Source organism: Parasaccharibacter apium (assembly GCF_002917995.1).
Lineage (GTDB): Bacteria > Pseudomonadota > Alphaproteobacteria > Acetobacterales > Acetobacteraceae > Bombella > Bombella apis.
The window spans coordinates 1-57,671 of record NZ_LMYH01000004.1; the positions used below are offsets into that span (position 1 = coordinate 1).

Sequence of the window (57,671 nt, forward strand, 5' to 3'; positions counted from 1 at the left end):
GCCAGAGGGAGGACAGAACACACCCCTCCGCCGACCATTCCCTCACCTATAGCACTGCACGGGAAAAAGCCAAAGCACCTCACGAAGCGGCGCTACCCACCCCTCATTAAAGGTTGAATGGAAAATATTTCCCTATTCTATCAAGAAAAAAAGGCATAAAGATGTTCTGATTCTTTTTTCTTCTCCCCTCTGTAACGAAGTTTCAAGAATCATCATGTAATATCCTTTCATCTCAACCACTTCCATGCATTTATCCTGTCCATTGAATCCCACCGCCACCTCAAGTCCGTACGGTGCCGCTACGTCATGAAAACAGTCCGCCCCCGGAGCTGCCAGAAACACCCCTCACTGCCCCACACGGGGCACCGTCTGTTCCGTTCCATCATGCGGGCGGTTTGTCCTGTCAGGCAGTTCCTGGACAAAATTCATCCATCCATCGGGCGTTTGCCTGCACTCTGTCTGGCCCTCACAGCCATGGCTGGCGCAGCCCCTGTCTCCGCCATGGCGGATGCGGCCAGCACACAGACCGACCCTGCCCCACAGGACAGGACCTATTACTGGGCCATTCCAGAGCATGATCTCATCGGCCCGATACTGCGTGATTCCACCTCCATGAATCTTGCTTTCCTGAGCCGTGAAGGACGTGGACTGGACGAAATAGAACAGCAGGCCCTTGCCTATCCACAGACCGTACAGGCCATCATGCTGAACAGCACGGAATCGGCCATCGCCTGTGCACGAGCCTGGTTGCAGCCCCTCCATGCCCTGGGCCGTTGTGGTCGGCCGGCCGGTTTTTTCCGCAATGTCCTCTTCTGGGATACATCCCGCATCACCACCCCACCACATTGGCCAACATTGTGGGATGTTGCCCGCTATCCCGGACAGCGAGCCTTCTTCCGGGGCCCCCGCATGACGCTGGAGATTGCCCTGCTGGCTGATGGCGTCCCCCCCAACCAGGTCTACGCCCAGCTCTCCACCCCGGCAGGGATCGACCGGGCCTTCCACAAGCTCAACCAGCTGCGGCCCTATATAATCTGGTGGCGCTCTCCCTCCGAGGCCTACCATATCCTCCAGAAACAGGCCGTGCTGATGGGAATCACCCCCGGCGCCATCATTCTCTCTCCCAAGGCAAGAAACACACTGGTGCGACCTTATCAGGCAGAGATGGGCAACGTTCTGTACAGTCCCGCCATGTGGGCAATTCCGGCGACACTGCCCACTGAGCAGGCCAACGAAATCCGCACCCTCCTGCTGAAGAACCCACCACACCTGCCCTATCCTCCTTCCCCCATTCCTGCCGAATCACTTGAAATCAGCGACGGTTTCTGGGCAACACATGAACTGCTGCTGAGTGAGCGCTTTAACGCATGGCTCACCCACACTCCTCTTTCCAGGCCCCTGACGACAGAACAGACCACACGATGACAGATCACCTTCCCTTCTGGCGAACCACTTCCCTTCAGGACATGACAGCCAGCCAATGGGAATCTCTCTGTGACGGCTGTGGCCGCTGTTGCCTGAACAAGCTGCGGGACGAAGACACCGATGAGATCATCTGGACGGACGTTTCCTGCCGTCTCCTTGATACCCAGACATGCCGCTGCACCGACTATGAGCGACGCCAGAAAAAAATTCCGGACTGCATCTCCCTGACCCCGGCCCTGCTGGACGACATCGACTGGCTGCCCCCGAGCTGCGCCTATCGCCTCCTGCGGGACGGGTTCGACCTGCCGGAATGGCATCCCCTTCGCAGTGGAACGGACGACACCGTGCTGAAGGCCGGCGCCTCGGCCAGTGGCCGCTGCATCAGCGAACGCCGGGCCGGCCTGCTGGAAAACCACATCGCCGACTGGCCCGGTACCTGGCCGGAGGGCGCCCCACCCTGCGTTGCGCTCCGTCAGAATGGTAACAGCTGACACTCCCGTGCTTCTTCCACCCGTTCTCTGGCGTATGTCCTCCCGGGCCCGGCGGATCATTCTCCGTCTGGACCTCCGCCGACGGGCCATTGTCATCACCCTCCCTGCTGGAGCCACCCGCCAACAGGGGCTGCGCTTCCTCCAGAGCCAGTCACAATGGCTGGCACAGGCCATGGCAGACCTCCCTCCTCCGGCAGTCGATCAGGGCCAGATATGGCTGGAGGGGCAGGCCATTCCCATCCTCCCCACCATAATACTGGATGGCCGTACACGCCTGACAGACAAAGGGCTGCATGTGGGCCACCCTCCCGAAGAACATGCCCGCCATCTGCTCTCCTTTCTGAAGCGCCGTGCCGAAAGCCTGTTCCCGCCCCTCTTCCGGCAACAGAGCCTCCGTATGGAGGCCTCACCAGCAAAATTCAGCCTGCGGGATGTCAAAAGCCGCTGGGGCAGCTGCACAAGGCAAGGGCGCATCATGCTCAGCTGGCGGCTCATCATGGCTCCGCCGGACATCTACACCTACGTGATGGTGCATGAGCTCGCCCATCTGCGCCATTTCAACCATGGGCCGGCCTTCTGGGCGCTTGTGGACCAATACGCCCCGGGCGGACAGCCGGGGCGCAAAAAAGCTGAAAAATGGCTTTCACAGAATGGTGCTCATCTGCTGGCCATGATATAAAACGCCCGCTTCCTCTGCGCGCTTGGCGGAATGGTAGACGCACGAGACTTAAAATCTCGAGTTCGGTCAGAACGTGCGGGTTCAAGTCCCGCAGCGCGCACCAGAGGTGCCTTTTCTGCGCGGTACCATTGCCTTTCCATGCAGCCCGGCTCTATCTTCATCTTCCTGCAAAAGATTATCAGTTTGATCCCAAGGCCTGGCACCCGTCCAGCAAAGTAAGGAACGCCATGGTGTTCGCCCGATTCCGTCGCTTCTTCAGCCGTTCTTCCGCCCATCCGCAAGAGCCCGACCTGCCGGACAATCTTGCGGAAATCTACCAGAAGGCACGGAACGGCCATGTACTGGAGCAGGTTCTCTGGGGGAAAGCCCTGCTGGACAGCGAGTATGTCCCCCGGGATGTGGACAAAGCACGGGAGTGGTTCACCATTGCGGCTTCTGCCAGTTATGGCCCGGCCCACAACATGCTGGGCCGCTGTTCACAGTTCGGCTGGGGGTGCCCGCTGGATCTGACAGAAGCTGTCCGCCATTACAGCCGGGCTGCGCAGCTGGATGACCTGTGGGGCATCTACAATCTCGGCATCTGCCACATGCGGGGCCTGGGAGTGCAGGCAGACCGGCGAACCGCCTTCCTTCTCTTCCGTCGGGCAGCTCTGCGAGGCCATGCGAAGTCCATGAACCTGCTGGCCCGTTTCATTGAGGAGGGATGGGAGACCCCCGCCAATCCCCTTGCCGCTCTGGAATGGTATCAGCGCTCTGCTGACGGAGGCGATTACCGGGGGCAGCATAATTATGCTACCGCCTTGATGGGTATGGGGCAGCCGGAAGATGCTCTGCGCTACTGGCGCATGGCCGTAAAGGACGCCACGCCAGATATTCTTCAGGCCATGCAGCGGGAGCTGGAAAGGCCCGGAGCCCCACAGGACCCGGACCTCATGGAAACACTCAGGCAGCGGCTGAAAACAGCTCTGCCGGGCGATGACTGACAACACCCGGCCTGCGCTCTTCCCTCACAGGGAAACGGTATGAACCCAGCCGAACGGGTCCGCTTCCTCGCCACGCTGGAGGGCGCACAGGGCGTTGCGCAGCTTCATGGTAACCGGCCCAGCCGTTTTTCCATCACCAAACGCCACGGAGCCAGCATCCCGGCGGAATTCGCCAATCGGTGAAATGACTGCCGCCGTGCCGCAGGCAAAGGCCTCCGTGATCTCACCAGCAGCGGCAGCCCTGAAGACATCATCTATGGCCAGAGGCTCCTCAACCATGGTCAGGCCCATCCTGCGGCCCAGCTTGAGGATGCTGTCCCTCGTGATGCCTCGCAGAATCGTCCCACCAAGCGGTGGTGTGACCACACTGCCATCCTTGCGGACGAACATGACGTTCATGCCGCCCATTTCATCAATGAAACGACGTTCCTTCGCATCAAGGAACAGCACCTGGCTACAGCCATGGTCCGCCGCCTCCTGCTGGGGCAGCAGACTGGCTGCGTAATTGCCCCCACATTTGGCCTCACCCGTGCCACCGGGAGCCGCCCGTGTATACTGCTCCGACACCCAGACCGGGATGCTGCCATTACCACTGAAATACCCCCCTACAGGGCTGGCCAGCACGACGAACAGATATTCATTGGCCCGCTTCACGCCAAGAAACACTTCATTGGAGATCATGAACGGCCGCAGATAGAGGCTCTGCTCCGGATTGGTGGGCACCCAGTCATGATCCACCTTCAGCAGGGCCTTGATGGACCCGAGGAAGAGCTCCTCCGGCAGCTCGGCCATGGAAAGGCGGCGGGCTGACGCCGCAAACCGGGCAGCATTGGCCTCCGGCCGGAACAGCGTAACAGCCCCCCCCTTGCCACGATAGGCTTTCAGCCCCTCGAAAATCTCCTGCCCATAATGCAGGACGGTCGATGCCGGGTCGATCTGCAAAGGCTGACGAGGAATAATTCTGGCGTCATGCCAGCCCTTTTCATCCGTATAACGGATGACAGCCATATGGTCCGTAAAGACACGCCCGAACTTTGGGTCCACCATCAGGGCCTGCCGCTGCTCGGCTGATGTAGGGGTCTCTGTCCGTTCAATGCTGAACTCTGCCATGATGCTTCCTGCCTTCCCGGTCGGTTCAAAGATGTCACATTTCGGAATTTATGTGCTGTTCCGTCAAGAGACTAATATATGGAATACTATGTCTTTCAAGACCATATTTTTGAAACTTTATTTCATGAATGCCAGACATGCACCATAAAAAAACCCCCACCCGGCAGGGTGAGGGTTTTTCCGGCGCAGGCCAGTTTTCCGTATGGCTGAAAGATCAGCGCTTGGAGAACTGGAAGGAACGGCGGGCCTTGGCCTTACCGTACTTCTTACGCTCGACGACACGGCTGTCACGCGTCAGGAAGCCAGCCATCTTCAGCACACCACGCAGCTCCGGCTCGTAGTGGGTCAGGGCACGGGAGATACCGTGACGGACCGCACCAGCCTGACCGGAAAGACCACCGCCAGTGACCGTGCAATACACGTCAAACTGGTTGTAGCGATCTGTCAGCAGGAAGGGCTGGGTGATCAGCATGCGCAGCACGGGGCGTGCGAAATAATTCGTGACCGGGCGGCCGTTGACGGTGATCTCACCCTTGCCAGGCTTGATCCACACACGGGCGACGGCGTCCTTACGGCGGCCCGTTGCGTAGGAACGGCCCTGCGCATCACGCTTGGCTTCATAGACGGGAGCTGCATTGGCAACAGCAGGAGCCGCATTGGCCAGGTCCTGCAAAGTGCCGGTAAGCTCGGCGGCGGGGCGCTCTTGAGTTTCTGACATGATGACAGGCCTTACTGACGTTTCAGGGTATTCTTGCGGTTCAGGGAAGCAACGTCCAGCTTGACGGGCTTCTGACCCTCATGCGGGTGCTCCGTGCCGGCATAGACGTACAGGTGCTTCATCTGGGCGCGCTGGAGCGGACCACGGGTGATCATGCGCTCGACAGCCTTCTCCACGACCTGACCGGGGTTCTTGCCCTCGAGACGCTGAGTGATGGTGCGCTCCTTGATGCCACCCGGATGGCCGGTGTGGTAATGGAAGAGCTTCTGGCCGACCTTGTTGCCTGTCAGGGCGATCTTCTCGGCGTTGATGACGACAACCGCATCACCGCAATCAACATGCGGGGTGTACTGCGGCTTGTGCTTGCCGCGCAGACGGTTGGCAATGATGGTGGCGAGACGGCCCAGAACCAGCCCTTCGGCATCGATCAGGATCCAGTTTCTCGTCACCTCCGCGGGTTTCAGCGAAAGTGTGGTCTTCATGACGTATCATTTCCAGTTTGAGATGCCACGGACAATGCGGCATCAGGAAAAGGACTGCCCCGACGATGCCGGCTCCGTAAGAGGCCAGACACCCTGAAAGCCGGAAACAGATTCAGGATGTGGGCGTTATTGCGGGAGACGGGAAAAAGGTCAAGCCCTTTAATTCTGGACCATTGCGCCACAAGCGGCAGAGAACAGGCATTTTTTATGATGTGGTATTAAAATACCGCAAAATAATCCCTTCTTTCTGCCTCCTTCCGGCAGCAGACAGCTCCATCCCCATTTGCTCATGCCTCTGCCAAAGGGTATTGTGCCGGTTCGCATATCAAGAGTGCCCAAGTGAGGTAAGTGCAGCATGCAACGGTTACGGCTTCCCCTCTGTCTGGCCCTCCTCATCCTGATTCTGGGGGGACTGGGCATCTACCGCGAGGCCGGAATCCGTCTTTCCCACGCACTGGACCGGTTCCGGGCTGCCCTGCCTGCCGGGGCGGACTTTCATTACAGCGAGGTCCGGCCCGCATTCCTGCTTGGCGGGGTGACCCTGTATGATGTGTCGTTCCATTATCAGGCGACAGATTTCCACGCCCGGCGTGTCCGTTTCGGCTACCCCAAGCTGCTTTCCAGCGGAACCCTGAGACTGGCCAGCCTCCTGCTGGATTCACCCAGCTATACCGACCAGACACACCACATCACGGCAGACGAAGCGTCGTTCCATCACCTCCATATCCCCTCCTCGGCAGAAACGCTGCATGAAGGTCATGGCGAAGCGGACAGCATGCGCTCCCTGGCAGCCATCATGTCGTTTGAACCGGAAGACGTGACAGCCCTGCGCTTTGAACAGATGCAGCTGACAAAACTGCGTGTCTCACCATCAGAAAACGCCCCGCCCATTGCGGCTGGCTCCGCAGTTGCACGCCCGTTCACCATAAAAACACTGTCGGCTGACAACCTGATCGTTGAAGGCTACGGGCAGGGACTCCGTGTCCATACACTCATGAACGGCCTGTCCCTTTCCGTTTCCCTCCCCGGCGGCAAAAACAGCCTCTTCCCGCCAGTATTGCAGCAGATCCTCCTGCCCGGGAACACGGACGCCACGCCCGGGGCCGAATCTCCCATGGAACTGAATCTGGCCCTCCAGCATCTGGAAGCAAGAGAAGGTTACATCCAGTGGCTGAAGCGCCCCTTCCAGCATGCAGGCAACCCGGCAGAAACATTCTGGCAGGACCCGGCAGCAACCCTGTGGGAAAAGCCTGGCAAACTGGAAATCAACGGCCTGTCCCTTCTCTTCAGCCGGACAGACCTGCGACGGACCCTCATCCTCACCCATCTGGCAGGCGAGCGGCGGGCCGGAGAGAATGATGATCTCCGCACGGAGGGAGACCTGTCCGGCCTGACGACCCGGCTCTCGCCCCCCCCCTCACTGCTGGCCTCTCCCGTGGCTCTGCCGACGGATTACCACATCATTGCCACCTCCTGGAAAAGGATGGGGGAATGGGACGAGACCCTCCAGCTCCGTACCCTTTTTGGCAAGGACAGCCCCGCCCTGATGTCCGTGGTCTTCAGTCTGCCTGACATCAATCCGTTCCATCTGGGCGATGACAGCGTGTCACGCTTCCTCCAGGCTGGGCAATGCCTGGGGACAGAGCTGACCGTGCAGGGGCTGGACATCTTCTCCTATTACGGCATCCTGACCCACCAGGCTGAAGCCTCCTCCGAAACGGACAAACCAGCCGATGGAACGGGGGCCGCCAAACCCACACTGGAGTCTCCAAAAGGCTCCATGATGGCCGAACAGGGGTATGTCGTTACACCCCGCTTCAATGTTCTGGCCCTCCAGAAACCCATTCTGGCCCCTGTACTGGATTTCCTGCTGGCACCCGAACGGCGGACCCTCACCTTCAAGACCGGGCCGCTCTCTCTGGAGGAACTGGCCCATATCCCGAGCGACAGCAGCGACACGGCCAAATTCGACCGGCTGCATGTACTGAGTGTCACAACGCAGGACCAGTAAAGGCTCAGGAGAGCCTGCCTGCGTCACTCGACATCACGTTTTAGGGGAAATGCTGGGGCGAATGACGGGATTCGAACCCGCGACCACCGGTACCACAAACCGGCGCTCTACCAACTGAGCTACATCCGCCACACAGCGACCTGACATTTATTAAATCCTGCTTCTGCCGTCCAGCCCTCAAAAGCATTTTTGTCATATTTTTTTAGGACGTACCCCCTCCGGGCCGAAAAACCCGCCATCATGGGCCGATATCCGGTACGACATGGCCACAATGCTTCACAGCCTCCCGGCAGCCGCCTATAGTTGCCGCACAATTGGCCGCACCGGGCCGCCAGTACGGTGACCATGGCAGAACCTTGTATCTGCCCCACAGCCTCAACAGAGAGAAGGACCAGCCGCATTCATGGCCAGTGATTCCTACATCCAGCAATGGACCCAAAGACCCGTCAGGGAAATATTGGCAGGCATGGTGGGCACGTTCGCCCTCATTCCTGAAGTCATCGCCTTTTCCTACATTGCTGGCGTGTCACCGGCCGTCTCGCTGTTCGCTTCCTTCGTCATCTCCGTCTCCATCGCCATCTTCGGAGGCAGGCCGGGCATGATCTCCGGGGCCGCCGGGTCTGTTGCCCTGGTGCTGGCACCGCTCGTCCATGCCCATGGCCTCCAGTACATGCTGCTGGCCACCCTGATGGCCGGGGGCCTGCAGGTCATCTTCGGGCTGCTGCGCCTCCACTCCCTGATGCGCTTCGTCTCCAGCGAGGTCCGTACCGGCTTCGTCAACGCCCTGGCCATTCTCATCTTTTCCGCACAGGTCCCGCAGATGCTGGGAGTGAGCTGGCAGACCCATCTGCTCATCATCATCGGGCTGGTCATCATCTATCTTCTGCCCCGGCTCTCCAAGGCCATTCCCTCACCGCTCATCTGCATCATCGTACTGACGGCCATCACCATCATCCATCCGATGCCGGTCCGTACCATTGCGGACCTCGGGGCCCTGCCGACAGGCCTGCCGCAGTTCACCCTGCCACAGCTTCCCCTGAATGCTGAAACGCTCACCATCACCTTTCCGTATGCCCTGGCCGTGGCGGCTGTCGGACTGCTGGAATCCCTGATGACTGCCAGTGTGGTGGATGACCTGACGGACACGCACGGCACACCACAGAGAGAATGTACCGGGCTGGGAATCTCCAACATTTTCGTCGGCCTGTTCGGCGGGATTGCCGGATGCGGCATGATCGGCCAGACCGTCGGCAACCTGCGCTATGGCGGGCGTGGGCGGCTCTCCACCTTCACGGCAGGGGCCTTCCTCCTGCTGCTGATGGTCGTGCTGCACCCGTGGGTGGCCCGGGTGCCGGTCGCCGCCCTCGTGGCCATCATGATCATGGTGTCCGTCAGCACCTTCGCCTGGGGCAGCCTGAAAGACCTCTTCCACCACCCCAAGCTGACCAGCCTCGTGATGCTCGTCACCGTCGGCGTGGTCGTGCTGACCCACAATCTGGCGGCTGGCGTGCTCGTGGGCGTCCTGCTCTCCGGCCTGTTCTTTGCATGGCATACGGCCCGGCTGGTGCAGGTCCGCTCCACGGAAGAACATGACATACTGACCTACCACATACAGGGTCAGATCTTCTTTGCTTCAGCAGACCTGATGGCCGAGGCCATGACCTACACCACCCATGCCCACCGGGTGACGCTGGACCTTTCCCACGCGCGCTTCTGGGACATCACGGCCGTGCAGGCCCTTGAGAAGATTGTCGAGAAATTCCGCAAGCACGGCAAGGAGGTGACCGTCTGCGGGCTGGATCATGCCCAGCATGGCATCCTCACCGAGCAGTCCGACGAAAAGGCTTTCACCATCTGAAGGAGGCCCGACCTCGGCCTCCGGATACGGAAAACCCCGGCAGGATGACCTCGCCGGGGTTTTTCATGATCAGCCCTCCTGTTCCAGCATGAGGGGCAAGGCTGGAAACTGCCGGACAAAACGCTGCTGATCCGCCGGGAACAGACGGACCCGGAGATGCAGTCTCTCCTCATCATCCAGCCGTTCCATCACCTCCCCATGCTCATGCAGCCATGCCAATGCGGCACCATCCGTAACAGGAACCTGCACCGAAAACTGCTTCATGGACCGTGTCATGAAGGCATCCAGAGCCTCCATGAGGTCCGGCAGCCCTTCCCCCGTCAGGGCGGACACGGCCACGCTGCCCTCACGGCGGGGCACGGCTTCCGTACCGCCCAGAAGATCGGCCTTGTTCAGCACCTCGATCGTCCGTTCCGGCCACGCCTCATCCAGCATCCCGTCGGCTGTCATGTCACCCAGAACGGACAGCACGTCCTCCCGCTGGGAGGCACTGTCCGGATGGGCGACATCACGCACATGCAGGATGATGTCCGCCTCCGCCACCTCTTCCAGCGTCGCCCGGAAGGCGGCGATCAGCTCGGTCGGCAGGTCGCTGATGAATCCCACCGTGTCGGACAGGATGACCCGACGGCCTGAAGGCAGGGTCAGGTTCCGCATGGTCGGGTCCAACGTGGCGAAGAGCTGGTCCTGTGCGTGGACACCCGCCCCGGTGATCCGATTGAACAGGGTGGACTTTCCCGCATTGGTATACCCCACCAGAGCCACGACCGGGAACGGAACCTTGCGACGGGCATGACGGTGCAGACCACGGGTCCGACGGACCTGCTCCAGCTCCTTCCGCAGCTTGACCAGACGTTCATCCAGCATCCGCCTGTCCGCCTCGATCTGCGTTTCACCCGGGCCACCAAGGAAGCCGAACCCACCACGCTGCCGCTCCAGATGCGTCCAGAGCCGGACAAGACGGGACCGCTGATATTCCAGATGCGCCAGCTCCACCTGCAACACACCCTCCCGTGTCGCAGCTCTGGCTCCGAAAATATCCAGAATCAGGCCGGTCCGGTCCACCACCTTGCAGCCCATCTCTTTTTCCAGGTTGCGCTGCTGGGCGGGCGAAAGACGGGCATCGACCACCACCACGCCCACGGACTCCGCCTTGACGATCTCTGTCAGCTCCTCCAGCTGCCCCGCACCGAGGAGGGTCGCCGGGCGCTTCGTCCGCAGCGGATAAATGGCCGTATGGACGATCTCCAACCCAATGGAGGCCGCGAGCCCCACCGCCTCCTCCAGCCGGGCTTCTGCGGCTCGGCCTTCAGCGAAGGCCTGCTTCTCCGCAGGGAGAATGACGGCGGCGAGGGTGGGCTTGCGGGCGGTTTCCTTGGGCTGACGTCTCAAATCCGGAACATCCTGTCTTCAAAATCCTGTATCGGCCTTCTTCAGGCCCGCCTCATATGGGAGGGAGCCCTGCCAGACACAAGCACCCCCCGGAAGAGAGGCACCAGTCAGGGCAGGTCCGAAAGAGCCGCCACGGGCATGATGGTGCTGATCGCATGTTTGTAGACGAGCTGCACATGCCCGTCCCGGCGGAGCAGCACACTGCGACCATCAAACCGTGTGATGACCCCCTGAAGCTTGACACCATTGACCAGAAAAACCGTCACCGGTTCTTCCCGCTGCTGCACATGGGCCAGAAACTGCTCCTGCACGTCGCCTGTTCTCTGTTCTGACATGGATTCCTTCATCATTTCCCACCCTGCCCGTCACGTTCGGACGGGGCAGCAGACCGATCTTCCTGTGTTACACCAAGCTGCTTGAGTTTGCGGTGCAGTGCGCTCCGCTCCATGCAGACAAAATTGGCCGTCCGGCTGATATTGCCACCAAAACGCATCAGCTGGACCTGCAGATACTGTGTCTCGAACTGGTCCCGAGCCTCCCGCAAAGGCAGGCTCATCACATCAGCACCAGCTGTCAGGCAGGTCATGGAAGGAGCCCCCTCCCGGACTGCCTCTGGCAGCATGTCTGCCCGTATGACGTGCGGGGTGTCACCATCCCCACCGGGGGCCAGAATGAGCATCCGTTCCATCAGGTTCCGCAGCTCACGCACATTCCCCGGCCATTCGTAAGTCTGGAGACAGGCCAGAGCATCCACGGCAAGTGTCCGGACCGGCAGGCCGGAAGACCGGGCACAACGTTCCAGAAAATGCTGCGCCATGACCGGAATATCTTCTGGTCGCTCCGAAAGAGCCGGAACCTGAAGGGGCACGACGGCCAGCCGATAATACAGGTCCTCCCGGAAACGGCGCCGGACAATTTCAGCCTGAAGGTCCCGGCTGGTGGTCGCCAGCACCCGGACATCCACCTTCACGCTGTGATTGCCACCCAGACGCTCGAACGTATTGACCTGAAGCGCCCGCACGATCTTGCCCTGTGTCTCCAGCGGCATGTCGGCCACTTCATCCAACAGCAGGGTGCCCCGATGGGCACGCTCCAGCAGGCCCGGACGGCCCGGCCTGTCACCGGCTCCCTCAACCCCGAAAAGTTCTTCCTCCAGATGCTCCGGGGCCAAAGCAGCACAGTTCAGCACCACGAAAGGGCCCTCCGCCCTTTTGGATTCAGCGTGGATGAGCCGGGCCACCACCTCCTTGCCCGCACCGGCAGGGCCGGTGATAAGAACACGGGAGTTGGTAGGGGCCACACGGCTGATCTGCCCCCGCAGCGCATTGACGAGCGCACTGTTGCCCATGAGCGTGCTCTGCTCTCCGGCTCTCAGGCGCAACTCGGCATTTTCCTTGCGCAGCCGGGCTGCCTCCAGCGCCCGACGGACAATGACCAGAAGACGGTCCGACTGGAAGGGCTTCTCCAGAAAATCATAAGCCCCCTGATGCAGGCTGGAGACGGCCGTCTCGATCGTTCCGTGCCCGGAAATCATGATGACAGGCACATCCGGCTGCTCCTCCCGGAACAGACGCAGCAGGGCCATGCCGTCCAGACGGGAGTTCTGGAGCCAGATGTCCAGTATCACCAGCGAGGGCCGATTCTCCCGGAAAACCCGGATGGCCTCATCAGCCTCCGCAGCTCCACAGGTCACGTAGCCATCATCCTCCAGAATCCCGGCAAGCAGGAGGCGGATATCCGGCTCGTCATCAACGATCAGAATTTCATGCTCCATGGGATACCTTCATGCTTTGCTCACGCCCTCTGCTGCAAGCCCCCTGCCCACCAGCGGGAGGATGAGTGCCACCAGGGTGCCAGCCGTTCCCACATCTCCGGTACCGGCAAGCACCCGGCGCTCTTCCTCTGTCAGGGACCGCAGGTGCAGCCGCCCCTTATGGGCCTCCATCGCCCGGTGAACAATGGCCAGCCCCAGCCCGGTCCCCTTCTCCTTGTGGGTCACGTAAGGCTCTGTCAGACGCTGATGCTCCCCAGCGGGCAGCCCCACGCCGTTATCAGCCACACCAATGATTGCCGCTTCATCCTCAAGCGTCAAGCGGAGGACAATCCAGCCCAGCACGGGCTGGTCCACCCCCAGGCGCCGCCCTGTCATCAGGATGGCATCTGCTGCATTCTGTAGCAGGTTGATAAGAGATTGACCAATCAGGCGATGGTCACACCGCACCATGACCGGCCCACCAGCCGGGACATCCAGCCGATACGCTATCTCCGGATGGGCATTCTGCTGGAGGAACAGCGCCTCACGACACAGGCGGACAAGGTCATGCTCGGCCATCTCTGGCTGGGGCATACGGGCAAAGGATGAGAACTCATCCACCATGCGCCCGATATCCCCTACCTGCCGCACGATCGTGCTGATGAGCTGATCGTAGATTTCCGGATCGCTGGTAATCTCCCTGTAAAAACGCCGTCTCAGCCTCTCAGCCGCCAACTGGATGGGGGTCAGTGGATTCTTGATTTCATGGGCGATGCGACGGGCCACATCGGCCCAGGCGGCCTTGCGCTGGGCTACCTGAAGGAGGGTGATGTCATCAAAGGTGACAACATATCCCCCCCGGCCTTCATGCCCGTTCTGCTCCGCCACGGCAGAGACGAGCAGGGTTCGTCCGGCTCCGGCACCACCCCCGCCTCCTGGCCCACCCGGCGCCCGGGCACTTTCAGTATCGATCTGGATTTCAGCCCCATGCTCCTTCTCGGGATGCTCTTTCACAGCCTGAAGCAGAGTGGCGAATTCGGGCACATGATCGACCAGAGGGCACCCCTTGGCCTGTTCCAGGTCCCGCTGAAGAATGGAGGAGGCAGCCCGATTGGGAAGTTCGACAGTCTGGTCATGGTCCAGCCCGATCACACCGGCAGACACACCAGCAAGAACGGTCTCCGTGAAACGCCGCCGTTCGTCAATCTGGTCATAAGCCTGCATCAGCTCAGAACGCTGGCTGGCCAACTGGCTGGCCATCAGGTTGAAGGCACGGGAGAGGGCCACCAGCTCATCCTCACGAAGGCCACGGCTTTCCACAGGGACCCGTGCCGTCAGATCCCCCCGGGAAATGCGACGGGCTGCCCGGATCAGAAGGCTGAGGGGCCGAGTGATCCTGTTGGCCTGGGACAGGCCGCTGAGCATTCCCACCGCCAGCACCAGCAGACCCATCAGCGCCAGAATCACGATGAGTGTCAGCTGGGTCTTGCCACGATTGTTGAGCATCCGCTGATAATCCTGCACCAGCGTGTCTGTCCGTGTCATATGGTGGAGGATGTCCGGGTCCACTGGCCGGGTAATGACCAGCATGAGACCAGAATTGCCCCCCAGCGAGACAACCCCCCGCACCAGCTGCGCCTCTGGCTGGTCCAGAAGCACGACTTCTCCTGTTCTGGCCATGGCCGCCACAGACCGGGGCGGCAGCTCCTTTTCCGGGTCCCCCGCCCGGATGGCCATGAGCCCCCCCGTAGCGATGATCCTGTAGGTGATCGGATTGAAAATGATCGCATCATTCAGTCCCCGTTCCGTCACCTCATCTTCCAGCAGGGCCTGAAGGCGTGGCTGGTCGTGGAACAGGTCCGTCCCGTGGGCGAACATCTCGTCGTTCTGGACTGTCAGAAGCGTGTTGGCCAGGGCAAAGGCCTCTGTCCTCGTATTCTCATTATGCTCCCGCAGATATCCTGCCGCTACGGAACGGGCCTCGCTCAGGGCCGTGTTGACCCGGTTTGAAAACCAGATCTCCACACCATAATGGAAGAACAGGGCCGAAAGGGCACCGACCATCAGTGTAGGCGCCACGGCCACCACGCCAAACAGCATGACAAGCTGGCTGTGCAGCCGGGCCCCGGCCTGCCCCATGCGCCGTGCGGCCAGCATCCGGCCGATCTGCCGTACCCCGGCAGCACCGATGAGCATGAGCGTGATGAAATCCAGCAGGAAAAGCAGGGCCTGCGCCCGTGGTACCCGGGCCAGTGAAACACCACCCGCAAGGACGATGAATGTCACGAACGTGAGGACCAGCGCCACGACCGTCAGCACCACCACGCCATCAGGGCTGGTCAGACGCCCGAGAGAGGCCCGCATCCTGCTGGCAAGACGTCTGATCATCACAGTATCTTTCCTGCTCAACGGTCCCCCGGCTTCGCTCCGGGCCGGGGGACAACGATATGAAGTTCCCTGATGCGCTTGCGCAGGGTGTTGCGGTTCAACCCCAGCAGAGCAGCGGCACGGAGCTGATTCCCACCCGTATGCTGGAGGGCCATGGTGATGAGGGGACGTTCCACTGCTCCCACCACGCTGCCATGCAGGTTGCAGCTGCCCGCCTCCAGCCCTGCCCGTACATAACTGCGCATGACCGGCTCGAACATCGCTGCCAGCCCCCCGCTCCGGTCACCGGAAAGAGCCCGCACGGCCCGCAGACGTTCCGGCCCGAGGCACTGCTCCATCGGCAGGGAAGCCAGCCAGTGCCGCAGGCCATCCTCCAGCCCTCCGTGACGCAACAGGGTCGCCTGGTCATGCCGGCTGGCCACCACGATACGCACGGCCTCCTCCCGCCGTGCCGGCGGCCTGTGGGCCAGAACAGCCGCAAAACGCTTCTGGAGTGTCGGGCACAGGCAATCCAGCTCATCCAGAAGAAGCGTGCCGCCACGGGCCTGCTCCAGCCAGCCATTGCCTGCCGTACCAAACAGCCGCTCCTCCCGCAGGGCACGGGGAACAGCCGTCAGCCCCGCAACGACAAAAGCTCCGCCTGCACAGGAACTGTGGGCGTGAATCCTCTGGGCCACGTCGAGACGCTCCTGCGAGCTGGCACCATGCAGGAACAACGGGCGCAGCGCACGGACTGCCCGGGCCGTCGGCTCACCCATCACGCCACATGCCGGGCAAGAGCCCCTTCCCGATCACGCACGATGCCAGCCGCGATGGCGTCATCATAGAACCGCTCCAGCAGAGCAATGACAGCAGGAGCGGAATCCAGCCGGTTCACCTCCGCCCGGAATGCCGCCGACCCCGGAAGACCGGCGGAATACCAGGAGACATGCTTGCGGGCGAGGCGCAGGCCCGGTCGCTCCCCAAAATGGTCCATCATCATGTGATAATGTTTCAGGACGATCTCTTTCTCCGTTGCGAGATCGGGGTCCGGCACGTCCACGCCGCTCCGCAGGGACTGGGTCAGCTGGGCGAGGAACCAGGGCCGCCCATAGCAGCCCCGCCCCACCATGATGCCGTCCGCCCCCGAATCCGCCAGGGCCTGACGGGCCGAGGCCATGCTCACGATGTCACCATTGACGATCACCGGAAGCCTCACCGCCTCCTTGACCCTGCGGACAAACTTCCAGTCCGCCCGGCCATTGTAGAACATCTGGCGGGTCCGCCCGTGCACCGTGATCATGCGGATGCCGACATCCTCGGCAATACGGGCCAGGGCAGGAGCATTGAGATGCTCATGGTCCCACCCCATCCGCATCTTCAGCGTCACGGGGACATCCACCGCCTTCACTGTCGCCTCCAGCAGGCGGGCGGCGAGAGCTTCATCCCGCATGAGGGACGATCCGGCCATCTGGCCGATGGCCACCTTCTTGACCGGACAGCCGAAATTGATGTCCACGACATCCGCACCACCCGCCACGGCGATCTTTGCTGCCTCTCCCATGGCCTGCGGGTCACACCCCGCCAACTGTACGGCATTGACACCACCAGCCCCGGCGCTGCGGGCCATGCTCAGGGTCCGCTCATTCTCCCGTACCATCGCCCATGAAGCGATCATCTCCGAAATGACAAGCCCCGCTCCCAGCTCTCTGGTCAGCCTGCGAAACGGCAGGTCCGTGACGCCGGACATGGGAGCGAGGATGACAGGGTCATCAATCACGCAGCCCGTCCCCAGAGTGATGGGCGGCAGAGGAATCGGCATTGGCATGGATACGGGATACCTGTCAGGTTTTCGTGGAGCAGACCGGGGCGGGATTTTACAGTTACGGCCTTCAAAGCGCAAATGGCGGCTGCCTCACCCCTGCCTGCGCCGCCGGGCCCGCCTCATGGAAAGAATCTCCCGGTCATGACGCTGTTCCCCAGCCGGCGTGACCTCAAAACGTCCGTCATCCCTCTGCCGGGCCAGCCCCATGCCAGCCAGCCGCAGCAGGCAGGACCGGTCCTTGAGAGGGGCCCGGAAATCGGGCATCCGCCCTTCCGGCGGGGGGCCGACCGGGCGGCCCGTTTCACCGCTCAGCACAAGCCGGTGCAGGGCCGAACGGCAGCAGGTTTCCAGGTACAGGTCATCCCAGCTCATGGCTCCGGCTCCCGTTTCATCGACATGGCGCAACTCCCTCTCTGCAAAGCCACACAACAGTCATCAATACCGCAAATTGTCTTGACAAGAACGACCATGCGTTCTGAAAGGTTCTTAACTGTCAGTAAGGGAAGAGTGAATGCTCGATATCGGAAAAACAGCCACGTGGCTTCTGCGCCGTCTCAACCCTGAAACTGCACATGAGCTTGCCATCCACAGCATTGCCCACGGCCTCGCCGGTCGCGGCAAACCCGATCATTCGGCCCTCCGGACGGAAGCTCTGGGTCTTTCCTTCCCCAACCCGATCGGCCTTGCAGCAGGGTTCGACAAGAATGCCCGGGCCGTGCGGGGGCTGGCCAGACTCGGCTTCGGCTTTGTGGAGACCGGCACGGTCACACCCCGGCCCCAACCGGGCAATCCCCGGCCCCGCCTGTTCCGTCTGGTCGATGACCACGCCATCATCAACCGCATGGGCTTCAACAGCTGTGGGATTGACCGGTTCTGCCAGAACCTGACACCCCTTTTCCGCCCGGACGGGAATGGCACCGTAAAAGCCGCCGGTGTTCCGCTGGGAATCAATCTGGGCATCAACAAGACAGGGGCAGATCCGCTTGTGGACTACCCCGCCCTGGTAGGCCGGACGAAATCCTACGCCGATTATATCACCATCAACCTCTCCTCCCCCAACACCCCCGGCCTGCGGGACCTTCAGGCTACCGACATGCTGGCCCGCCTGCTGGATGCCATACAGACCGCCCATCCCGACCGCCCCCCTTTGCTGGTGAAGCTTGCCCCTGATCTTGAAGATGACGCCTATGGCCCCATCCTCCAGACGGCACTGGACGGTGGTGCTGATGGTCTCATTCTCACCAACACCACGCTGGCCCGTCCCGCCCGCCTGACGGACCCTCACCGTGAGGAGGCCGGAGGCCTCTCCGGTGCGCCACTGGCCGAACGGGCCCGCCATGTGCTCCAGCTCGTGAGCGACCTGAACAATGGCCGCCTCTGCCTCGTTTCTTCCGGCGGCATCGAAACCGGAAAAGACATTCTCGAGCGCCTGAAAATGGGGGCGGACCTCGTACAGGTCTACACGGCCTTCATCTACGAAGGGCCCGCCGTCCTCACCCGGCTGAAGCAGGAGCTGCTGCACGAGATGAGCCGCTCCGGCATCCGCACCCTCGCCTCTCTCCGGCGCTGAATCACCGTAACGCAGGGGCCACGTAGCACCATGAAGACTGCTCTGGTCGGCATCGTCAAAAACGAAGCACACGACATACTGTACTGGCTGGCCTGGCATGCCCTCCTCGGTGTGGACAGTTTCATCCTGTTTGATGATGATTCAGATGATGGCACGAGGGATCTCATCACGGCCGCCAGCCTGCACTGGGATGTGCGCCTTTTCCATATCCGTGAGCACAGCCTTGACCTGTCCAGCCAGGACCATGCAGAGCGCCAGAGACAGGTCTATCTCGATGCCCTGTCGGCCATTGCCATGGATGAACAGTCTTACGACTGGATGGGTTTTCTGGATACGGACGAATATGTCAGGCTGTACGCCCACGAAACCCTGCCGGAATTTCTGGAATCATTGCCTGCCGATGCCGGTGCAGTAGCCCTGCACTGGCAGGTTTATGGCCATGACAACCACATCACGACACCCAGCCTGCCGCCTTTCCACAGTTTCAGCCGCCACAGCACGGCGGGAGAGGCCATCAACCGGCATGTAAAGAGCTTCATCCGCCCTCATTGCTGGAAGAAAGGCAAATGGGTCAATGTCCATTATTTTGCGCTGGCTGAAGGGCGTTATGTCACCTCATCCGGTGCGCCTGTTGCCTGGTCTGCCGTACCCGGCATTACGGTGGGGTATCCTGACTGGGCTGTTGCCAGCCTGATGCATTTCCAGCGGCGCAGTCTGGAACAGTTCGTCAAACGGGTCCTCAACCGCAAAGACCTCCAGCTCACCCTTTCAGACCACCAGCTGGCCCAATGGAACGACATTGAAGACACGGTCCCCCGTGAAAAGACGTCGGACGTTCTGCGCTGGGTCAGGCCGGTCATCACGGCAGGGGCCGTGACCGTGCTGGAAGAGATGCGGCGTCAGCACCCTCCCATCCCCGGCCTGACTCCCCCCTCAACCCGGCAGAATCCGGCTGGCTTCCGGGTCTTTTCCCTGCATCCGAAGGATGCCCGCCATCCCGGTCTCGTCAATGATCTGCTCCAGGACCTTGGCAGTGCCGAGCAGCAGGGGGGTGAGTTCCAGCTTTTCCTGATCCAGAGCCTGATCCATCCCGAAGCCGCCTTTCTGTTCGGCCTGGATGAAAAGGACAGGATACGGGACTTCTTCATCCTGCATGATGGCCGCCTCACCGGCCTGCCCCGCTACGACATCCTGCCTGTCATCGAACAGACAGCCATTGCCCTGAGGCAGCATGGGGGCCAGAAACGTTTTCTCTGCTCTCCTCCCACGGAACCAATGGCGCCTGACAGGCAGGCCGTCAGCCTTTGGGAATGTTTCATCACCATTCCTCAGGAGACCACACCCTCAGGGGCCTCCTGGTTGAGCCTGTCGCCCTTCAACCTGCTGGAGATGGCTCTGGGCGCTCCAACCTTCACGCTGGACACCATTTCCACCCTGACAGCCATCGACCGGGAAACCACCGTATGGCTTCTCCCTCTTCTGGCCCCCCATTTACAGGCGCCACAATACAGGGAACTGCACAGCCATCTGGGCGCCCTGGCCCCCTTCATCCTGTAAGAACAGGGGAGCAGGCCCATTCCCTTCATTGAAAAAGGCTCACCAGAGGACTGGTGAGCCTTTTTTCTCTTCGTGCCAGACAGGCTGACCGCCATGGCTCAGCGCCCAAGTTTGCGCAGCTTCACACCACTCATCAGCCGTTCTTCAATCTTGGCCAGAGACATGCCTTTGGTCTCCGGCACGTACAGATATGTCAGACCAATGAAAATGAAGTTCAGAACGGCCAGAAGCCAGAACGTGCCAGAGGCCCCAAAGGCCTCCATCAGCGGCAGAAAGCTGACACTCACGCCCATATTGGCCAGCCAGTTCATCAGGGTAGAAGCGGACATGCCGAAATTGCGCCCCTGAATGGGCTGGATCTCTGCACACAGCACCCACATGAGCGGCCCCGCCGACATGGCATGACCAGCGCAGAAAACCATCAGCACGAACACGGCGATCATCTGGGAAGCCTGCTCCGCCATACCCTCATGCAACAGGGCTGCAAGAGCCCCCATTGTCAGCGCCATGACGGCAAAACCGACATAAAGAATGGGCTTGCGGCCCCAGCGGTCCACCAGACCAACCGCCACGAACGTGGCCAGCATGTTCACCAGCCCGATGATGGCCGTACACCAGACCTGTGCATGTGTATCAAAATGGGCAGCCTGAAGAATCTTCGGAGCATAGAACATGACGATGTTGATGCCCGCCAGCTGCTGCATGGCCTGAAGGCCAATACCCAGCAGCACGGAACGACGGAAATTGCTGTTGCGCTTCAGCAGTGCCCACCCTTCCTGCTTCGTTTCCAGCTGCTGACGGATGGCCTGAATCTCCTTGGCGGCCTCCAGCGGGTCATCCCGCAGGTCCAGCAGGATTCTCCGCGCCTCCTTGTGGCGGCCTTTCATCACCAGCCAGTGCGGACTGTAAGGCAGGAACAGAACCCCGATAAGAAACAGCGTTGCCGGGAAGGCTGCAAAAGCAAACATGCTCCGCCAGCTGCCACGATAGGAAAAATAGGCATCGGCCAGAAAAGCCACGAATATGCCGATCGTCAGCATAAGCTGGTAGGTGGAGATCATCGCACCACGGGTATCTTCACTGGCAATTTCAGAAAGATAGAGCGGCGCCGTAAAGGCGGACAGCCCGATGGCATAGCCCATCACAACCCGGAAGGAGATCATGGAGGCAACAGACCAGCTCAGGAAGCAGCCCAGTGCCCCAATCACGAACACTGCAGCCCCGCAGATCAACGCCCGCTTGCGCCCGACCTTCTGGGCCAGCTTGCTGGCACTCACCGAGCCAAGGGCCGCACCAGCCATCATGGCACTGACAACCCATGAGAGCGCCAGTGTGGAAGGATGAAACTCCCGGGAAAACAGATCCAGCGCACCGGAAACCACGCCGATATCAATACCAGACATCAGCCCCGCAAGGGCCGCAACACCACCAATGACAAGAATCTTGAATTTCGTGGGATCGAAAAATGACGCATCGTCATCATCGCCTGTCCCTGGGGATACAGAACGGGGATCAACTTCATCTACCATGTAAAGGGCGCAACCTCCCTGATGCAGACCAGCCCCACCAGCCAGACACGAAACCGGGCAGAAGAGACGGACTGTCCCTCCTGCCCGGCAGTGCATGAACAGGGCTGATCTTCAATCAACTACCAAGATCACGCAGTTTTACACCACTCATGAGGCGCTTCTCAATAGTTTCCAGCGAAACATCCTTTGTTTCTGGAACGAAGAGATAAAGTAACACGACACAGATGGCGTTGAATCCGGCAAACAGCCAGAAAGTATTGGGGCCGCCAATCAGCTCCAGCACACTGAGGAATGTCGTGCCGATAAGAAGATTGCTCAGCATGTTTGTCCCGGTAGAGACGGAGATGCCAAGGCTGCGCCCTGCGGCAGGCTGGATCTCCGAGCAGATGACCCACATGAGCGGCCCGGCGGACATGGCGAACCCACCCACGAAGATGATGATCATGCCAAGAGCCAGAAGCTGAAGAGCAAGGGTCGTCGTCCCGTACCACAGCAGGAAGGCAAGAATGGCCATGCTGGCTGCCATGCTGGCATACCCGGCATAGAGGATCGGCTTGCGGCCCCAGCGGTCGGAATAACCAACGGCCACAAATGTCATCAGCACGTTCACAAGGCCGATCAGCGCCGTACACCACATCTGGGCCTCAAGGCTGAAATGGGCTGTCTCCAGAATACGCGGGGCGTAGTACATGATGATGTTGATGCCAGCGAACTGCTGCATGACCATCAGCAACATGCCCAGTCCGAGGGAACGGCGGTAGTTGCTGTTGGTCCGCAGCAGCTTCCAGCCCTCTTCCTTGGTCTGCAACTGCTCGCCAATGGCCTTCAGCTCCTGCCGGGCCTGGGACGGCGCATCACGCAGCTTTGTCATCGTCTCCAGAGCCTCTTCCTCACGGCCCTTGAGCATCAGCCAGCGTGGGCTCTGCGGCAGGCAGAGGAAAATCACCAGAAACACGACAGCCGGCACGGCCTCTACCACCATCATGGAGCGCCATGCACCGGAGGGGGCGAACCAGCTGTTGGAGAAGAAGGCCAGGAAAATACCGATCGTCTTGAGCAGCTGGTACAGCGAGACCATGGCACCACGCTGTTCCGTTCGGGCTACCTCGGAAAGATAAAGTGGCGTGCAGAAGTCGGAAAGGCCCATGCCCATGCCCACCAGCACACGGCAGATGATCATCATGGTGATGGACTGGGAAGCCGCACAGCCAGCCGCCCCTATGGAGAAGAAAGCCGCAGCGGTCGTCAGCGTGTATTTGCGGCCCAGACGCTGGGTCAGCTGTCCCCCTGTCAGGGCGCCAATCGTGGCGCCGACAAGCATACCCCCAACAATCCACTCCAGCGCCACGGTGGAGGCATGGAACTCGATACCAAACGGCCTCAGCACACCGGAAATTACCCCGATGTCCATACCGCACATCAGCCCCGCCAAAGAGGCAAGAATGCAGATGAAAAGCACTCTCCGCCTGGCAGCGGGATCCACAGCAGACCGTGGAGATTCAGCTGTCCCGTTCATAACAATCGGACCTTTATTACTGGAGGGAAAACTCCCTGAAGAGAATCTTCCATATCATAAAAAACAATTTAACCTACGCACCATGACTGACCAGAGGATCACAGTTCTGAGAGGTCGCATAACTCCCTGATCTACCTGATCTTTCAGAAAGACAAACCATATGTCTGCATGGCAGGAAAACAGGGCAGGCCTTAATTTTCCCTTACCTTCCTTTCTCCGGCGCAACAGGCACAGACTCCCTCAATCTCCACCGTGGCGGCCTCAGCCCGAAACCCCTGCCCCCGGGCAGACTGCAACAGCACCGCCGCCACAACATCCTGCTCCAGCTCCTGCACCTGACCACAGCTCCGACAGATCAGGAACTGGGCCCTATGGGCACCCCACGCACCATGGGACGTGCAATGTTCTTCACAGTCCAGCCGGTGATGACAGCCCACAAAGGCGCTCAGGCGCTCTATCCGGTGGATCAGCCCCTGCTCCAGCAGAAAATCCAGAGCCCGATAGACGGTCGGCGGCACGGCCCTTGGCTGATAGGCCCGCAAAAGGGAAAGAATATCGTAAGCGCCCAGCGGTCTGGTTTCCGAAAGAACAAGTCCCAGAACCAGGCGGCGGACCGGGGTCAGTTTCTGCCCGTGATGTCGGCACCAGCAAGTGGCCTCTTCCAGCCGGGCCATGACATCCCGGCTGAACGCCGGCCCGCCCGGTTCCTCCATCCTGTCCGGCTTCCCATGCGCCGCCTTCATGCCGTACCATCCAATGGTGGCACGGCCCAGCGGCATGAGGCCAGTCCGTTGCGGGCCAGCTCCCGATGCAGCACCATCACCGGGGCCCGAAGCTCCCCGATCATCGGGTCGGCTGCCAGGTCCTGTGCCAACGCCTCCACGACCGTGACGGAACGATGCCGCCCCCCGCTACAGCCAACAGCAATGGTGACGTATTTTTTCCCTTCCTGCGCAAAACGGGGCAACACGGTCTGCACCAGCCCCAATACATGGCTGTAAAAAGGCTGGTAGAACGGATCCGCCTTCACATACTCCGCCACGCTGGCCTCCAGCCCCGTATGGGGCCGCAGCTCCTCATCATAATGCGGATTTCTCAGGAAACGGGCATCCAGCACGATATCTGCCTCCCGCGGCAGACCTGCCGGATAGGCAAAAGACATGAGTGCCACGGACAGCATGGTCCCAACCCCGGCACTGAAACGGGCCTCGATCATCTGGCGCAGGTCCGGCAGGGGCAGGTCACTGGTATCTATCACGAAATCAGCCACGGCCCGCAGCGGTTCCAGCAGTCCGGCCTCCTGCTCCAGCGCAGGGCGCAGGCCACCTTCCCCGGCGAGAGGATGGCGCCGCCTTGTGGCGGTGAACCGGCGCAGCAGGACATCATAATCCGCCGTGGCAAAAACCAGCTGAGCCGAACAGTCTGGTTCACGACGGGCCAGTGTCAGAAAATCCACGATCCGATGGGCATCAAACCCCCGGCTGCGCACGTCCACCCCGATGGCCAGACGGGACCCTGTCCGGGTAATCAGCGCCTCAAACAGGTCCAGCGGCGGATTGTCCACCACCTCGTAATCAAGGTCTTCCAGCATATGAAGGATGGAGGCCTTCCCGGCGCCGGAAAGACCCGTCACCAGAACAATACCCCGTGAAGACCGGCCCTGCATCCTCATACCCATGACCTGTTTCCCTGCATCACGCTGGCGGAACTGCCAGCGCAGTGGAGCATATCACAGTCTCCAACCCACAAGAAACAGACCCCCGCCTGCCTACTCCGGAACAGGCGGAAGTGCCGCAGCCGTAAAGCGGGGCAGACGGATGACAAAGCGGGCCCCACAGATGCGGCTCTGCTGGGTTTCCGGATCCAGCTCTTCCCGGTTCTCTGCGTGCAGGGTTCCCTCGAAGGCCAGAATGATCTGCCGGCTGATGGCCAGCCCCAGGCCGGAATGCTTCCCGAAATTCTCCCCGGGGGGACGTTCCGAGTAAAAGCGCTCAAATATGCTGTCCAGCTTTGCAGGCGGGATGCCAGGTCCGTCATCCTCCACGGCAATCTCTATGGTCGGGCCACCGGGGTAGATGGTGCCATCTTCGGCCAGCTTCGGCAGCCCCTTCATGACACGGACAGCAAGCCGGATGATACCATCCGGCGGGGAAAAGGACTTCGCATTGCCGATCAGATTATGCAGGACCTGGACAAGCCCATCCCGCCCGACCATCACATTGAGGGGTTCTTCCCCTTCCGGAATGGACAGCACCAGCCTGGCAGCATGCTCCTTGCGAGTGGCCTGGTTCACCTCGACAAACAGCTCCAGCAGCGCCACGACATCAACCACCACACGCCCGCCCCGCTTGAGCTCTCCCTCAACCCGGCTGGCAAAGGAAATGTCCGCTATCAGCCGCTCCAGCCGCTGGACATCCCGCCCGAGGATACCAAGCAGCCGGTCCCGGGCCTGAACATCCGCAATGCGGGGCAGGGTATCCAGAGCCGAGCGGATGGAAGACAGCGGATTCTTCAGCTCGTGGCTGACTTCCGATGCAAAACGTTCCACATCATCCATTCTGGCCCACAGGGCCAGTGCACTCTCACGCAGGGTCCGGGCGAGTTCACCAATCTCATCCCGGCGGCTGAGCAGAGCATAGGGCAGACCATCCACCCGCCCCTGCCCGGGCTCACGCATCTCCCGCGACCGCACGACAAGGCGACGCAAAGGCCGGGACAGTGTCATCGCAAAATACCACGACAGCAGGACGGCAGCTCCCATGCTCATCAGCATCATGATGACGATGACCCATCGCACCTTGATGATGGCCCGATCGATATCCGCATTGTGACGGGTCAGCTGAAGGACGCCGACCGTCTCCCCATTCACCACGACAGGCGCCACAACGGTCATGACCAGCTCATGCTGGGCAGTCTGCCGAATATAGGGTGGCAGGTCCTCCCGGGCACTGAGATGGACATCCTCACCCGTATCCTGCCCGAAATTCTGTGATGTCGTCGAATTGTCCAGAGGGACATCCCCCTCTCTGGTCCTGAGAGGAATCAGGGACAGGACCCAGCCATAAATACGGTCAACCACATTGACATTCGGCTGCCAGCGGGTGCCGGATGCCGTCAGGCCGCCGCCCCTGGCGCTTTCTGTCAGCAAGGACCCGTTGGGCGCATAAAGCCGGACCTGCGCGTTGCGGCTGAAACGGATCATGTCATCCAGAAAAAGGTGGGCCACCTTCGTATCCAGCTCGACCTCCCCGCTTTCAGGATCGACCTTCTGCGCCTGCTGGAGAACAGAGGCATAAATGCGGGCCTGCTCCCGCAGGCTATCCACACTGTCATTCAGCAGCGTGTTGCGTACCTCATTGATGGAAAGAAGCAGCCCCCCCATGAACAGCAGCGGCAGAAAATTGACCAGCAGAAGCCGGCTCGTCAGCGGCGAAACCCAGCGCCGCAGCCGCACGGCACGCAGATATTCCCAGGTGCTCCGCAGGGGGCTTATCAGCTCGTCATGCCCGGTAATCATGACGGAACCCTGCCAGTGCCGACAGACATGATCTCTCCAGGGCAGGCCATAGGATCACCTCACTCCCGATAGCGGTACCCGACACCGTAAAGGGTCTCGATATGATTGAAACATTCATCCACCCGACGGAACTTCTTGCGGACCCGTTTGATGTGACTGTCGATCGTACGGTCATCAACATAAATGCTGTCCCCATAAGCCGCATCAATCAGCTGGTCGCGGGATTTCACCAGCCCCGGACGCACGACAAGTGCCTTGACGAGCAGAAACTCGGTAACTGTCAGCGCCACCTCCTGACCATTCCAGAGGCACTGGTGCCGGGCTTCATCCAGCGCCAGCGCACCGCGGACCAAGATGCTGCTGCTTGCCCCAGCCTCCCCCGTGATTTCCGCCTGACTGACCTCATGCCGACGCAGCAGGGCACGGATCCGCTCCACCAGCAGGCGAACAGAAAAAGGCTTGGTAATATAATCATCCGCCCCCAGGCGCAGCCCCATGAGCTGGTCCATCTCTTCATCCTTGGAGGTCAGGAAAATGACAGGCAGGCTGCTCGAACGCATGCGCAGCCGACGCAGAAGCTCCATCCCGTCCATGCGGGGCATCTTGACATCCAGCACCGCCAGGGATGTCGAGCGGGACAGGATACCCTGCAGGGCACTTTCCCCATCCGTATAGACATGAACCGTGAAACCCTCGGCCTCCAGCGTCATCTGAACAGATGTCAGAATGTTCCGGTCATCATCCACCAGGGCAATGACCGGAACCTGCTGGGCCTTGGAACCATGTTTCTCTTCCGTGTGAGACGGAACCACGGGAGGGAAAGTGGTCTTCTTCATGCAAACTCCTGTGCCTTGCAACATAACAAGCAACAAAAAAATCTCAACACAAAGTTAAGACTGTTTACAGCAAATATTAACAGGAAGACGACTGCCAACACATGCCACTATTCTGACAACATTATACATTGAATCCCGGTAATTCCGCTAGCCCATTATGTAAATTGTGTTTTTTTACGCTGCCATCCAAAATTCAGCGCCACCCTTCCCCAGCACTACCTCCCCCCTTGCTTTTGCCGCATGGGACACTATCTCCTAGAGGCACGAAAGGAGCGCATCCTGCCGCTGCAATCACGAAAACCCGAAAGGGCATAGTGAGTCGAGTCCGCAGGAAATGTGCTCACGAAGACGGAAACAGGGTCACGATATGACAGAACAGACTTCTCATACCGACATGCCACAGACCGATACCACACAGCACGAAGCCCAGCCGCACAACACGGCATCCCAGGCCGAGGCGCATGAGGCTCACGCTACGGAAGAACAGGCCGGGACCGGCACTGCCGAGGAGCGCATTGCCGCCCTTGAAGAGAAACTGGCTGAGATGGAAGACCGCTGGAAGCGCTCCGAAGCGGACAACCAGAATCTCCGTGCCCGCCACAAGCGCGAGATTGAAGACACCCGCCATTACGCCGTTCAGAAATTCGCCCGTGATGTCGTCGAAGCCGCCGAGAACCTGCACCGTGGCCTGTCCGCCCTGCCCCCGCATGAAGAGGGCGAGGATGCCCTGATCACCCGCCTGCGGGAAGGATTCGAAGGGACAGAGCGCTCCTTCCTCTCCATTCTGGAACGGAATGGCATCACCAGACTGGACCCGACACACGGACCATTTGATGCCAACCTGCATCAGGCCATGCAGGAGCAGGAAGTCGACCACCTTCCGCCCAACCATGTCGTGCAGGCATGGACGCCAACATGGATGCTGAAAGACCGCCTGCTGAAGCCAGCCATGGTCATCGTCTCCAACGCTTCCTCAACGGGTCAGCCTCCCGAAAAGAAGGACTGATTCCCGGAACGATCACCCGGAGCCTCATGCCGCAGAAGATACTGATCATCCGTCATGGTGCTCTGGGAGATCTCTTTCAGGCGTTTGGAGCCTTTGCCTCCATCCGTCATGCTTTCCCCCACGACCATGTCACTCTCCTGACAGCCAGTCCCTATCATGATCTGGCCTCGTGCTGCCCGTGGTTCGATGCCATCGCCACGGATGACCGGCCTCCCTTCACCAATCTGCGCCACTGGCTGAAAATCCGCCACATCCTGCGACAGATGGACATGGTGTTTGACCTCCAGAATTCCGGCCGGACAGCCCGCTATTTCCATCTTGTCCGCCCTGGCACTGTTTGGTCCGGCCAGAACAGGCGGGCCAGCCTGCCCCATCTCAATCCACAAGCCCGCCAGATGCACACGCTCGTGCGGCAGGCCGATCAGCTCCGGGCGGCTGGACTCCCTTCCCTGCCCCGTACCGTCCCGGAATTTCTCAAGAACCGAGGCCCATATCTGCCCGCCCCCTATGCCGTGCTCGTGCCCGGGGCCGCACCACACCGCCCGGCGAAACGCTGGCCTGCCCTCCATTTTGCCACGCTGGCACAGGCTCTCGACACGTGGGGCTGCCAGCCCGTCATCATCGGCAGTACGGCGGACCGCCCACTGGCAGACATCATCCGCTCCCGGGTTCCGCAGGCACTGGACCTGACAGGCCGGACGGACCTTCCCGCTCTGGCCGGGCTGCTCCACCGTGCCCTGCTCTGCATAGGCAATGACACCGGCCCGCTGCACATGGCCGCCACGATGGACTGCCCAACCCTGACCCTCTTTTCCGCCGACAGTGACCCGAGACGCTGTGCCCCCCTCAGCATCACGCCCGGGCAGAGCCGGGTACTGGACTGCCCCGACCTCTCCACCCTGCACCCGGAACGGGTTCTCAGACTGCTGGAAGACTGGGGCCGACCCCTCATGCAGGCCCGCCTGACGCTTCAGAGGCATGGTTGATCGACAAAACGTGACCAGCCGACCCTGCCCCGAAAACTGGCAGGAACCGGCAAAAAACCGCCCTTCCTCCATCTGGCTGCATATTAGGGCTTGCAGGACAGCGCCATAAAAGGCCATTTTCGCCCCCATCTCTGTCTGCTGCGCCTTTCCTTTCATACAAGGGCAGCATCCTCTTCTGACCAACAACCAAGGAGTTCCTCCATGCCCGCCATTACCCTGCCCGATGGAAGCATTCGCACCTTCGATGGGGCAGTGACCGGGACAACCATCGCCGAAGCCATCGGGCCGGGTCTCGCCCGTGCCGCCATGGCCATGGAAGTTGATGGCAAAGCCGTGGACCTTGGTTTCACGATCAGCAAAGACAGCACCGTCCGCTTCATCACCCGCAAGGATGATGACGTGCTGGAGATGATCCGCCACGATGCCGCCCATGTCATGGCCGAGGCCGTGCAGGAGCTCTGGCCGGGAACGCAGGTCACCATCGGCCCGAGCATCAAGGATGGTTTCTATTACGACTTCTTCCGGGACAAACCCTTCACACCAGCCGACTTTGAAGCCATCGAAGCCAAGATGGCCGAGATCATCACACGGGGCGATGCCTTCACCCGTGAGGTGTGGGACCGGGACGAGGCCATTGCCTTCTTCGAGAAACGTGGTGAAAAGTTCAAGGCCGAGCTGATCCGGGACCTGCCGGAAAGTGAGGAAATCTCCATCTACCGTCAGGGCGAATGGCTGGACCTCTGCCGTGGGCCACACCTCCGCAGCACGGCGGATGTCGGCAACGCCTTCAAGCTGATGCGGGTGGCCGGGGCCTACTGGCGTGGTGACCACCGCAACCCCATGCTGACCCGCATCTACGGCACGGCATGGCGGGACAAGAAGGAACTGAAGGCCTATCTCCTACGGCTTGAGGAAGCCGAAAAGCGAGACCATCGCCGCATCGGCCGGGACATGGACCTCTTCCACATTCAGGAAGAGGCGGTCGGCCAGATTTTCTGGCACCAGAAGGGCTGGCGCCTCTACACGGCGGTGCAGGATTACATGCGCCGTGCCCAGAACCGGAATGACTATCAGGAAGTCCGCACCCCGCAGCTGGTGGACCGGACCCTCTGGGAAGCCTCCGGCCACTGGGACAAGTACCGTGAGCACATGTTCATCGCCACGGTGGAGGATGAGGACAAGACCCTCGCCCTCAAGCCGATGAACTGCCCCTGCCATGTGCAGATTTTCCGTCACGGCCTGCGCTCCTACCGTGAACTGCCACTGCGCATGGCGGAATTCGGCGCCTGCCACCGGTACGAACCGTCCGGCTCCCTGCATGGCATCATGCGGGTGCGGGGCTTCACGCAGGATGACGCCCACATTTTCTGCACGGATGACCAGATCGCCGAAGAAACGGCCCGTTTCGTCACCATGCTGGGCGAGGTCTACAGGGATTTCGGCTTCGAGAGTTTCCGTGTGAAATTCTCCGACCGTCCCGAAACCCGTGCCGGGTCTGACGAGGTGTGGAACCGGGCCGAGGGGGCCCTCAAGCGGGCCTGCGAGATGGTCGGCGTGGAGTATGAGCTGAATCCCGGTGAAGGGGCCTTCTATGGTCCGAAACTGGAATTTGTCCTGACCGATGCCATCGGGCGTGACTGGCAGTGTGGCACACTCCAGGTGGACTACGTCCTGCCGGAACGGCTGGATGCCTCCTACATCGGCGAGGACAGTGCCCGCCACCGCCCTGTCATGCTGCACCGTGCCATCCTTGGCAGCTTCGAACGCTTCTTGGGTATCCTGATCGAACAGTATGCAGGCAAGTTCCCGCTCTGGCTGGCCCCGACGCAGGTTGTGGTAGCCAGCATCGTCACCGATGCCGCCGATTATGCGCTGGAAGTCACCGAACGTCTACGCAAGGCCGGTCTTCATGCCGAGGCGGATGTCCGCAATGAGAAGATCAACGCCAAGGTGCGTGAGCACAGTCTGGCCCGGGTGCCGGTCATGCTCGTGGTCGGCCGCCGGGAAGCGGAAGAAGGCACTGTCAGCGTCCGCCGTCTTGGTGAACAGGCACAGAATGTGATGGCTGCCGATGAGATCATCGCCGCACTGGTGGAGGAAGCCACTCCGCCGGATATCCTGCGGGCTACCTCCCGGAAAACGGCCTGATCTCTCCTGCGTCTGCCCCCTTGCACCATACCGGTGCGGGGGGTATGAATCTGAACAGGTAGTTTGAGTCCCGTTGCTCTTTCATCAGTGATGGGGCCGCAGCATCAACAGGAGATGACCATAGCTAGACCGCCGTTTCACGCCGCCCCGAACCGCGATGGGCCACGTGTCAATGAAGAGATCCGGGTGCCGCAGGTACGTGTTATCGACGCCGAAGGCGAAATGATCGGCATCATGCCGACGCGTGAGGCTCTTTCCCGTGCTTTTTCTGAAGGACTGGACCTGCTGGAAATCAGCCCGACGGCGGAGCCCCCGGTTGCGAAGATCCTCGATTACGGCAAGTTCAAGTACGAACAGCAGAAGAAACGTAACGAAGCCCGCAAGAAGCAGAAGGTCATCGAGATCAAGGAAGTGAAGGTCCGCCCGGGTACGGGTGAGCACGACTTCCAGACCAAGGCCAAGGCCGTCCGCTCCTTCCTGGAGGAGGGTGACAAGGTCAAGGTTTCCCTGCGCTTCAAAGGGCGTGAAGTGGCCCATCAGGACCTCGGTGCCAAGATGATGCATCGCATCCGTGAGTCCGTGGAAGATATTGCCAAGGCCGAACAGATGCCTCGCCTTGAGAATCGCCAGATGATCATGATTCTGGCCCCGAGCAAGCAGCGGGACACCAAATGATGTTTCCGGCCACCCTGTCCTGAAGGTGGCTTGAGACATGCTCCATGAAAACCCCCGGTCCTGCATGGCAGAGCCGGGGGTTTTTACCTTCATGACCCCACGTTGCAGCGCCCCTCCGGTGAAGAAGGAGCGCATGAGTACGGGAACACCCTCAGGCCACGTTCTCCACCAGAGCATGGCAGCGCTGGCGGCCCAGCAACGTGCAGAGAGTTGACGTGGGTGCGCTCTGATTGAGCGTGTAGAAATGGAAATGCTCCACCCCTTCATCTCTCAGACGCTGGCAGATGCGGTCTGTCACCACGGCACTCAGGCGGGAGCGGATCGGAGCCAGATCATCCACCCCCTCAAACAGGGCTTTGAGTTCCTCCGGCACGGAGGCACCACACATCCGGGCAAAGCGCCATGCCTGCGACGCCCGACCTATGGGCAGGATGCCCGGCACGATGGGCCTGGTGATTCCTGCCTTCACGGCACGATCCCGGAAACGCAGAAAACTCTCGGGGTCGAAAAAAAACTGCGTGATGGCCCTGTCTGCCCCGGCATCAAACTTCTCCTTGAGATGATCGATGTCTGACTGGGACGACTCCGCTTCCGGATGAGTCTCCGGATAAGCTGCGACAGAAATCTCGAAAGGAGCAACCTTCTTCAACCCCGCCACGAGGTCTGCTGCATAGCGGTAGCCCTGCGGGTGTGGCACGTAGGGCGTTGCCGCCGCCCCTTTTGCCACCGGCGGATCCCCCCGCAAAGCTACGATATGCTTCACTCCATTGTCCCAATAGGCTCTGGCCACATCGTCCACCTCTCCCCGGGACGCATTGACGCAGGTCAGATGCCCCGCAAGAGGAGTCGATACCCTGGCCGACATCTGCCGCAAGGTCTCCAGAGTCCGTTCCCGTGAGGAACCGCCTGCCCCATAGGTGACAGACATGAAGCGGGGCTCATAAGCCGTGAGCCGCTGGGCGACACGCAGCAGAGCTGCGGATTTTTCATCCGTTTTCGCCGGGAAGAATTCAAATGAGACCTCAGGCATGATGCCAGTTCCTTTTACATACGGTTCTACGTAACCCTTGATTGCTGATCCAACGGCAAGCGGCCCATCCAGAGCTTCACCGTCAATTCTCCATCGAGAGAGACAGGGGGGTCTGCTTCCAGCCCTGCCGCCTCGAACCATTGTTTCATGCGGTCATCACTGAAGCCGAGATACATGTGGGCATCCCGTGTGCGGAGTTCCTCACGGTCATGCAGGGCAAAATCCACCACCAGAAGACGCCCGCCGGGGCTGAGAATCCGGGCCGACTCGGCAATGACGGCGGCCGGGTGCTGCGCATAACGCAGCGCCTGATGCAGAATGGTCAGATCAGCCGAGCCTGCAGCCAGTGGCAGGGCATAGAAATTGCCCTGCCGCAGCTTGATCTCTTCTCCATCCGCCGTCCGGTTCTCTTCCAGCTTGACCCGGGCCAACCTCAACATGGAGGGGCTGCGGTCAAACCCGATGGCGCTTTCACACTGCGGGGCCAGAAGCTCGAGCATGCGCCCTGTCCCCGTCCCGATATCCACAACACGCCCGAGCGGTCCATCACCCACCAGTTTCACGATGGCCGACTCGACCGATTCTTCCGAAACATGCAGGGAGCGAATCGCATCCCACTCCGCTGCATGAACCTCAAACCAGTCCTCGGCCTCACCCATGCGGACATTCCGCACGGCCTGGAGGCGTTGCCGGTCCGCCCGGCCCATCTCGTCATCATCCTCCTCGTGATAACGCCGCCAATGGTCCAACGCTGCAAAAATGGGCTCCAGGTCATTCTCGTCCCCGAGGGCAAGAAAAACCCAGCTTCCTTCCTTGCGGCGCTCTACCAGTTCGGCCTCCGCCAGCACCTTTACATGCCGGGAAACCCGCGGCTGGCTCTGGCCCAGAACCTGGGCCAGTTCGCCAACTGACAACTCCATTTCGCGCAGCAGGCGCAAAATTCTCAGACGCGTCGGCTCTGCAAGAGCCTGAAAGATTATAAGAGCACGATCCATGCAGACTGTATATAATGACTTCATTATATATGCAATATCTGTTGACACATTTAAAAAGCCCTGTCACTTCTGGTTCCCGAAGCACAGCCCGGCCTGTCTCCCCACCCCGTGCAGGGGATGGACCGGACGCTTTTCCCGGCTGCCTCCCAGAGGCAGTCCCGATCTCATCGGTGGGGCAGATACCGCCCGCCCGTTTGCCTTTCTCCCCCGGCGGCACATCCCGCAGGGTGGTGGAAGGCAAATGGAACGGTGCCCACCCAACGCCAGGAGGCATGTCATGACCGTACGCGTCGCAACACTGGGCTTTCCCCGTATCGGTGGTCGCCGTGAACTGAAAAAGGCTCTGGAAAGTTTCTGGGCCGGCAACAGCAGCGAGGCCGAGCTGCTCCAGACCGCCGCCAGCCTCCGCAAGGAGAACTGGACCCGCCAGAAGGAGCAGGGAGCGGACATCATCCCCTCCAACGATTTCTCCCTCTATGACCATGTGCTGGATACCAGCGCCCTGGTCGGAGCCGTGCCGGATATCTATGGCCACAAGGGTGGCAAGGTGGACCTCACCACCTATTTTGCCATCGCCCGTGGCCGTCAGGTCGCCGGTGGGGAAGAGGCCGGGGACCATGCCCACGATTGTTCCTGTCATCACCATGCCGCCACCGATGTTCCCGCTGCGGAAATGACGAAGTGGTTCGACACGAACTATCACTACCTCGTGCCGGAATTCAAAGAAGGGCAGAGCTTCAGCCTCTCCTCCACCAAGATCATTGACGAATACAGGGAAGCCAAGGCCCAGGGCATCGAGACACGCCCTGTCCTGCTGGGGCCGGTAAGCTTCCTGCTGCTGGGCAAGGCCCACGGTGCAGCCTTCAACAAGCTGGACCTGCTGCCGGGGCTGCTCTCCGTCTATACCGAGGTGCTGCGTGAGCTGCGTCAGGCTGGGGCCGAATGGGTCCAGATTGATGAGCCGACCCTGGTGCTGGACCTTGATGATGCCACCCGCAAGGCTTTTGCCCTAGCCTATCAGAGCCTCACCAGTGCCGTTCCTGACATCAGGCTGCTGCTGACGACCTATTTCGGCGGGCTGGGTGACAATCTGGAGACAGCCCTGTCCCTGCCGGTTCATGGCCTGCATGTCGATCTGGTCCGTGCCCCGCACCAGCTGGAGGACGTCGTCGCCAAGGCACGCCCGGACCTGCTGCTCTCCCTCGGCGTGATTGATGGCCGGAACATCTGGAAGGCCGACCTTTCCAGAATTCTGAAGCACATCGCTCCAGTTGCCGCCAAGCGTGACATCATCGTGGCCCCGTCCTGCTCCCTGCTGCACACGCCGATTGATCTGGAGCGTGAGACGCAGCTGGATGCCGAGGTGAAGAACTGGCTGGCCTTTGCCGTGCAGAAGATTGCCGAACTCGCCACCATCGCCAAGGCCCTCAACGAAGGCCATGAGAGCGTGAAGGCCGTTCTGGACGCCTCCGATGCTGCTGCCGAGAGCCGCCGCACCTCCACACGCATCCATAATCAGGATGTGAAGAAGCGTGCCGCCCAGAAGGATGCCAAGCTGACACAGCGTCAGTCCGCCTTCCCTGTCCGCCAGAAGGCGCAGGAAGAGGCTCTGAGGCTGCCGCTCTTCCCCACCACCACCATCGGCTCCTTCCCGCAGACGAAGGAAGTGCGTCAGGCCCGTGCCCGCCACGCCAAGAAGGAACTCTCCACGCAGGATTACGTGGCCTTCCTCCAGAAGGAGACGGCATCCGCCATCAAGTGGCAGGAAGAAGTCGGGCTGGACGTCCTCGTGCATGGCGAGTTCGAGCGCAACGACATGGTGCAGTATTTTGGTGAGAAGCTTTCAGGCTTCGTCTTCACCAAACATGCCTGGGTGCAGTCCTACGGTTCCCGCTATGTCCGCCCGCCCATCATCTTTGGTGATGTCTCCCGCCCGGCAGCCATGACGCTCGACTGGTGGCAGTATGCACAGTCCTGCTCCAGGAAGCCGGTCAAGGGAATGCTGACAGGCCCGGTCACGATCCTGAACTGGTCCTTCGTCCGTGACGATCAGCCACGCTCGGAGACATGCCGCCAGATCGCCTTCGCCATCCGTGACGAAGTGCAGGACCTGGAGAAGGCTGGCTGCCCCGTCATCCAGATTGACGAAGCCGCCCTGCGTGAGGGTCTCCCCCTGCGCCGCAAGGACTGGCAGCATTATCTGGACTGGGCCGTGGAAAGCTTCCGTGTCACGGCCAGCGGCGTGCAGGACAAGACGCAGATCCACACCCACATGTGCTACTCCGAGTTCAACGACATCATCCAGGCCATCGCCGACATGGATGCTGACGTGATCTCCATCGAGACGGCACGCTCCAAGATGGAACTGCTGGAAGCCTTCACCGATCACAAATACCCTGCCGAAATCGGCCCGGGCGTGTATGACATCCACTCCCCCCGTGTTCCGTCCGTCGAGGAAATGGTCGAGCTGCTGCGTGCGGCAGAGAAGAAGGTTGCCCGCCGCCAGCTCTGGGTGAACCCGGATTGCGGCCTGAAGACCCGCAACTGGAAGGAAGTCCGCCCGGCCATCACCAACATGGTCAAGGCTGCCGAGATCCTGCGTGGCTGAAGGCTGAAAGAGATGGAATCCGGCTTCGTTACCTAGCACGATCCATCCAATGAAGCCGGGTTCCGGGGGGCGATTTAAAACAGTCTCCCCCACATGGAAAGGGCTCCCTCTCTGGGGAGCCCTTTTCTGTATTTCCGCTTCCATTGCTGCAGGGCATCTGCCCCATGCTCAATGATCAGCCGTTTTCCCACCGGAAGGGACGACATGGCAGGAAAAGAACACATCATCCTTCCCCTCACGGGCAAACGTGACCTCATCACCCTTCGACCACCAGCTATAGCTGCCTGCCACATATTTGGCACCATCAGCCGCCACGACATTGGAAAACACCAGCACACGACCATCCACGGGCAGAATGGCCAATGCCATGATATCTGCTGTCAGATAGGTCACCGTGAAACGGCCAGCAGGCAGGGAAGTCCGCAGGGACCGGACATCATCACCCGCCTTCTTCTCATCCAGGCTGCATGTATAATCGACATCCTGCCGCCCCACGACCTCATCGGCCGGCAGGGGAATCAGGAGATGATTCTCGGCCTTCCGGGCTGGGACGGCCTTTTTGCGGGGTGATGGACTAGGCTTTCTGTCCTGTACCGGTGCGACAGACTGAGCCTGGAGAGACGCAGCCGTTTCATCACCTGCCACGGCCTCATGCCCCCCAGTCCAGACCACGCCCAGCAGCAGCCCACACAGGGAGGCTACCTTCATCCGGTCATATGCCATCAGTCACGACTCCTCTCAGTTCGACACGACGTCTTGCGGCCCTGCGTTCTTCCTCCGGCGGACGGGGCTGGCAGGCCATGAAATACAGACCCGTCACAAACGCCAGCTGCGACAGCAGGCCCAGACGGTTCCACAACCATGTGGCCGGAGAAGACGGAGCCATGAAAACGGATATGGTCTCATAAACCAGAAAGGCCAGACAGATCAGCCGCAGGCTGCGCATCAGCGGGCGCAGGGGATTGAGCGTGTTCGGCCTCACCAATGGGCGGAACCGCTGGAAGCCGACAAACAGCACGATACTGCACAGAAGTACCAGAACGGACTGGACACTCTCGCTGATGGAGGCCCCGTACATCAGCAACGGTGCCAGAAGGCAAGCAAACTGGAGAACGACGGACCCAAGCTCAAAATTGATGCCGATGCTCCAGGCAGACATGGCACCCGGCAGACGGTCCGCAACGGGCTGGAACAGCCTGTCCAGAATGAAATCATCCAGTGCCTGAAGAACCCCCTCCTTCATCCTGTCTCCTTTTCTCTGATACCATGCCATCTCGGCGTGCCCTGACTCCTGGCCGGGAGTATAACAGAACACACCCCTTGACGATATGTAACCAACACACCGAAAACAGACACAGACCCTTCCCCTGCTGAAAGGATGCGCAGCCCTCATGGCTCTACCCGCTTCACTGTTCCGTCCGGCCCTGCTTGCGGTCACACTGCTGACCACCAGCCTCACGGCCCTGCCCGCCCTGGCCGAAACGCCTCCCCAACCGACCCGGACCCCAGCGGCACCAGCTGCCCTGACCACAACCGATGAGGAAGGCGTTACCCGGGCGACCCTGAAGAACGGCCTGCGTGTCATCATCGTCCAGAACCATCTGGCCCCGGTCGTGCAGACAATGATGAATTACGAAGTCGGGTCCGTGGATACCCCCAAAGGGTTCCCCGGTACGGCCCATGCGCTTGAACACATGATGTTCAATGGCTCGAAGTCCCTCAGCCGGGACCAGCTGGCCACACTCAGCGCACGGCTCGGCAACAACGACAATGCCGATACGACAGCAGACGTCACCCAGTATTACTTCACCGCCCCTGCCAGTGATCTGGACATTCTCCTGCGTATCGAAGCAGGCAGGATGGAGGGCCTGACTCTGAGCGGAGATGAATGGGCACATGAGCGCGGTGCCATCGAGCAGGAAGTCTCCCGTGATCTCTCCAGCCCGATCTATCGTTACCTCTCACAGGTACGAGGCCTGCTCTACAAGGGGACACCATACGAAGCCGATGCCTTGGGCAGCCGCCCGTCCTTCGATGCCACGACGGTCGATCAGCTGCGGCAGTTCTATGAAAGCTGGTACGCCCCCAACAATGCCGTGCTGGTCATCACCGGTGATGTGGACCCGACCGAAACGCTGAAGAAGGTTGACGCCGCTTTTGGGTCCCTGCCAGCCCGCACCCTGCCAGAACACCCACGGGTTGTGCCGAAACCTGTCGCCAGCCAGACCCTGTCCCTGCCAACGGACCTGCCAGCTGGACTGGTCACGCTGGCATGGCAGATGCCCGGGCAGCGTGACCCCCGCTTTGCCGCCGCCACGCTTCTGGCCGACGTGCTGGCCAGCCAGCGGGCTGATCTCTTTGCCCTCGTCCCGCAGGGAACAGCACTTGAGACCGGCTTCATGTATGCACCAGAAGCCCAGGGCGGCATTGCCACGGCCTATGCGGTCTTCCCGCAGGGTGGCAATCCAGACCCGGTCCGGGTGAAGATGGCCTCCATTCTGGAGCATTACCGCTCCTCAGGCCTGCCGGCAGACCTCATCGAAGCGGCACGGCGGCGGGAAATCGCTGCGCTGGAATTCAACGCCAACAGCATCAGCGGACAGGCGGAAAGCTGGTCCCAGGCTGTGGCCATCCAGCACCTGCACAATCCCCGTGACATGATCCGGGCCTTCCAGACCGTCACCAAAGCCGATATTGATGCCCTGGCACAGGAATGGCTGGACCCCAACCACGCCATCAGTGCGACGCTGACACCCAGCAACTCTGGCAAGCCGCTGGCAGATAAAGGCTTTGGTGGTGCCGAATCCTTCACCAATCCGCCCAAGGAGCATGTCACCCTGCCGGACTGGGCAGAGCAGGCTCTTGCCCGGCTGACCCTGCCCCCAGCCTCCCCCCAGCCTTATGCCACCACACTGCCCAACGGCCTGCGGCTGATTGTCCAGCCCGAGCATGTAAGCCATACAATCGAGCTGTATGGCAGCATCCGCCAGAACCCCGCCCTGGAGCAGCCACAGGGCAAGGAGGGTATAGCCTCCCTGACGGACCGGCTTTTCCTCTATGGCAGCACGCAGCATGACCGGCTCTCGCTGGCCCGTGCCCTTGATGACATCTCTGCCGAAGAAGAAGCCGGAAGCAGCTTCAGCCTCAGCACCCTGACAGATTCCTTCACCACGGGCCTGTCCCTTCTGGCAGAGCACGAGCTGCACCCAGCCTTCCCGGCCCAGGCCTTCGTCATCACACGGGAGCAGGAAGCCCGCAGCCAGCAGGGCACGTTGCAATCCCCCGCCTATCGCTTCGGCCGGGCTGTCAAGAAAGCACTGGTCCCGGCAAAGGACCCGACCCTGCGTGAAGCCACGCCAGAGAGTATCCGGGCCCTCAGCCTCAATGATGTGAACACCTATTACCGGCTGGCCTACCGGCCAGACCTGACAACCATCGTCATCATCGGGGACATTACGCCAGAGGATGCCGTACAGAAAATCACGGCTGCCTTTGGCAGCTGGCAGGCCAGGGGACCGGCCCCGCAGATTGACCTGCCGCCAATTCCCCCCAGCCGTGCCAGCAGAACGGTGGTTGCCGACCCCGGGCGCTCCCAGGACAAGGTAACACTGACAGAAACACTGGGCCTGACCGTCACCAACCCGGACCGTCATGCTCTGGCCGTCGGCAACACCATTCTGGGTGATGGCTTCTCATCCCTCCTGATGCAGGACCTCCGTGTCCGTACAGGGTATGTCTATGGTGTTGGCAGTGCACTGAATTACAGCCGCACACGCAGCAGTTTCTCCATCACCTTCGGAGCGGACCCGGCCAAAGTACCCGCCGCACAGGCCCTGGCCATCAAGGACCTGAACCGGCTGAGGACAAAACCTGTCTCTGACGAGACGCTGGACCTCGCCAAAGCCAGCCTTCTGCGCAGTTTCCCGATGAGCCGGGCCAGCTTCGATTCCCTTGCCGGTCTCTGGCTCTCTCTGATTGATCTCGACCTGCCGCTGGACAACCCGGACAAGGCCGCCAAAGCCGTTTATGAAATGACAGCAACGGATGTGCAGAAAGCCTTCGCCCGGTGGATCCGCCCGACAGACCTGGCCCGCATCATCATGGGGCCCGCACCGGCACGATGAAGGGCAGTCATTCAACCCCCTGAACAAAAAAAGGGCACCCCCACGGGTGCCCTTTTCCATGCCTGCCACACGTCAGCGTGACCCATGGCGCACTGCAGGTCAGAGCAGGCCTTCATTCATCAGATAATTCACGGCCTGGAGGATGCGGTTGCCATACAGATGCTCCTTCATGGTCCGCTCCTGCGCCTTCCTGGCCATCTCGAACCGCAGGTCATCATCCCGCAGATACCGGTTCACGATCTGCTCGAAATCATCACGGTTCGAGAAAACCGGAATCTCGTCTGCTTCATAATACCGGCGCAGCTCATAGGTTTCCTCATGAAAAACCTGGAAAGCCCCGGCCGCCGCAGCCTCGAACGTGCGTGGGCCCGGCGTGGACGGGGAAATCATGAAGCGCTTGTTCTCAAAATGCAGGGAGCGGCCCAGATTCAGCACCAGACGTGAGCGGCTATACAACTCGATGAGCTGCTGTTTCTCAATCCGGGCATCTGAGAAGCCCACACCCATCTCACCCCAGCCCGGCCCGATGATACGGATATTGAGCTGCTGGAGCACCGGCATGAGGTTGCGCACGACCTCCTTGCGGGAACTGAAAGCCACACCGCAGAAGAGAACATCAATGGTCTTGTCCGCCTGCCTGTCGAGCGGCACATAGTGCTGTTTGGGGCAGGCCCCCAGCGGCAGATGGAACACCCGGTCACGCTGGTAGAAATTGTGCCCCCAGCGGTCGCAGGAAAAGATCACATCAAAATCATTGGCGATCTGGTAATGGGCATCCTGCTCATAGGGGTCTTCCGTGGCCCAGAAGGTCGTCACGGCACCAACCTTTTTCGCAGCCCGTGAGACCTCCCCGAAATAGGTGCTCTCCGGCAGGTAAGACCCCATGGCAAACACCAGGGCCGGCTGAAGGGTATGGATGGCCGAGGCAGCGGCCGTCACATGCACGGACACCACGTTCCCTTTGCCAAAGCAGTCTTCCAGTCCCTCCATGATGGTGGCACGCACCTGGGCATTGGCGTGGCTCTCATAACGGCCACCGCTACAGAGCAGCACTTTGTGCTCTTTTCTTTTGGGCCTGTTCTTCTTCCGGCTGTCCTTGTCCTTCACGGCGGTCTGCCCTTCACCTGCGCTCATCTGTCACTCCCCCACAACGCCTTGCCCCATGTCAGTTCAGGGAGGCATCCACAATCTGTTTCAATCTATGTCTGAACTGCCCCAGATCGGTATCCCGTTTCACAGCCTCCAGGGCAGACTGGCGGATACGCTGCCAGAGTGTTTCATCATCATACAGCTGCTCCACCGCTGCGGCAAAACCTGCCGGGTCCGTTCCCGGTGCGCTCAGCAGGCTCTCCCCAGCCTGCCAGCCCACCTCCTCCCGAAGCAGATCCGTCACGACCATGGGCAGACCCCGGGCAGCAGCTTCATGCACCTTGAAGGGCAAACCACCGGCAAAGCGTGTCGGCGCCACAAACACCCGGTACCTGTCAAACAGTGCACCAAGATCATCCACCGCTCCCAGAATCTCGACGCGGTCATGCTGTCCCAGCGGGGTCATGTCCACGGCAGGATGAACATACCCGGCAATGTGCAGGCATACATCTTCCGGCAGCGCCTTCAGCAAAGGCAGGACCTCTTCGACAAACCACGTCATGCTGTCGTAATTGGGCGAGGCCTCGCTATGGAAGGCCCCAAGGAAGAGGATGTCCCGCCGCTCCCCATAAGGCCGGGATGTCGGCTCGACTGCCATGCCATGCCCCAGAACCATCACATTGGGATAGCCCGCCCGGCGGATCAGCCCGGCATCATGCTCTGTCACAGCCACGATCTGCTGGCAGTAATGGGCACAGCGCAGCTCCTCCGCCAGCAGCCGGTCCTGCTCTTCCTCCCAGGCTTCCGGCGCAAGCTCCGGAGCCGGGCTGCCATCAGCCATCAGGCCCGTCACCTGCTGCTGAAGGAGAGTTCTCGGGGCCGCCACCACTTCCGTATCCAGGACGGAGCCACAATGCGGCAGGAAGCGGCTTGCCTCATTCAGCAGAGGCAGAAGGCGGGCCATGTTGTGGGTCCGCCCGACCCAGAGCAGGTCATAATACCCGGCCCGTTCCTCCAGAAACTCCAGCAGAGTGGACATGTCCTGATTGAAGACCAGCTCCACCTCTTCCGGGAAGTCCCGGTAAAGCAGGAAGGGCGGTATCTGCTCCCGCATGACGGGAAAGACCGTCACATGATAATCCAGCGCCACAAGCGCACGGACAATATCATTGGAACGCACATAGCCTGAACCCAGACCCCGCAAGGGGATCCGATCCTCGATCAGCAGGACACGCTGCCGCTCCGGCCTGCGCCGCTCGCGCCCCAGCAAGGCATTGCGGATATGCTGGGGCTGCTGCTGACGCAGGAACTCCTGATGCTGCTGGGCAAAAACCTTCCAGTGCCGCTGGATGAGCTGATGGGAGCCACTCTGCCCGGAACTGCCGAACTCCAGATGCTCGACCATCGCCAGCGGTTCATAGACAATCCGGGCCCCGATCTTCTGGAGCCGGACACACAGATCCGTATCCTCGAAATAGGCAGGCCAGTACCGGGTATCGTACCCACCAAGACGCCGGAGCAGCCCTGTCCTGACCAGCAGAAAAGCTGCCGAGCCATAATCGACCTCCCGGCTGAAGCTGGCCTCGGGAATGTTGGGGTCATCCTGCCGCCGGTATCCATAAGTCGCTCCGTCCCTCCAGATGATGGACCCGGCTTCCTGAAGGAAGAGATTGGTCCGCACCAGACGGGCTGCCACGGCCCCGGTTGTTTCCTGACGATACAGGCGCTTCAGCGCATGGTGTAGCGCATCGGGATAAAGCCGTATGTCATTGTTGAGATACAGCACAGCCGGTGCCGTGACATGCTCCAGCGCCTCATTGCAGCCCAGCAGATAGCCGATATTGGTCCTGTGCCGAAGGATGATCGCCCCCTCGACAAGCTGTTCCAGACCGGATGTCTCATCACAGGAGCCGGAATCCACGATGATGAGCTCGATGGCTCCATCATATCCAGCCCGCAGGGACGCCAGAGCCTGAAGGGTGAGGTCGATCTGGTCATGCACGACCATGATGACACTGACTTCCGCCATGCCCCGCACCCGGAAATCCAGCTTCTGACGGGCGAGGGCAGGCAGATGCAGGGCCGCATCATCCCGGAACAGCTGGCGGGTCTGGTCCTCATCAGGAAGAGGGTCTTCACATCCCACTGGTACGGCATGGCCAGCCTTTTCCGCTACCAGACGGGCGAAGGGACTGTCATAGACACCACCCTCACAATCAGACCAGACGAGAGGATGGCGTTTATAAAGCGCCAGATCAATTCCCTCTGCTGGTGAACGTCCCTCATGCGCCCCGAACAGAACGAAATGTTCATACCCATTCCGCAATCCCCCGGCACCGACAGAAGGAAGAATATCCGGGGATGTCCTGCGGTAATAGGCCTCATCGAACCAGGGCGACGGATTGAAGGCCTCCGGCGTTGGATTTGTCAGATAATGATGCAGCGCATTACCATAATCCCCGGCCTCGATGGCTTCACGCACCTGCGGGTAGGTTTCCAGATACCAGGGGGCATCAAAATACCAGGAAAGTAGCGCAGCATCTGCGATATAGGCCGGCAGAACCAGCCATGAGGCCAGCAGCCCCTCCGGGCCGAACCACTCCTCATGACGGCCTGCCATTTCCTGAAGCAGCGTCACATCCACAAAGGGCCCCGCCCTGAACCCATGCGCCTCACCATGGGAGAGGTAATGGTCATACCCGTTGCAGAAACCACGCTCCGCCAGATGACGGTCTGTCAGCTCCAGATATCGACGGCGATAGGCCACCTCATCAAACAGCCAGTGTGGCGAGAAGCGATGATACCCCTCTGACCGGTAATGCTCGAAGCCGGACTTCCAGCGTTTTTCCAACAGGCCACGTCGCACTTCAGGATAGGCCTGCCGATACCATATCTCATCAAAATACCGGTTGGGCGAATGCCCCCTGTGGCAGCCAATCTCCTCGTAGAAACGCTGCGCATCTTCATAGCCATGCTGGAGCATCAGCTCCTGCGCATCAGGGTACCGCAGCAGATACCACTGCGGCTGGAACTCAAGCCACTGGGGTGACAGTCCCCCCAATGGCCCACCTGCCCTGTCCGCCACGCCAGAACTCATTGCCGGGACTGTCGGTCAGAAAGGTCCAGCACCAGCTGCCGGATACGCTCCTGCTGCTCATCGGTCGGCATTTCACGGTAAAGCGCCTGGCAACGGCCCCCTTCCATCTGCATGCAGATATCCGTCACGACCGTCCCGAAAATCTCTCCGATGATATTCACCAGAGCCAGATGCCAGACGCCGCCCATTGGGCTGACACGTCCCTTCCATGGTCTCAGGAGCCCTTCAAAGCCAGAGCAGAGTGGCGCATCGTGATGGGCTGTCCGGACATCATCCCGGGCAAAACGGGACATGGCGAAAAGGACGATCTCATCCGTCTCCTCACTGACCATGGCAGCGTACACCGTACCAGACCGGCCCTGCCCCGCCATGAAGCTCCAGCCCCGCAGGACGACCCCCCCCCACTCCTCAGGCGGCACGACCAGCGTCGTATCCTCATTGGCTGCCAGAAGCTCCAGACGGTCCATGAAATAGAACTGCGTCCCCTGCTCCTGCGCAAAGAGGCGCCCTCGCGGGAAACGGGTCAGCGGAACACCCCGCAGGACATTGTCATCATTCACGACCCTATAAAAATCGTTCAGAATCACATCATTGTCCGGACGGAAGGCCCTGATGCTCTTGACCTTGCTGCCCTCGACCTCCAGGCCATAGGCCAGCAGCTGGAACGCCCCACGGCCATTGATGGAGTTGACAAGGCCGATCCTGTACCAGCCCTCGCACCATTTGCCCCGGAGCGCCGCCTTGACGGAAAAACCGGACCGGCGCGGCACATCGGCACCGAACAGTTCCGAAATGTCCCCCCGGCTTTCCCGCTCGCTCTTCAGGAAGATCAGCGGGCTCCGCTCATCTTCACTGATCAGCACGACATGCAGCTGTCCCGCCGTCGTGACACCAGGAATGAACAGCCAGCCACGGAGATGGAATTCATCAGCCGATTTGAAGGTCTTCTCTGCCCCTTCAACAAGCACATGGTGGCAGATGTCATCCAGATAACAGTTGGCCCCCTGGATGGCGAACCAGTCATTGATGTGCGATGGCAGATTGATGGCCAGATCCCGCACCAGCGGGGGATCAAAAATATGACGGGGCGGCGCCTGGTTCTTCCAGGAAGAGATGGGCAGAAGGCCAAGCTGCCCGGCATCCAGCATCAGGTCTGACACACCGAGAAGACGCTTTGGTGCGAGCTCCCTGTAAAGGCTGAGCAACCCGGCCGTATAATCTCCTTCATGCGTCCAGAGATCAGGCGTGATGGCCTCCATCATCTTCCGGCGGATATCCTCCGAAGACCGCAGAAGCTCCAGACGTTCCAGCACAACGTCTGCCCGGCTGACCGGTACCTTGAAGCCATTGACACCATCCGTCACACGGTCATCCAGCGCCCCGATTTCCGTCACGATGGGCACCAGTCCGTACTGCCATGCCTCGGAGAGGGAGATGCAGTAGGTCTCGGGCCATATGGAGAGAAACAGCGCCACATCGGCCTGTTTCATGACATCCGTATTGCCGACCTCGTACCGCCCATGCACCGTTACGTTCGGGCGTTTCATCCCCTCCAGCACCGGCTGATAATCCGGATGGACATAGCCCAGAATGTGGAAATGGAAATGATCAGGATGGGCCGCCTCTATCAGGGAAAGGATGGTATCCGCTCCCTTGGTCCGGGCGAAATTGCCAACAACAGCCACGCCCAGCGGGCGTTCTTCCAGCGGCCTGTAAGCGTTGGGCACAACCGGCACCGTCACGTCGGGGCTCGGGATCCCGTTGACCAGACTGATCTTCCTGTCCAGCACAGGGTAGATCCTGTGCATGAAGTCCCGAGAATGGGCCGTACCGAACATGATGGCATCAACGTGGTGCAGCATCCGGTCGATGAAGGCACGGCGGGTCTGTTCCCCGCCATACTCGATCCCTTCCGCCTGCTTCAGCATGATATCCATGGCCAGAACGGAACCAAACTGGTCCTCCACATGCCGCATCTCCTGATTCAGCAGGTTGTAGCGGGATGACACCAGCCAGAAATCATGCGCCGAGAACAGGACGCCTGCCCCGCTTGCCTTGGCAATGAGCGGCAGGGAAAGAGCGTGATGCCCCAGATGCTGGAAGTGAACCACATCGATATTGTACTGGCTCAGCACACTGGAGAAGAGCATCTCTTCCTGCGCATCGCAGACGACATCATCCCAGCTGCATTCCGCAATATCGAAACGCTCCAGCTCATGCCCGTTGGCAGACAGGAGGCGGCAGTTCGTCCCCCGCCGCAGCCAGAAGAAAAACTCCACCTCCCGGCCCAGAAAGGAGCAAAGCTCCCGCTGGTAAACCTCAACCCCACCCCAGACCTGCTCATGAATGGTGGAGTGGGTGCACATCAGCACCCGCAGGCGGTTGCGGCGTGGTGTCGGCACCACACTGGCCGGAGCATGGCATGTGAACTCCGCCTGCGTGACTTCACGGATGAACTGGAGACGATGCGCATAGAGATGCTGCCCGATGACCGACTTCTGCGCCGCCAGGGCGGAGTCCTGCCGCAGCTCATGATCCCGCAGCAGTCGGGCGATGCTCTCCACCACCTCATCATCATCATGGGCCAGATGAACGCCATCCACACTCCTGAAGTGCTCGACATCCATGCCACGGGCCACTTCAACCACCTGCGCTGTCCCTGCGAGGCCAAGCTCAAAATAGCGTGGACCAGGCGCCGTCGCCTGGCTGACATCACCATGGCTGGCATAGTCCCGGAACATGGTCAGCGTCACAGCACTGGCATTGGCGAAATCAATAAAGGCCTCATGGCTGACAGGCCGCTGGAGGGCCAGTGCAGCAATATCGTCCGGCAGCGGGGGAAGATATTCATTGCCCGGGCAGACAAGCTTCAGCCTTACATCAGGAAAGCTGGCCAGAACACGCCGGAGAGTCCGCACCCGGTTGGGCCACATCGTCCCGGCAAAAAACAGATCATACTCACAATCAGCCGCAGCCCGCACGGACCGCTCATGCAGGCTGGGACTCGCAGCCAGCGGCAGATAATGCCCCTTGCCCTGATAGACTGACACAGAGGCCGGATCATTGGTGAAAACATGGTCAAACAGCGGAGCCAGCTGACCGTTTATCTCCTGCATGAAGGGGTCTTCAAATGTCCAGAGAATCACGGTCTTGAAGGCGGGGCGCACACGGCGGATCAGGGCCTGATTGATGCGCTGGCCATCAATACAGAGCAGGGTGTCATGCTGGCCGGAGGCCGCCGCACTGGCCAGACTCATATTGTCGGCAACGACAATGTTTTCTTTCCCGAACAGCTCTTCTGCCGCACGCTGTATTGCCAGTGTCAGATAGGCATTCGGGTTATGGGTATGATTCGTGTTGTAGATAATCGCCATTGCCAACCCTGAGTTCCAAGAAAAACCTATCTTCAAGTCTGGCCGCACCAGACAGACCGTAAGAACGGCTTAATTACAGAGGACGAGCCAGTCTGAAGCGCAGCTCCAGTAAAGATTTACCACCAACATAATTACAAAACAATAAAAGGGCGGCCAAATGGCCGCCCTTTTACCGCTTTGAATCCATGAAGAAATGTTACCATTCCGCCATGGTCCGAAAATGAGCTTTTCAGTCCTCGGAGCTACGACGACGGATGGCCGCACCAAGGATATCACCGAGAGATGCACCGGAGTCAGAAGAGCCATACTCACTGATGGCCTGCTTGTCTTCCTCAACCTCACGACCACGGATGGTCAGAGACAGCTTGCGGGAAGAACGGTCCAGACCGACCACCTTGGCATCGACCTTCTCGCCAACAGCGAAGCGTTCCGGACGCTGCTCGCTCTTGTCACGGGCCAGCTCGCCACGACGGATGAAGCCTGTCAGGACATCATCGACCTTGACCTCGATCCCGTTGCTCTGAACAGCCGTCACAACGCAGGTGACAACATCACCCTTGTTGATGCGGTCCAGCACATCAGCAGCCGGGTCTTCCTGAAGCTGCTTGATACCCAAGGAGATACGCTCCTTCTCGGCATCCACGTCGAGAACCTTGGCCTGAACGACCTGGCCCTTCTCGTAGCGCTTCATGACCTCTTCGCCGGACTCGTCCCAGGACAGGTCGGACATGTGGACCATGCCGTCGATGTCGGCGGACAGGCCGATGAACAGACCGAACTCGGTGATGTTGCGGATCTCGCCTTCGATGACAGAGCCAACCTTGTGCTCTTCAGCGAACTGCTCCCACGGATTCCGCTGAACCTGCTTCAGGCCCAGGGAGATGCGGCGCTTGGCGCTGTCCACATCCAGAACCATGACCTCGACCTCCTGGGAGGTGGCCACGATCTTGCCCGGATGGACGTTCTTCTTCGTCCAGGACATTTCGGAGACGTGCACCAGACCTTCAACACCCGGCTCCAGCTCAACGAAGGCACCGTAGTCCGTGATGTTGGTCACGCGGCCCGTGAAGCGGGCATTGACCGGATACTTGACGGCCACGTTCTCCCACGGATCAGCCTCAAGCTGCTTCATGCCCAGGGAGATGCGCTGCGTGTCGGAGTTGAAGCGGATCACCTGCACGCGGACAGGCTGGCCGATCTGAAGAGCTTCAGACGGATGGTTGATGCGCTTCCAGGCGATGTCGGTAACATGCAGCAGGCCATCAACGCCGCCGAGGTCAACGAACGCACCGTAATCGGTGATGTTCTTGACGACGCCGTCGAGGATCATGCCTTCCTTCAGGCCCTGGATCAGCTCGGAACGCTGCTCGGCACGGGTCTCTTCCAGAACGGCGCGACGTGACACGACGATGTTGCCACGGGCCCGGTCCATCTTCAGGATCTGGAACGGCTGCGGCTGGCCCATGAGCGGCCCGACGTCACGCACGGGGCGGATGTCCACCTGGCTGCCCGGCAGGAAGGCCATGGCGCCGCCCAGATCAACCGTGAAGCCACCCTTCACACGGCCATAGATCGTGCCGTTGACACGCTGGTTGTGGGCAAAAGCGCTCTCCAGAGCGGTCCATGCCTCTTCGCGGCGGGCTTTCTCACGGGACAGAACGATGGAACCGTCACGGTCCTCGTAGCGCTCGATGAACAGCTCGAACACATCACCCGGCTTCACATCCGGGGTTGTGCCAACAGGGCCGAACTCGCGCAGGGCAACACGCCCCTCGCTCTTCAGGCCGACATCGACGATGGCGTGATCGTCTGTCAGACGGATGACACGGCCGCGGACAACGGTCCCGTCAAACGCACTGTCACTGCCCAGTGTTTCATCCAGCAGGGCAGCAAAATCTTCTTTACCGTGTTCCGGTGTATTCTGAGTGGCAGAAGCCATGTATTTCCAGCATTCCAGAGTGCCGCAGCCAGTGCCCGGCACCCAGCCATGCGCCGTCTCCCTCTGCCCAAAAACACAGTGATGGGCCCAAAAAACGACGTCTCCCCCCGACCCCACAGCCCGGAGCGGAAGTCATCACAAATCGCAGATCCCCCAAGGGGATTCATGACACCACGGGCTGTGCGGCGTCATACCCCCTCACCAACACGCATAAGGGGGGGACTGTCAACAGCGAAGATATGAATCAGCGCCGGATGATGCCCTTTTCCTGCAGAATCTGGCAGACACGGTCCAGCACGTCGGCTGCATCCAGATCATCCGTTACAATCTGCACAGCATCCTCGGCCGGGCGCAACGGTGCCGTCTCGCGGGAGGCGTCCTGCTGATCCCGTGCATTGATGGCCGCGACTTCCTCAGCCAGCTGGGCCGGAGACGTGCATGGCTGACCATGCCGCTGCACATAACGCCGCTGGGCCCGGACCTCTGCCGAGGCCGTAATGAAGAATTTGGCAGTGGCATCAGGAAACACGACCGTCCCGATATCACGGCCATCCACCACGGCACCCCGGGCCCGCCCGAAATGACGCTGCCGCTCCAGCAGAGCTTCCCGGACCTCCGGGTGCCGGGCCACGGCGGAGGCCGCCCGGTCCACCTCCGGCTCCCGCAGGTCGGTCCGGCGCATGTCCTCCGGCACGAGCTGACGGGCCTGCTCCGGCCCGTCATGAGCCGGATCGCCCCCCTGGTCCAGCACCCGGCGGGCCACGGCCCGATACAGCAGCCCCGTATCCAGATAAGGCAGCTCCAGCGTGTCCGCCAGCTGGCGGGCGAGCGTGCCCTTGCCTGCGGCGGCGGGGCCATCAATGGCGATGACCGGATATTTCATGCCCCGCCGGCTCATGCCTCCAGCCCCGCACCAAGACCATTCATCAGGGATACGAAACCGGGAAAGCTGGTCTCGATGAAGGCCGTATCATCAATATGGACCGGCTTCTCAGCCGCCAGCCCCAGCACGGTGGCGCTCATGGCCAGACGGTGATCCATGTGGGTCTGGACCTTCCCACCACCGGGCAGGGTTTTCTGCCCCTCGATGATCAGATCATCTCCTTCGACATGCACCTTCGCCCCATTGGCCTCCAGCAGCGCCACGGTGGCGGCCAGGCGGTCACTCTCCTTCACCCGCAGCTCGGCAAGGCCCCGCAGGCGGGATGTACCCTCCGCAAACGCACAGGCCACGGCCAGAACCGGATATTCATCAATCATGGAGGGTACCCGCACAGCTGGAACATCCACCGCCTTCAGCCGCCCCGCACGAACATGCAGGTCTCCGATGACCTCCCCTCCTTCAATCCGCTCATCACGGACCTCCAGGGACGCCCCCATTTCCTTCAGGGTTTTAAACAGGCCGGTCCGCAGTGGATTCTGGCCCACTGCCTCCACGACAATCTCCGAACCCGGCACCAGCAGGGCCGCCACGACGGGGAAAGCCGCTGATGACGGGTCCCCCGGCACCAGCACGTCCTGCGCCACGAGGCGGGCCGGGCCTTTCAGCGTGATGCGCCGTCCGGCTCCGGGCAGCTCCTCAACCTTCACCTCCGTGCCGAAATGACGCAGCATGTTCTCGGTATGATCCCGGGTCGGGGCCGGCTCTTCCACCACCGTTTCCCCCTCGCAGTTCAGCCCTGCCAGAAGGATGGCGGATTTCACCTGTGCCGAGGCCACCGGCAGACGGTAATGCAGCGGTTTCCCCTTGCCCGTTCCTTCCACGGCCATGGGCAGCTTCTGGCCCGCACGGGTCACGAATCGTGCCCCCATCTCACCCAGCGGAACGCTGACACGCCCCATCGGGCGGCTGCGGAGGGAGGCATCACCCGTCATGATGCTCATGAAGGGATGCGTCGCCAGAACACCACTGAGCAGCCGGGCTGCCGTACCGGAGTTGCCCATGTCCAGCACATCGGCAGGCTCTTTCAGCCCATCCACACCACAGCCATCGACAATCCAGCGGCCCTCTTCCCGGACGACCTTTGCCCCGAGGGCACGCATGGCCTCTGCCGTACGCAGCACGTCCTCACCTTCCAGCAGGCCGGAAATATGGGTCCGCCCTTCGGCAAGGGCGGCGAACATGAGCGCACGATGGCTGATGGACTTGTCTCCGGGAACACGGACCCGCCCGGCCAGCCCAGCCGGGGCAGAGGAGACTTTCAAGGGACGCTGTGCTGTCATAATCCTGCTTCACATCATCAAGGGTGGGATCATCCAATAGGACCAGACTACTCCATCCATCTGGAAAAGTCTGTCCCCCCATGCGGCAATTCTGCCAGCAGGAACGGACCCCGAGGCAGAGCTCCGCCTCTTCTGCCACCACATGGAGAAATATTTGACAGCGGGACATTTCGGTGGCATGGCCCAGTCACTTCTCTTTTGTGGCAACATGGGCTCCAGCATTATGGCAAAACCAGAACTCGGTCTGAAACGGACATGCGTTGACTGCAATGCACGCTTCTATGATCTCAACCGCGTACCGGCTGTCTGCCCGAAATGTGGGACAACCCAGCCCGGAAACCTCTCCCGCCTGAAGAAAGAGGACGAGCTGGCCGACGAGAAGGACAAGAATCTCGCCCAGGAAGAGCACGAGGATGATATGGACATCGACACTGGCGATGATGACGATGTCATCTCCGGTGATGATGATCTGGATGACGATGATGACATCAGCCAGGATATCGAGGTCTCGACCGACAAGGATGACCGGGACGATTCATAAAGGGCTCTCCCTGTTCTTCCCATGCAGGAGCCGCACCCCCACCCGGGTGCGGCTTTTCTGTCTGGGGATTGGCACCTGCATGGCCGGCATCGTGCAGGCCCATGCCGCAGCTCCCCGCCCAGCGACAGCAGAGGCCCTCGCACACGAGCTGGGCCAACGGGCCAGTGCCACAGCCACCCTGCAACAGCACTGCCCCCGCCCCATTACAGCCCATCTTCTGGACAGAGCGGCGCCCCCTGCCCTCCAGCGGGACGCCAGACAGGCCCTGCAGGCCTCCCCAACAACACGACTGGTCGTCCGGCACGTCCAGCTTCTCTGCGGGCGGGCAGTATGGTCAGAGGCATGGAATCTATACCTGCCCGACCGTCTGACGCCAGACGCCCGCCGGAAACTGGCCGGAAGCCATGTGCCTTTCGGCAAAGCCGTTGGTGAGACCACCTTTTCCCGGCAGCGTCTTGGAAGCCGCTTCACAGGGCTGCCCGCAGGCGTCGTGCTGGAAAACCGGGCCATCCTCCACCGCAGGGTGGATCAGCGTGGTTTTTCCTATCTTGTTGAACGCTACAAAAAGGCGGCCCTTGAGATCAGGACGCCGCAGGCGACCAGTTCAGATGTTGCCCGCCATCAGGTGCCAGCATCTGTCCCGTGACAGATGGCAGCATCAGGAACATGCGGGCAATGGCAGCAATTTCATCCGGACCCGCACCCCGCTGAAGGGGTGTGCTGCGGCACATGCTCTCGAAATGGTCCAGAGACTGGCCTGCGGCAGGCAGGACAGGCCCCGGCCCGATGGCATTCACCCGAATGCGGGGTGCCAGCCCCAGAGCCATGCTGCGGGTCAGGCTCCATAAGGCAGAGCGGGATACGGTATAGCTGACAAAATGAGGCGTCAGATTCCAGACACGCTGGTCCAGCATGTTGAGGATCAGCCCCTCCGCTCCGTCCGGCAAGGAATCAGCCATAGCCTGGGACAGAACAAACGGAGCACGCAGGTTCGGCTCCATATGTGCATCCCAGCTTGCACGGGTCACGCCGCCCAGTTCATCCCGTTCAAAAACGGACGCATTGTTGATGAGAACGCCAACCGGCCCCAGCCTGGCCTCAACCTCCGCCAACAGGGGCAGCAGAGTGGCCTCCTCCGCCAGATCAGCCTGCACGACACAGCCATGACCATCAATCTGCCGCAGCAGGGCCTCGGCCTCATCACGGCTGTGGCGGCAATGGATGGCCACGGCAAAGCCTTCCCGGGCCAGCATCTCCACCATCGCCCGGCCGAGGCGACGGGCTCCCCCCGTTACCAGCGCAACACGGGGCATATGGGGCGACAGACCAAACATGCTCACAGAACCTTCCGGGATGACATGGCGGCCGCCAACGTGCCTTCATCCAGCACATCCAGCGCCCCGCCCATCGGCATGCCGTGACCCAGACGGCTCACCGCCACCTTGTGAGGGGCCAGTTTTTCCTGCAACCAATGGGCCGTGGTCGCACCATCCACCGTGGCTCCAAGGGCAAGAATGACCTCTTCCACCTCGCCTGACTGCACACGCTCCATGAGGCCCGTCAGATTGAGGTCTTCCGGCCCACAGCCTGAAAGGGCCGACAGCACACCACCCAGTACCTGATACCGCCCCCGATGCATTCCGGACCGCTCCAGCGCCCAGAGGTCACCAACACTCTCCACCACACAGATGACTGATGGATCACGCTGGGGGTCTGCACAGAGCGAACAGGGTGTACAGCTGTCCAGGTTGCCGCATTGCGGGCAGGTATGGATCGACTGTGCCGCCGCCTGCATGGCAGCAATCAGGGGCTGGAGACGTGCCTCTGGTGCCTGGAGAAGCGCCAGAGCCGCCCGACGGGCCGAACGGGGGCCAAGGCCGGGCAGACGGGCCAGACGGGACATCAGGGTTTCGATTTCGGGGCTTATGCGCACGTCAGACCCTCATCCTCGCTCCGGCTTTCAGAAAGGCAGGTCCATGCCCGGCGGCAGCTGGAGACCACCGGTGACCTTCTTCATCTCCTCCCGGCTCATGGCTTCCGTTTTGCTGCGGGCATCGGCAAAGGCAGCGACGATCAGGTCCTGCATGGTCTCCATGTCTTCCGGATCAGCCAGTTTGGGGTCGATCGTGATGGACTTGAGCGCCCCCTTGCCCGTCAGGGTCAGCCGTACCAGCCCGTTGCCGGCCTCACCATCAACCTCCGCACTCTCCAGCCTGGCCTGAACCTCTTTCATGCGGGCCTGCATCTGTGTGGCCTGCTTCATCATGCCAGCAAGATTTTTCATCACGTCACTCCTTGGTTACAGAACTGGGCCGGGGCCATGGTGACCTCTGACGGCTCAGTAAAACTCATCCTCATCAGGGTAATCGGCATCCGGCGGGGCAAATTCAAAATCAGGCGGCACGTCTTCCCCCAAAGGCACCACCGTCTCCGGCGGCAGGCCGTAATCATCCAGAGTATGATCCCGCACCTCACCAATCTGGGCATGCGGAAACCGCTGCATGATGGCCCGGACCAACGGATGCTGCCTGGCCTTGTCCTGATGCAGGGCGATGATTTCTGCCCCCTGCTCGTCCAGCGTCGCCTCACCCTGTTCTTCGGAGGCAACCACCTGCCAGCGGCCGGGATAGAGCCTGTCCAGCAGGGCTGTCAGGGCACGGAAGGCCTGCCGCTTCTGATCCCGGTCATTTTCAGCCAGACGGAGCACGAGACGGGGCGGCTCGAACTCCACGACATGCCCCAGATGCCGCAGCGTTCCGTGGAGACGGGCTTCCTTCTGCTGCCCCACAAGCGCAACCAGCTCCCGCCAGCTTCGGGGCATGGGCGGAATGGCCTCGCCCGCACTGCCATCATCCGGCCCCGGCCCTTCATCACGGGCCGACACGGCTGTGCCATTCTCCGTGGCCAGACGCAGGGGCTGCCTCGCAGGGACCGGTTCCGGAGCAGGCCCGTCCAGCTGCGGCTTCAGGACGGTACTGCCCTGACGGACCACATCACTCCCCCCGGCCATCGTCCCAGCCCCCTGCACGAAAGCTGAAGGCCCACTTCCCTCCTGCCCCCGGGGAACGGAAGACCGGGACACGGATGAGGACACGCCCCCTGCTGGAGCCGTCCCCCCGCCATGAGCGGCAGATGAAGCGGCATTTCCCTGCGGACCGGACCGTCCCTCGGTCTGGATGGCACCGGAAGACGATGCCTCCTGCATCTGCCGGATCAGCCTGTCCGGCGTGGGCAGGAGACTGGCATGACAGAGACGGATCAGCACCATCTCGGCTGCCTGCTGCCGGTCCGGAGCGGCTTCCACCTCGGCCAGCCCCTTCAGGAGCAGCTGCCAGGCCCGCCCCAGAACCGTGACCCCCACATGATCCACGATCGCCCCGCCACGGACCTTCTCCATTTCCGGCAGTTCTGGGCCGTCACGCAGTTCCGGCAGGGCCTTGATGCGGGAGAGAAGGTGCAGCACGTCCATCAGGTCCGTCAGCAGGACGCCCAGATCAGCCCCACGGGCATAAGCCCGCCCGGCAATCTCCAGCACGGGCGCCACCTGCCCGTGCAGGGCAGCCTCCAGCAGGTCGAACACCATGCCACGGTCCGCCAGCCCCAGCATGTCCGCCACGCTGGCCGTATCGGACGCTCCCTGTGCGATGGCCTGATCCAGCAGGGACAGGCCGTCACGCACGGAACCGTCAGCGGCTCTGGCAATGAGGGCCAAAGCCCCCTCTTCCAGCTCCGCCCCCTCCTTGCGGGCGATGCGGGCAAAATGCTCGGCCAGCATGGCCTGCGGCACACGCTGGAGGTCGAAACGCTGGCAGCGGGAGAGCACCGTGACAGGCACCTTCCGCAGTTCGGTCGTGGCAAAGATGAAGGTGACCTGTGCCGGAGGTTCCTCCAGCGTCTTCAGCAGCGCATTGAAGGCATTGCGGGACAGCATGTGCACTTCATCAATCACGAAGACCTTCATGCGGGCCTGCATGGGGCGGAACCGGGCGGCTTCGATGATCTCCCGCACATCATCCACGCCCGTGCGGGAGGCAGCATCCATCTCCAGCACATCCGGGTGGCGGTCTGCCAGAATGGCCTTGCAGTTGGGGCAGACACCGCAGGGATCAGCCGTCGGGCCACCCGTGCCATCCACGCCAGTGCAGTTCAGGGCACGGGCGATGATCCGGGCCGTGGTGGTTTTGCCCACGCCCCGCACCCCTGTCAGCATGAAGGCA

The 57,671-nt window shown here is 60.9% G+C and carries 46 protein-coding genes and 2 tRNA genes (1 of these 48 running past the window's edge); 17 read left to right on the plus strand and 31 right to left on the minus strand.

Going from position 1 to position 57,671, the window contains the following annotated elements:
• The first annotated feature begins 306 nt into the window (after window positions 1–306).
• The 5 genes from ASO19_RS02060 (at window position 307) to ASO19_RS02080 (ending at window position 3,578) form a co-directional block, all read left to right on the plus strand.
• Window positions 307–1,425, plus strand: a complete 1,119-nt coding sequence (locus tag ASO19_RS02060; RefSeq protein WP_227449690.1) for an extracellular solute-binding protein — start codon at window positions 307–309, stop codon at window positions 1,423–1,425.
• Window positions 1,422–1,916: a YcgN family cysteine cluster protein gene (locus tag ASO19_RS02065; RefSeq protein WP_043558037.1), complete on the plus strand. Its 495-nt coding sequence runs from the start codon at window positions 1,422–1,424 to the stop codon at window positions 1,914–1,916. Before ASO19_RS02060 ends, ASO19_RS02065 begins: the two co-directional genes overlap by 4 nt.
• Before the next feature lie 7 nt (window positions 1,917–1,923).
• Window positions 1,924–2,595: a M48 family metallopeptidase gene (locus tag ASO19_RS02070; protein WP_166651578.1), complete on the plus strand. Its 672-nt coding sequence runs from the start codon at window positions 1,924–1,926 to the stop codon at window positions 2,593–2,595.
• Between the two features lie 16 nt (window positions 2,596–2,611).
• Window positions 2,612–2,698 (plus strand) — tRNA-Leu (locus ASO19_RS02075).
• Between the two features lie 124 nt (window positions 2,699–2,822).
• Window positions 2,823–3,578, plus strand: coding sequence for a tetratricopeptide repeat protein (locus tag ASO19_RS02080; RefSeq protein ID WP_154981130.1), 756 nt, complete (start codon window positions 2,823–2,825; stop codon window positions 3,576–3,578).
• A gap of 24 nt (window positions 3,579–3,602) precedes the next feature.
• Here ASO19_RS02080 and ASO19_RS02085 read toward each other — a convergent pair whose 3' ends face one another.
• The 3 genes from ASO19_RS02085 to rplM all read right to left on the minus strand — a co-directional run bounded on the left by ASO19_RS02085 (window position 3,603) and on the right by rplM (window position 5,888).
• Window positions 3,603–4,688: a branched-chain amino acid aminotransferase gene (locus ASO19_RS02085; RefSeq protein ID WP_043558032.1), complete on the minus strand. Its 1,086-nt coding sequence runs from the start codon at window positions 4,686–4,688 to the stop codon at window positions 3,603–3,605.
• Between the two features lie 214 nt (window positions 4,689–4,902).
• Window positions 4,903–5,406 carry a 30S ribosomal protein S9 gene (rpsI, locus tag ASO19_RS02090; protein WP_043558030.1) on the minus strand — a complete coding sequence of 168 codons (504 nt, stop codon included), beginning with the start codon at window positions 5,404–5,406 and terminating at the stop codon, window positions 4,903–4,905.
• 11 nt (window positions 5,407–5,417) lie between these two features.
• Window positions 5,418–5,888 (minus strand): 50S ribosomal protein L13, encoded by a 471-nt coding sequence (rplM, locus tag ASO19_RS02095; RefSeq protein ID WP_043558027.1) that lies wholly within the window; start codon window positions 5,886–5,888, stop codon window positions 5,418–5,420.
• A gap of 355 nt (window positions 5,889–6,243) precedes the next feature.
• Between rplM and ASO19_RS02100 the strand changes: the two genes are divergently transcribed.
• Entirely contained in the window at window positions 6,244–7,899 is a 1,656-nt protein-coding gene (locus tag ASO19_RS02100) for a hypothetical protein (protein WP_103765293.1), read from the plus strand.
• Between the two features lie 53 nt (window positions 7,900–7,952).
• Here the strand turns inward: ASO19_RS02100 and ASO19_RS02105 are convergent.
• A tRNA-His gene (locus ASO19_RS02105) sits at window positions 7,953–8,028 on the minus strand.
• A gap of 274 nt (window positions 8,029–8,302) precedes the next feature.
• On the opposite strand from ASO19_RS02105, the gene ASO19_RS02110 reads away from it, so the two are divergent.
• The gene (locus tag ASO19_RS02110; RefSeq protein ID WP_043558022.1) at window positions 8,303–9,757 is read left to right on the plus strand and encodes a SulP family inorganic anion transporter; all 1,455 of its coding nucleotides are present in this window, start codon (window positions 8,303–8,305) and stop codon (window positions 9,755–9,757) included.
• Between the two features lie 69 nt (window positions 9,758–9,826).
• Here the strand turns inward: ASO19_RS02110 and hflX are convergent, their stop codons facing one another.
• The 7 genes from hflX to ASO19_RS02145 all read right to left on the minus strand — a co-directional run bounded on the left by hflX (window position 9,827) and on the right by ASO19_RS02145 (window position 17,466).
• Window positions 9,827–11,149, minus strand: coding sequence for a GTPase HflX (gene hflX, locus ASO19_RS02115; RefSeq protein ID WP_081562826.1), 1,323 nt, complete (start codon window positions 11,147–11,149; stop codon window positions 9,827–9,829).
• Between the two features lie 107 nt (window positions 11,150–11,256).
• Window positions 11,257–11,484 (minus strand): RNA chaperone Hfq, encoded by a 228-nt coding sequence (gene hfq / locus ASO19_RS02120; protein ID WP_081563414.1) that lies wholly within the window; start codon window positions 11,482–11,484, stop codon window positions 11,257–11,259.
• A gap of 11 nt (window positions 11,485–11,495) precedes the next feature.
• Window positions 11,496–12,923, minus strand: a complete 1,428-nt coding sequence (gene ntrX, locus ASO19_RS02125) for a nitrogen assimilation response regulator NtrX (protein ID WP_043558015.1) — start codon at window positions 12,921–12,923, stop codon at window positions 11,496–11,498.
• Between the two features lie 9 nt (window positions 12,924–12,932).
• Window positions 12,933–15,290, minus strand: a complete 2,358-nt coding sequence (locus tag ASO19_RS02130; protein ID WP_081562827.1) for a sensor histidine kinase NtrY-like — start codon at window positions 15,288–15,290, stop codon at window positions 12,933–12,935.
• 17 nt (window positions 15,291–15,307) lie between these two features.
• A complete protein-coding gene (locus ASO19_RS02135) occupies window positions 15,308–16,048 on the minus strand; it encodes a helix-turn-helix domain-containing protein (protein ID WP_043558012.1) in 741 nt (246 codons plus the stop codon).
• Window positions 16,048–17,097 (minus strand): tRNA dihydrouridine synthase DusB, encoded by a 1,050-nt coding sequence (gene dusB, locus ASO19_RS02140; RefSeq protein WP_103765294.1) that lies wholly within the window; start codon window positions 17,095–17,097, stop codon window positions 16,048–16,050. Before dusB ends, ASO19_RS02135 begins: the two co-directional genes overlap by 1 nt.
• Window positions 17,098–17,184: 87 nt before the next feature.
• The gene (locus ASO19_RS02145) at window positions 17,185–17,466 is read right to left on the minus strand and encodes a hypothetical protein (RefSeq protein ID WP_043558447.1); all 282 of its coding nucleotides are present in this window, start codon (window positions 17,464–17,466) and stop codon (window positions 17,185–17,187) included.
• Window positions 17,467–17,605: 139 nt separating this feature from the next.
• Here ASO19_RS02145 and ASO19_RS02150 point away from each other — a divergent pair, with 139 nt between their 5' ends.
• Both ASO19_RS02150 and ASO19_RS02155 read left to right on the plus strand, forming a co-directional pair.
• Complete coding sequence (locus ASO19_RS02150) at window positions 17,606–18,664, plus strand: quinone-dependent dihydroorotate dehydrogenase (protein ID WP_081562829.1); 1,059 nt, start codon at window positions 17,606–17,608, stop codon at window positions 18,662–18,664.
• Between the two features lie 30 nt (window positions 18,665–18,694).
• Complete coding sequence (locus ASO19_RS02155; protein ID WP_103765295.1) at window positions 18,695–20,221, plus strand: glycosyltransferase family 2 protein; 1,527 nt, start codon at window positions 18,695–18,697, stop codon at window positions 20,219–20,221.
• Between the two features lie 98 nt (window positions 20,222–20,319).
• Here ASO19_RS02155 and ASO19_RS02160 read toward each other — a convergent pair whose 3' ends face one another.
• The 6 genes from ASO19_RS02160 to ASO19_RS02185 form a co-directional block, all read right to left on the minus strand.
• Window positions 20,320–21,750 carry a sugar porter family MFS transporter gene (locus ASO19_RS02160; protein ID WP_043557999.1) on the minus strand — a complete coding sequence of 477 codons (1,431 nt, stop codon included), beginning with the start codon at window positions 21,748–21,750 and terminating at the stop codon, window positions 20,320–20,322.
• Window positions 21,751–21,865: 115 nt separating this feature from the next.
• Window positions 21,866–23,266 (minus strand): sugar porter family MFS transporter, encoded by a 1,401-nt coding sequence (locus ASO19_RS02165; protein WP_103765296.1) that lies wholly within the window; start codon window positions 23,264–23,266, stop codon window positions 21,866–21,868.
• 191 nt (window positions 23,267–23,457) lie between these two features.
• On the minus strand, window positions 23,458–23,979 hold the full coding sequence (locus tag ASO19_RS02170) for a Fur family transcriptional regulator (RefSeq protein ID WP_103765315.1): 522 nt from the start codon (window positions 23,977–23,979) through the stop codon (window positions 23,458–23,460).
• Window positions 23,980–24,005: 26 nt separating this feature from the next.
• Entirely contained in the window at window positions 24,006–24,938 is a 933-nt protein-coding gene (gene rapZ / locus ASO19_RS02175) for an RNase adapter RapZ (RefSeq protein WP_373364573.1), read from the minus strand.
• Window positions 24,939–25,034: 96 nt separating this feature from the next.
• Window positions 25,035–26,783 (minus strand): sensor histidine kinase, encoded by a 1,749-nt coding sequence (locus ASO19_RS02180; RefSeq protein WP_103765297.1) that lies wholly within the window; start codon window positions 26,781–26,783, stop codon window positions 25,035–25,037.
• 59 nt (window positions 26,784–26,842) lie between these two features.
• Window positions 26,843–27,619, minus strand: coding sequence for a response regulator transcription factor (locus ASO19_RS02185; protein ID WP_081562832.1), 777 nt, complete (start codon window positions 27,617–27,619; stop codon window positions 26,843–26,845).
• Between the two features lie 367 nt (window positions 27,620–27,986).
• On the opposite strand from ASO19_RS02185, the gene ASO19_RS02190 reads away from it, so the two are divergent.
• From ASO19_RS02190 to infC, 4 genes are all read left to right on the plus strand, one after another.
• Window positions 27,987–28,625 (plus strand): nucleotide exchange factor GrpE, encoded by a 639-nt coding sequence (locus ASO19_RS02190; protein ID WP_052348887.1) that lies wholly within the window; start codon window positions 27,987–27,989, stop codon window positions 28,623–28,625.
• A gap of 26 nt (window positions 28,626–28,651) precedes the next feature.
• On the plus strand, window positions 28,652–29,611 hold the full coding sequence (locus ASO19_RS02195) for a glycosyltransferase family 9 protein (protein ID WP_081562833.1): 960 nt from the start codon (window positions 28,652–28,654) through the stop codon (window positions 29,609–29,611).
• 201 nt (window positions 29,612–29,812) lie between these two features.
• Entirely contained in the window at window positions 29,813–31,759 is a 1,947-nt protein-coding gene (thrS, locus tag ASO19_RS02200; protein WP_103765298.1) for a threonine--tRNA ligase, read from the plus strand.
• Between the two features lie 114 nt (window positions 31,760–31,873).
• On the plus strand, window positions 31,874–32,434 hold the full coding sequence (infC, locus tag ASO19_RS02205; RefSeq protein WP_043557988.1) for a translation initiation factor IF-3: 561 nt from the start codon (window positions 31,874–31,876) through the stop codon (window positions 32,432–32,434).
• A gap of 151 nt (window positions 32,435–32,585) precedes the next feature.
• Here the strand turns inward: infC and metF are convergent, their stop codons facing one another.
• Entirely contained in the window at window positions 32,586–33,464 is an 879-nt protein-coding gene (gene metF, locus ASO19_RS02210; protein ID WP_103765299.1) for a methylenetetrahydrofolate reductase [NAD(P)H], read from the minus strand.
• 26 nt (window positions 33,465–33,490) lie between these two features.
• On the minus strand, window positions 33,491–34,483 hold the full coding sequence (locus ASO19_RS02215) for an ArsR/SmtB family transcription factor (RefSeq protein ID WP_227431525.1): 993 nt from the start codon (window positions 34,481–34,483) through the stop codon (window positions 33,491–33,493).
• Between the two features lie 253 nt (window positions 34,484–34,736).
• On the opposite strand from ASO19_RS02215, the gene metE reads away from it, so the two are divergent.
• Window positions 34,737–37,067, plus strand: a complete 2,331-nt coding sequence (gene metE, locus ASO19_RS02220) for a 5-methyltetrahydropteroyltriglutamate--homocysteine S-methyltransferase (protein WP_103765300.1) — start codon at window positions 34,737–34,739, stop codon at window positions 37,065–37,067.
• A 168-nt stretch (window positions 37,068–37,235) separates the two neighbouring features.
• On the opposite strand, the gene ASO19_RS02225 is transcribed toward metE, so the two are convergent.
• Window positions 37,236–37,790 (minus strand): MliC family protein, encoded by a 555-nt coding sequence (locus tag ASO19_RS02225; protein WP_081562836.1) that lies wholly within the window; start codon window positions 37,788–37,790, stop codon window positions 37,236–37,238.
• A complete protein-coding gene (locus tag ASO19_RS02230; RefSeq protein WP_043558433.1) occupies window positions 37,780–38,310 on the minus strand; it encodes a hypothetical protein in 531 nt (176 codons plus the stop codon). Before ASO19_RS02230 ends, ASO19_RS02225 begins: the two co-directional genes overlap by 11 nt.
• Before the next feature lie 148 nt (window positions 38,311–38,458).
• Here ASO19_RS02230 and ASO19_RS02235 point away from each other — a divergent pair, with 148 nt between their 5' ends.
• On the plus strand, window positions 38,459–41,191 hold the full coding sequence (locus ASO19_RS02235; RefSeq protein ID WP_103765301.1) for a M16 family metallopeptidase: 2,733 nt from the start codon (window positions 38,459–38,461) through the stop codon (window positions 41,189–41,191).
• A gap of 99 nt (window positions 41,192–41,290) precedes the next feature.
• Here the strand turns inward: ASO19_RS02235 and ASO19_RS02240 are convergent, their stop codons facing one another.
• From ASO19_RS02240 to aroA, 6 genes are all read right to left on the minus strand, one after another.
• Window positions 41,291–42,325, minus strand: coding sequence for a CgeB family protein (locus ASO19_RS02240; protein WP_086431335.1), 1,035 nt, complete (start codon window positions 42,323–42,325; stop codon window positions 41,291–41,293).
• 31 nt (window positions 42,326–42,356) lie between these two features.
• Window positions 42,357–45,365: a glycosyltransferase gene (locus ASO19_RS02245; protein WP_258036088.1), complete on the minus strand. Its 3,009-nt coding sequence runs from the start codon at window positions 45,363–45,365 to the stop codon at window positions 42,357–42,359.
• A gap of 8 nt (window positions 45,366–45,373) precedes the next feature.
• The gene (locus ASO19_RS02250) at window positions 45,374–48,751 is read right to left on the minus strand and encodes a glycosyltransferase family protein (RefSeq protein WP_103765303.1); all 3,378 of its coding nucleotides are present in this window, start codon (window positions 48,749–48,751) and stop codon (window positions 45,374–45,376) included.
• A 229-nt stretch (window positions 48,752–48,980) separates the two neighbouring features.
• Entirely contained in the window at window positions 48,981–50,690 is a 1,710-nt protein-coding gene (gene rpsA / locus ASO19_RS02255) for a 30S ribosomal protein S1 (protein ID WP_043558429.1), read from the minus strand.
• Between the two features lie 244 nt (window positions 50,691–50,934).
• Window positions 50,935–51,588 carry a (d)CMP kinase gene (locus tag ASO19_RS02260; RefSeq protein WP_181005183.1) on the minus strand — a complete coding sequence of 218 codons (654 nt, stop codon included), beginning with the start codon at window positions 51,586–51,588 and terminating at the stop codon, window positions 50,935–50,937.
• The gene (gene aroA / locus ASO19_RS02265; RefSeq protein WP_043557972.1) at window positions 51,585–52,913 is read right to left on the minus strand and encodes a 3-phosphoshikimate 1-carboxyvinyltransferase; all 1,329 of its coding nucleotides are present in this window, start codon (window positions 52,911–52,913) and stop codon (window positions 51,585–51,587) included. The genes ASO19_RS02260 and aroA overlap by 4 nt, the downstream gene beginning before the upstream one ends.
• A gap of 223 nt (window positions 52,914–53,136) precedes the next feature.
• Here aroA and ASO19_RS02270 point away from each other — a divergent pair, with 223 nt between their 5' ends.
• Entirely contained in the window at window positions 53,137–53,454 is a 318-nt protein-coding gene (locus tag ASO19_RS02270) for a TIGR02300 family protein (RefSeq protein ID WP_043558425.1), read from the plus strand.
• Between the two features lie 79 nt (window positions 53,455–53,533).
• Window positions 53,534–54,100, plus strand: coding sequence for a hypothetical protein (locus ASO19_RS02275; protein WP_146046901.1), 567 nt, complete (start codon window positions 53,534–53,536; stop codon window positions 54,098–54,100).
• On the opposite strand, the gene ASO19_RS02280 is transcribed toward ASO19_RS02275, so the two are convergent.
• The 4 genes in view from ASO19_RS02280 to ASO19_RS02295 are tightly spaced (at most 57 nt apart) and all read right to left on the minus strand, a layout consistent with a single transcriptional unit that may run on beyond the window.
• Entirely contained in the window at window positions 54,036–54,788 is a 753-nt protein-coding gene (locus ASO19_RS02280; RefSeq protein ID WP_103765305.1) for an SDR family oxidoreductase, read from the minus strand. The genes ASO19_RS02275 and ASO19_RS02280 overlap by 65 nt on opposite strands.
• A 2-nt stretch (window positions 54,789–54,790) precedes the next feature.
• Window positions 54,791–55,357 (minus strand): recombination mediator RecR, encoded by a 567-nt coding sequence (gene recR / locus ASO19_RS02285; RefSeq protein WP_043557970.1) that lies wholly within the window; start codon window positions 55,355–55,357, stop codon window positions 54,791–54,793.
• A 57-nt stretch (window positions 55,358–55,414) separates the two neighbouring features.
• Window positions 55,415–55,738, minus strand: coding sequence for a YbaB/EbfC family nucleoid-associated protein (locus ASO19_RS02290; RefSeq protein ID WP_043557969.1), 324 nt, complete (start codon window positions 55,736–55,738; stop codon window positions 55,415–55,417).
• 54 nt (window positions 55,739–55,792) lie between these two features.
• Window positions 55,793–57,671, minus strand: the 3' portion of a protein-coding gene (locus tag ASO19_RS02295; protein ID WP_103765306.1) for a DNA polymerase III subunit gamma/tau. It continues 209 nt past the right edge of the window; only the last 1,879 of its 2,088 coding nucleotides appear in the window; the start codon falls outside the window, past its right edge; the stop codon is at window positions 55,793–55,795.

Coding starts and splice junctions, on each gene's coding strand:
- ASO19_RS02060 (WP_227449690.1), top strand. CDS start 307: ATGAAAACAGTCCGCCCCCGGAGCTGCCAGAAACACCCCTCACTGCCC.
- ASO19_RS02065 (WP_043558037.1), top strand. CDS start 1,422: ATGACAGATCACCTTCCCTTCTGGCGAACCACTTCCCTTCAGGACATG.
- ASO19_RS02080 (WP_154981130.1), top strand. CDS start 2,823: ATGGTGTTCGCCCGATTCCGTCGCTTCTTCAGCCGTTCTTCCGCCCAT.
- ASO19_RS02085 (WP_043558032.1), bottom strand. CDS start 4,688: ATGGCAGAGTTCAGCATTGAACGGACAGAGACCCCTACATCAGCCGAG.
- rpsI (WP_043558030.1), bottom strand. CDS start 5,406: ATGTCAGAAACTCAAGAGCGCCCCGCCGCCGAGCTTACCGGCACTTTG.
- rplM (WP_043558027.1), bottom strand. CDS start 5,888: ATGAAGACCACACTTTCGCTGAAACCCGCGGAGGTGACGAGAAACTGG.
- ASO19_RS02100 (WP_103765293.1), top strand. CDS start 6,244: ATGCAACGGTTACGGCTTCCCCTCTGTCTGGCCCTCCTCATCCTGATT.
- ASO19_RS02110 (WP_043558022.1), top strand. CDS start 8,303: ATGGCCAGTGATTCCTACATCCAGCAATGGACCCAAAGACCCGTCAGG.
- hfq (WP_081563414.1), bottom strand. CDS start 11,484: ATGTCAGAACAGAGAACAGGCGACGTGCAGGAGCAGTTTCTGGCCCAT.
- ntrX (WP_043558015.1), bottom strand. CDS start 12,923: ATGGAGCATGAAATTCTGATCGTTGATGACGAGCCGGATATCCGCCTC.
- ASO19_RS02130 (WP_081562827.1), bottom strand. CDS start 15,290: ATGATCAGACGTCTTGCCAGCAGGATGCGGGCCTCTCTCGGGCGTCTG.
- ASO19_RS02135 (WP_043558012.1), bottom strand. CDS start 16,048: ATGGGTGAGCCGACGGCCCGGGCAGTCCGTGCGCTGCGCCCGTTGTTC.
- dusB (WP_103765294.1), bottom strand. CDS start 17,097: ATGCCAATGCCGATTCCTCTGCCGCCCATCACTCTGGGGACGGGCTGC.
- ASO19_RS02145 (WP_043558447.1), bottom strand. CDS start 17,466: ATGAGCTGGGATGACCTGTACCTGGAAACCTGCTGCCGTTCGGCCCTG.
- ASO19_RS02150 (WP_081562829.1), top strand. CDS start 17,606: ATGCTCGATATCGGAAAAACAGCCACGTGGCTTCTGCGCCGTCTCAAC.
- ASO19_RS02155 (WP_103765295.1), top strand. CDS start 18,695: ATGAAGACTGCTCTGGTCGGCATCGTCAAAAACGAAGCACACGACATA.
- ASO19_RS02160 (WP_043557999.1), bottom strand. CDS start 21,750: ATGGTAGATGAAGTTGATCCCCGTTCTGTATCCCCAGGGACAGGCGAT.
- ASO19_RS02165 (WP_103765296.1), bottom strand. CDS start 23,266: ATGAACGGGACAGCTGAATCTCCACGGTCTGCTGTGGATCCCGCTGCC.
- ASO19_RS02170 (WP_103765315.1), bottom strand. CDS start 23,979: ATGGAGGAACCGGGCGGGCCGGCGTTCAGCCGGGATGTCATGGCCCGG.
- rapZ (WP_373364573.1), bottom strand. CDS start 24,938: ATGAGGATGCAGGGCCGGTCTTCACGGGGTATTGTTCTGGTGACGGGT.
- ASO19_RS02180 (WP_103765297.1), bottom strand. CDS start 26,783: ATGATTACCGGGCATGACGAGCTGATAAGCCCCCTGCGGAGCACCTGG.
- ASO19_RS02185 (WP_081562832.1), bottom strand. CDS start 27,619: ATGAAGAAGACCACTTTCCCTCCCGTGGTTCCGTCTCACACGGAAGAG.
- ASO19_RS02190 (WP_052348887.1), top strand. CDS start 27,987: ATGACAGAACAGACTTCTCATACCGACATGCCACAGACCGATACCACA.
- ASO19_RS02195 (WP_081562833.1), top strand. CDS start 28,652: ATGCCGCAGAAGATACTGATCATCCGTCATGGTGCTCTGGGAGATCTC.
- thrS (WP_103765298.1), top strand. CDS start 29,813: ATGCCCGCCATTACCCTGCCCGATGGAAGCATTCGCACCTTCGATGGG.
- infC (WP_043557988.1), top strand. CDS start 31,874: ATGACCATAGCTAGACCGCCGTTTCACGCCGCCCCGAACCGCGATGGG.
- metF (WP_103765299.1), bottom strand. CDS start 33,464: ATGCCTGAGGTCTCATTTGAATTCTTCCCGGCGAAAACGGATGAAAAA.
- ASO19_RS02215 (WP_227431525.1), bottom strand. CDS start 34,483: ATGAAGTCATTATATACAGTCTGCATGGATCGTGCTCTTATAATCTTT.
- metE (WP_103765300.1), top strand. CDS start 34,737: ATGACCGTACGCGTCGCAACACTGGGCTTTCCCCGTATCGGTGGTCGC.
- ASO19_RS02225 (WP_081562836.1), bottom strand. CDS start 37,790: ATGGCATATGACCGGATGAAGGTAGCCTCCCTGTGTGGGCTGCTGCTG.
- ASO19_RS02230 (WP_043558433.1), bottom strand. CDS start 38,310: ATGAAGGAGGGGGTTCTTCAGGCACTGGATGATTTCATTCTGGACAGG.
- ASO19_RS02235 (WP_103765301.1), top strand. CDS start 38,459: ATGGCTCTACCCGCTTCACTGTTCCGTCCGGCCCTGCTTGCGGTCACA.
- ASO19_RS02240 (WP_086431335.1), bottom strand. CDS start 42,325: ATGAGCGCAGGTGAAGGGCAGACCGCCGTGAAGGACAAGGACAGCCGG.
- ASO19_RS02250 (WP_103765303.1), bottom strand. CDS start 48,751: ATGGCGATTATCTACAACACGAATCATACCCATAACCCGAATGCCTAT.
- rpsA (WP_043558429.1), bottom strand. CDS start 50,690: ATGGCTTCTGCCACTCAGAATACACCGGAACACGGTAAAGAAGATTTT.
- ASO19_RS02260 (WP_181005183.1), bottom strand. CDS start 51,588: ATGAGCCGGCGGGGCATGAAATATCCGGTCATCGCCATTGATGGCCCC.
- aroA (WP_043557972.1), bottom strand. CDS start 52,913: ATGACAGCACAGCGTCCCTTGAAAGTCTCCTCTGCCCCGGCTGGGCTG.
- ASO19_RS02270 (WP_043558425.1), top strand. CDS start 53,137: ATGGCAAAACCAGAACTCGGTCTGAAACGGACATGCGTTGACTGCAAT.
- ASO19_RS02275 (WP_146046901.1), top strand. CDS start 53,534: ATGGCCGGCATCGTGCAGGCCCATGCCGCAGCTCCCCGCCCAGCGACA.
- ASO19_RS02280 (WP_103765305.1), bottom strand. CDS start 54,788: ATGTTTGGTCTGTCGCCCCATATGCCCCGTGTTGCGCTGGTAACGGGG.
- recR (WP_043557970.1), bottom strand. CDS start 55,357: ATGTCCCGTCTGGCCCGTCTGCCCGGCCTTGGCCCCCGTTCGGCCCGT.
- ASO19_RS02290 (WP_043557969.1), bottom strand. CDS start 55,738: ATGAAAAATCTTGCTGGCATGATGAAGCAGGCCACACAGATGCAGGCC.